Annotated in this window: 61 protein-coding genes, 1 pseudogene and 1 other annotated feature (1 of these 63 running past the window's edge); of the genes and pseudogenes, 27 read left to right on the top strand and 35 right to left on the bottom strand. The window is 60.9% G+C overall.

The genetic code is table 11. The annotated features are described in order from the left end of the window. Positions 1-185, top strand: the final stretch of a protein-coding gene (locus tag AWT76_RS08470) for a TrgA family protein (RefSeq protein ID WP_072245964.1). The gene continues 283 nt to the left of window position 1, outside the view; the window shows 185 of its 468 coding nt (coding positions 284-468); the start codon falls outside the window, past its left edge; its stop codon occupies positions 183-185. Continuing rightward, entirely contained in the window at positions 182-1312 is a 1131-nt protein-coding gene (locus tag AWT76_RS08465; protein ID WP_072245963.1) for an NUDIX domain-containing protein, read from the top strand. Before AWT76_RS08470 ends, AWT76_RS08465 begins: the two co-directional genes overlap by 4 nt. On the opposite strand, the gene AWT76_RS08460 is transcribed toward AWT76_RS08465, so the two are convergent. The 5 genes from AWT76_RS08460 to AWT76_RS08440 form a co-directional block, all read right to left on the bottom strand. After that, positions 1291-1887 carry an inner membrane-spanning protein YciB gene (locus tag AWT76_RS08460; RefSeq protein WP_072245962.1) on the bottom strand — a complete coding sequence of 199 codons (597 nt, stop codon included), beginning with the start codon at positions 1885-1887 and terminating at the stop codon, positions 1291-1293. The two genes, AWT76_RS08465 and AWT76_RS08460, sit on opposite strands and share 22 nt — an antisense overlap. A 29-nt stretch (positions 1888-1916) precedes the next feature. Further along, positions 1917-4628 carry a hypothetical protein gene (locus AWT76_RS08455; protein WP_072245961.1) on the bottom strand — a complete coding sequence of 904 codons (2712 nt, stop codon included), beginning with the start codon at positions 4626-4628 and terminating at the stop codon, positions 1917-1919. A gap of 116 nt (positions 4629-4744) precedes the next feature. Beyond that, positions 4745-6034, bottom strand: a complete 1290-nt coding sequence (locus tag AWT76_RS08450) for an O-acetylhomoserine aminocarboxypropyltransferase/cysteine synthase family protein (RefSeq protein WP_072245960.1) — start codon at positions 6032-6034, stop codon at positions 4745-4747. A 69-nt stretch (positions 6035-6103) separates the two neighbouring features. Further along, complete coding sequence (locus AWT76_RS08445; RefSeq protein ID WP_072245959.1) at positions 6104-6358, bottom strand: hypothetical protein; 255 nt, start codon at positions 6356-6358, stop codon at positions 6104-6106. A gap of 88 nt (positions 6359-6446) precedes the next feature. Beyond that, the gene (locus tag AWT76_RS08440) at positions 6447-7472 is read right to left on the bottom strand and encodes an asparaginase (protein WP_072245958.1); all 1026 of its coding nucleotides are present in this window, start codon (positions 7470-7472) and stop codon (positions 6447-6449) included. A 195-nt stretch (positions 7473-7667) separates the two neighbouring features. On the opposite strand from AWT76_RS08440, the gene AWT76_RS08435 reads away from it, so the two are divergent. From AWT76_RS08435 to AWT76_RS08420, 4 genes are all read left to right on the top strand, one after another. After that, positions 7668-8207: an invasion associated locus B family protein gene (locus AWT76_RS08435; protein ID WP_407071406.1), complete on the top strand. Its 540-nt coding sequence runs from the start codon at positions 7668-7670 to the stop codon at positions 8205-8207. 94 nt (positions 8208-8301) lie between these two features. Next, complete coding sequence (rlmN, locus tag AWT76_RS08430; RefSeq protein ID WP_072245956.1) at positions 8302-9480, top strand: dual-specificity RNA methyltransferase RlmN; 1179 nt, start codon at positions 8302-8304, stop codon at positions 9478-9480. Further along, on the top strand, positions 9481-9720 hold the full coding sequence (locus AWT76_RS08425) for a hypothetical protein (RefSeq protein ID WP_072245955.1): 240 nt from the start codon (positions 9481-9483) through the stop codon (positions 9718-9720). 72 nt (positions 9721-9792) lie between these two features. Then, positions 9793-10035, top strand: coding sequence for an HP1242/YdcH family protein (locus AWT76_RS08420; protein ID WP_072245954.1), 243 nt, complete (start codon positions 9793-9795; stop codon positions 10033-10035). A gap of 21 nt (positions 10036-10056) precedes the next feature. On the opposite strand, the gene AWT76_RS08415 is transcribed toward AWT76_RS08420, so the two are convergent. Both AWT76_RS08415 and AWT76_RS08410 read right to left on the bottom strand, forming a co-directional pair. Further along, on the bottom strand, positions 10057-10899 hold the full coding sequence (locus AWT76_RS08415) for a fumarylacetoacetate hydrolase family protein (RefSeq protein ID WP_072245953.1): 843 nt from the start codon (positions 10897-10899) through the stop codon (positions 10057-10059). A 72-nt stretch (positions 10900-10971) separates the two neighbouring features. After that, positions 10972-11433, bottom strand: coding sequence for a universal stress protein (locus AWT76_RS08410; RefSeq protein WP_072245952.1), 462 nt, complete (start codon positions 11431-11433; stop codon positions 10972-10974). Between the two features lie 143 nt (positions 11434-11576). On the opposite strand from AWT76_RS08410, the gene AWT76_RS08405 reads away from it, so the two are divergent. From AWT76_RS08405 to AWT76_RS08395, 3 genes are read left to right on the top strand one after another with little or no spacing between them, the layout of a single operon-like run. Further along, positions 11577-12062, top strand: a complete 486-nt coding sequence (locus AWT76_RS08405) for a (2Fe-2S)-binding protein (RefSeq protein ID WP_072245951.1) — start codon at positions 11577-11579, stop codon at positions 12060-12062. A 25-nt stretch (positions 12063-12087) separates the two neighbouring features. Then, entirely contained in the window at positions 12088-14460 is a 2373-nt protein-coding gene (locus AWT76_RS08400; RefSeq protein ID WP_072245950.1) for a xanthine dehydrogenase family protein molybdopterin-binding subunit, read from the top strand. 13 nt (positions 14461-14473) lie between these two features. Continuing rightward, positions 14474-15262 (top strand): FAD binding domain-containing protein, encoded by a 789-nt coding sequence (locus AWT76_RS08395; RefSeq protein WP_072245949.1) that lies wholly within the window; start codon positions 14474-14476, stop codon positions 15260-15262. Between the two features lie 41 nt (positions 15263-15303). Here the strand turns inward: AWT76_RS08395 and AWT76_RS08390 are convergent, their stop codons facing one another. Then, on the bottom strand, positions 15304-15690 hold the full coding sequence (locus AWT76_RS08390; protein WP_072245948.1) for a type II toxin-antitoxin system death-on-curing family toxin: 387 nt from the start codon (positions 15688-15690) through the stop codon (positions 15304-15306). Continuing rightward, positions 15687-15911: an AbrB/MazE/SpoVT family DNA-binding domain-containing protein gene (locus AWT76_RS08385; RefSeq protein WP_072245947.1), complete on the bottom strand. Its 225-nt coding sequence runs from the start codon at positions 15909-15911 to the stop codon at positions 15687-15689. The genes AWT76_RS08390 and AWT76_RS08385 overlap by 4 nt, the downstream gene beginning before the upstream one ends. Positions 15912-16069: 158 nt before the next feature. Between AWT76_RS08385 and AWT76_RS08380 the strand changes: the two genes are divergently transcribed. Then, positions 16070-16771: a glutathione S-transferase N-terminal domain-containing protein gene (locus AWT76_RS08380; protein ID WP_072245946.1), complete on the top strand. Its 702-nt coding sequence runs from the start codon at positions 16070-16072 to the stop codon at positions 16769-16771. Here the strand turns inward: AWT76_RS08380 and AWT76_RS08375 are convergent. From AWT76_RS08375 to AWT76_RS08340, 8 genes are all read right to left on the bottom strand, one after another. Further along, on the bottom strand, positions 16768-17349 hold the full coding sequence (locus tag AWT76_RS08375; RefSeq protein ID WP_072245945.1) for a nucleotidyltransferase family protein: 582 nt from the start codon (positions 17347-17349) through the stop codon (positions 16768-16770). The two genes, AWT76_RS08380 and AWT76_RS08375, sit on opposite strands and share 4 nt — an antisense overlap. Before the next feature lies 1 nt (position 17350). Continuing rightward, positions 17351-18649, bottom strand: a complete 1299-nt coding sequence (locus tag AWT76_RS08370; RefSeq protein ID WP_072245944.1) for a branched-chain amino acid ABC transporter permease — start codon at positions 18647-18649, stop codon at positions 17351-17353. Then, positions 18646-19656, bottom strand: coding sequence for a branched-chain amino acid ABC transporter permease (locus AWT76_RS08365; protein ID WP_072245943.1), 1011 nt, complete (start codon positions 19654-19656; stop codon positions 18646-18648). The genes AWT76_RS08370 and AWT76_RS08365 overlap by 4 nt, the downstream gene beginning before the upstream one ends. A gap of 5 nt (positions 19657-19661) precedes the next feature. Beyond that, positions 19662-20372 carry an ABC transporter ATP-binding protein gene (locus AWT76_RS08360; RefSeq protein ID WP_072245942.1) on the bottom strand — a complete coding sequence of 237 codons (711 nt, stop codon included), beginning with the start codon at positions 20370-20372 and terminating at the stop codon, positions 19662-19664. 72 nt (positions 20373-20444) lie between these two features. Continuing rightward, complete coding sequence (locus AWT76_RS08355) at positions 20445-21230, bottom strand: ABC transporter ATP-binding protein (protein WP_072247595.1); 786 nt, start codon at positions 21228-21230, stop codon at positions 20445-20447. A gap of 79 nt (positions 21231-21309) precedes the next feature. Then, positions 21310-22491 carry an ABC transporter substrate-binding protein gene (locus tag AWT76_RS08350; RefSeq protein WP_072245941.1) on the bottom strand — a complete coding sequence of 394 codons (1182 nt, stop codon included), beginning with the start codon at positions 22489-22491 and terminating at the stop codon, positions 21310-21312. A gap of 136 nt (positions 22492-22627) precedes the next feature. Continuing rightward, positions 22628-24187, bottom strand: coding sequence for a glutamine-hydrolyzing GMP synthase (gene guaA / locus AWT76_RS08345; RefSeq protein WP_072247594.1), 1560 nt, complete (start codon positions 24185-24187; stop codon positions 22628-22630). Positions 24188-24408: 221 nt separating this feature from the next. After that, a complete protein-coding gene (locus AWT76_RS08340; protein WP_072245940.1) occupies positions 24409-25635 on the bottom strand; it encodes a glycerate kinase type-2 family protein in 1227 nt (408 codons plus the stop codon). A gap of 94 nt (positions 25636-25729) precedes the next feature. Here AWT76_RS08340 and fabG point away from each other — a divergent pair, with 94 nt between their 5' ends. Both fabG and AWT76_RS08330 read left to right on the top strand, forming a co-directional pair. Then, on the top strand, positions 25730-26467 hold the full coding sequence (gene fabG, locus AWT76_RS08335) for a 3-oxoacyl-[acyl-carrier-protein] reductase (RefSeq protein WP_072245939.1): 738 nt from the start codon (positions 25730-25732) through the stop codon (positions 26465-26467). A gap of 117 nt (positions 26468-26584) precedes the next feature. After that, a complete protein-coding gene (locus AWT76_RS08330; protein ID WP_072245938.1) occupies positions 26585-26818 on the top strand; it encodes an acyl carrier protein in 234 nt (77 codons plus the stop codon). 86 nt (positions 26819-26904) lie between these two features. Here the strand turns inward: AWT76_RS08330 and AWT76_RS08325 are convergent, their stop codons facing one another. From AWT76_RS08325 to AWT76_RS08310, 4 genes are all read right to left on the bottom strand, one after another. After that, positions 26905-27438 carry a cytochrome b gene (locus AWT76_RS08325; protein WP_245638799.1) on the bottom strand — a complete coding sequence of 178 codons (534 nt, stop codon included), beginning with the start codon at positions 27436-27438 and terminating at the stop codon, positions 26905-26907. A gap of 75 nt (positions 27439-27513) precedes the next feature. Beyond that, positions 27514-29274 (bottom strand): SulP family inorganic anion transporter, encoded by a 1761-nt coding sequence (locus AWT76_RS08320; protein WP_072247592.1) that lies wholly within the window; start codon positions 29272-29274, stop codon positions 27514-27516. A 108-nt stretch (positions 29275-29382) separates the two neighbouring features. Further along, positions 29383-30150, bottom strand: coding sequence for a polysaccharide deacetylase family protein (locus tag AWT76_RS08315; protein ID WP_072245937.1), 768 nt, complete (start codon positions 30148-30150; stop codon positions 29383-29385). Then, complete coding sequence (locus AWT76_RS08310; RefSeq protein ID WP_072245936.1) at positions 30143-31039, bottom strand: glycosyltransferase family 2 protein; 897 nt, start codon at positions 31037-31039, stop codon at positions 30143-30145. Before AWT76_RS08310 ends, AWT76_RS08315 begins: the two co-directional genes overlap by 8 nt. Before the next feature lie 211 nt (positions 31040-31250). Between AWT76_RS08310 and purB the strand changes: the two genes are divergently transcribed. From purB to AWT76_RS08300, 3 genes are all read left to right on the top strand, one after another. Beyond that, positions 31251-32555 carry an adenylosuccinate lyase gene (gene purB / locus AWT76_RS08305; RefSeq protein WP_072245935.1) on the top strand — a complete coding sequence of 435 codons (1305 nt, stop codon included), beginning with the start codon at positions 31251-31253 and terminating at the stop codon, positions 32553-32555. 69 nt (positions 32556-32624) lie between these two features. Continuing rightward, positions 32625-32789 carry a hypothetical protein gene (locus AWT76_RS16965; RefSeq protein WP_176699325.1) on the top strand — a complete coding sequence of 55 codons (165 nt, stop codon included), beginning with the start codon at positions 32625-32627 and terminating at the stop codon, positions 32787-32789. A gap of 99 nt (positions 32790-32888) precedes the next feature. Continuing rightward, a complete protein-coding gene (locus tag AWT76_RS08300) occupies positions 32889-33983 on the top strand; it encodes a FliG C-terminal domain-containing protein (protein WP_072245934.1) in 1095 nt (364 codons plus the stop codon). Between the two features lie 68 nt (positions 33984-34051). Here AWT76_RS08300 and AWT76_RS08295 read toward each other — a convergent pair whose 3' ends face one another. After that, positions 34052-34663: a recombinase family protein gene (locus AWT76_RS08295; protein ID WP_072245917.1), complete on the bottom strand. Its 612-nt coding sequence runs from the start codon at positions 34661-34663 to the stop codon at positions 34052-34054. Positions 34664-34783: 120 nt separating this feature from the next. Here AWT76_RS08295 and AWT76_RS08290 point away from each other — a divergent pair. Both AWT76_RS08290 and AWT76_RS08280 read left to right on the top strand, forming a co-directional pair. Then, a pseudogene (locus AWT76_RS08290) lies at positions 34784-37667 on the top strand (Tn3 family transposase). A gap of 540 nt (positions 37668-38207) precedes the next feature. Continuing rightward, positions 38208-39410: a Fic family protein gene (locus tag AWT76_RS08280; RefSeq protein WP_072247591.1), complete on the top strand. Its 1203-nt coding sequence runs from the start codon at positions 38208-38210 to the stop codon at positions 39408-39410. A 47-nt stretch (positions 39411-39457) separates the two neighbouring features. Here the strand turns inward: AWT76_RS08280 and AWT76_RS16960 are convergent, their stop codons facing one another. Genes AWT76_RS16960 through AWT76_RS08265 form a run of 4 tightly spaced genes read right to left on the bottom strand, consistent with a single transcriptional unit; the run spans position 39458 to position 40677 of the window. Beyond that, positions 39458-39637, bottom strand: a complete 180-nt coding sequence (locus AWT76_RS16960) for a hypothetical protein (RefSeq protein ID WP_072245933.1) — start codon at positions 39635-39637, stop codon at positions 39458-39460. A 10-nt stretch (positions 39638-39647) separates the two neighbouring features. Beyond that, positions 39648-39929 (bottom strand): VapC50 family PIN domain-containing toxin, encoded by a 282-nt coding sequence (locus AWT76_RS17130; protein WP_245638798.1) that lies wholly within the window; start codon positions 39927-39929, stop codon positions 39648-39650. Then, positions 39893-40216 (bottom strand): PIN domain-containing protein, encoded by a 324-nt coding sequence (locus tag AWT76_RS17125; protein WP_245638797.1) that lies wholly within the window; start codon positions 40214-40216, stop codon positions 39893-39895. Before AWT76_RS17125 ends, AWT76_RS17130 begins: the two co-directional genes overlap by 37 nt. Then, positions 40213-40677: a helix-turn-helix domain-containing protein gene (locus AWT76_RS08265; RefSeq protein WP_072245932.1), complete on the bottom strand. Its 465-nt coding sequence runs from the start codon at positions 40675-40677 to the stop codon at positions 40213-40215. The genes AWT76_RS17125 and AWT76_RS08265 overlap by 4 nt, the downstream gene beginning before the upstream one ends. Positions 40678-40919: 242 nt before the next feature. On the opposite strand from AWT76_RS08265, the gene AWT76_RS16710 reads away from it, so the two are divergent. Further along, positions 40920-41228: a TniB family NTP-binding protein gene (locus AWT76_RS16710; RefSeq protein ID WP_176699370.1), complete on the top strand. Its 309-nt coding sequence runs from the start codon at positions 40920-40922 to the stop codon at positions 41226-41228. A 135-nt stretch (positions 41229-41363) separates the two neighbouring features. Here the strand turns inward: AWT76_RS16710 and AWT76_RS08260 are convergent, their stop codons facing one another. The 4 genes from AWT76_RS08260 to AWT76_RS08235 form a co-directional block, all read right to left on the bottom strand. Further along, positions 41364-42251: a transglutaminase family protein gene (locus AWT76_RS08260; protein WP_072247590.1), complete on the bottom strand. Its 888-nt coding sequence runs from the start codon at positions 42249-42251 to the stop codon at positions 41364-41366. A 258-nt stretch (positions 42252-42509) separates the two neighbouring features. Then, on the bottom strand, positions 42510-43043 hold the full coding sequence (locus AWT76_RS08255; RefSeq protein ID WP_072245931.1) for a hypothetical protein: 534 nt from the start codon (positions 43041-43043) through the stop codon (positions 42510-42512). 345 nt (positions 43044-43388) lie between these two features. After that, the gene (locus AWT76_RS08245; protein ID WP_218055474.1) at positions 43389-44141 is read right to left on the bottom strand and encodes a transglutaminase-like domain-containing protein; all 753 of its coding nucleotides are present in this window, start codon (positions 44139-44141) and stop codon (positions 43389-43391) included. An 803-nt stretch (positions 44142-44944) separates the two neighbouring features. Further along, on the bottom strand, positions 44945-45259 hold the full coding sequence (locus AWT76_RS08235) for a hypothetical protein (RefSeq protein WP_072245927.1): 315 nt from the start codon (positions 45257-45259) through the stop codon (positions 44945-44947). Positions 45260-45529: 270 nt separating this feature from the next. Between AWT76_RS08235 and AWT76_RS08230 the strand changes: the two genes are divergently transcribed. The 5 genes from AWT76_RS08230 to AWT76_RS16955 all read left to right on the top strand — a co-directional run bounded on the left by AWT76_RS08230 (position 45530) and on the right by AWT76_RS16955 (position 48074). Then, positions 45530-45955 carry a hypothetical protein gene (locus tag AWT76_RS08230; protein WP_072245926.1) on the top strand — a complete coding sequence of 142 codons (426 nt, stop codon included), beginning with the start codon at positions 45530-45532 and terminating at the stop codon, positions 45953-45955. Then, positions 45952-46365 (top strand): hypothetical protein, encoded by a 414-nt coding sequence (locus AWT76_RS08225; protein ID WP_245638796.1) that lies wholly within the window; start codon positions 45952-45954, stop codon positions 46363-46365. Before AWT76_RS08230 ends, AWT76_RS08225 begins: the two co-directional genes overlap by 4 nt. Positions 46366-46436: 71 nt before the next feature. Further along, positions 46437-47668, top strand: a protein-coding gene (locus tag AWT76_RS08215) for an IS3 family transposase (protein WP_141655913.1) whose coding sequence is annotated in 2 segments (ribosomal slippage) — positions 46437-46731 and positions 46731-47668 — 1233 coding nt in all. Because the reading frame shifts where the segments join, the coding sequence is not laid out codon by codon here. Then, positions 46724-46840: a sequence feature (AL1L pseudoknot), on the top strand. It overlaps the preceding gene by 117 nt. Positions 47669-47671: 3 nt before the next feature. Continuing rightward, complete coding sequence (locus AWT76_RS08210) at positions 47672-47878, top strand: CsbD family protein (protein ID WP_072245924.1); 207 nt, start codon at positions 47672-47674, stop codon at positions 47876-47878. Positions 47879-47915: 37 nt separating this feature from the next. Continuing rightward, positions 47916-48074, top strand: coding sequence for a hypothetical protein (locus tag AWT76_RS16955; protein WP_176699369.1), 159 nt, complete (start codon positions 47916-47918; stop codon positions 48072-48074). Between the two features lie 97 nt (positions 48075-48171). Here AWT76_RS16955 and AWT76_RS08205 read toward each other — a convergent pair whose 3' ends face one another. Beyond that, complete coding sequence (locus tag AWT76_RS08205) at positions 48172-48405, bottom strand: hypothetical protein (protein WP_072245923.1); 234 nt, start codon at positions 48403-48405, stop codon at positions 48172-48174. Between the two features lie 179 nt (positions 48406-48584). On the opposite strand from AWT76_RS08205, the gene AWT76_RS08200 reads away from it, so the two are divergent. After that, entirely contained in the window at positions 48585-49316 is a 732-nt protein-coding gene (locus AWT76_RS08200) for a Crp/Fnr family transcriptional regulator (RefSeq protein WP_072245922.1), read from the top strand. 50 nt (positions 49317-49366) lie between these two features. Here AWT76_RS08200 and AWT76_RS08195 read toward each other — a convergent pair whose 3' ends face one another. Beyond that, positions 49367-49594: a hypothetical protein gene (locus tag AWT76_RS08195; protein ID WP_245638794.1), complete on the bottom strand. Its 228-nt coding sequence runs from the start codon at positions 49592-49594 to the stop codon at positions 49367-49369. A 211-nt stretch (positions 49595-49805) separates the two neighbouring features. Between AWT76_RS08195 and tnpA the strand changes: the two genes are divergently transcribed. From tnpA to tnpC, 3 genes are all read left to right on the top strand, one after another. Then, positions 49806-50303 (top strand): IS66-like element accessory protein TnpA, encoded by a 498-nt coding sequence (gene tnpA / locus AWT76_RS08190; RefSeq protein ID WP_342667162.1) that lies wholly within the window; start codon positions 49806-49808, stop codon positions 50301-50303. Next, positions 50300-50653: an IS66 family insertion sequence element accessory protein TnpB gene (gene tnpB / locus AWT76_RS08185; RefSeq protein WP_072245921.1), complete on the top strand. Its 354-nt coding sequence runs from the start codon at positions 50300-50302 to the stop codon at positions 50651-50653. The genes tnpA and tnpB overlap by 4 nt, the downstream gene beginning before the upstream one ends. 64 nt (positions 50654-50717) lie before the next feature. Further along, positions 50718-52388 (top strand): IS66 family transposase, encoded by a 1671-nt coding sequence (gene tnpC, locus AWT76_RS08180; RefSeq protein ID WP_072245920.1) that lies wholly within the window; start codon positions 50718-50720, stop codon positions 52386-52388. A 196-nt stretch (positions 52389-52584) separates the two neighbouring features. Here tnpC and AWT76_RS08175 read toward each other — a convergent pair whose 3' ends face one another. The 3 genes from AWT76_RS08175 to AWT76_RS16945 all read right to left on the bottom strand — a co-directional run bounded on the left by AWT76_RS08175 (position 52585) and on the right by AWT76_RS16945 (position 54122). After that, positions 52585-53226, bottom strand: coding sequence for a YiaD family glycine zipper/OmpA-like lipoprotein (locus tag AWT76_RS08175; protein ID WP_072245919.1), 642 nt, complete (start codon positions 53224-53226; stop codon positions 52585-52587). Positions 53227-53401: 175 nt separating this feature from the next. Next, positions 53402-53815 (bottom strand): GNAT family N-acetyltransferase, encoded by a 414-nt coding sequence (locus AWT76_RS16950; protein WP_176699368.1) that lies wholly within the window; start codon positions 53813-53815, stop codon positions 53402-53404. A gap of 160 nt (positions 53816-53975) precedes the next feature. Continuing rightward, complete coding sequence (locus AWT76_RS16945) at positions 53976-54122, bottom strand: hypothetical protein (protein WP_176699367.1); 147 nt, start codon at positions 54120-54122, stop codon at positions 53976-53978. Positions 54123-54254 lie beyond the last annotated feature (132 nt).

Below are 54254 nucleotides of genomic sequence, written 5' to 3'. Positions count from 1 at the left end.
GCTACCAGACCCGCCACAGGGATCTGGACGACGCGATGCAGGGCTTTTTCCATTACATTGCAGAGGAAGCGCCCAAGTTGGCAACCCCCGAGATTTCGATCCCCCTTGGCCTGTTCTGCCTTGTCGGCGGCGTGGTGCTGGCCGTGTTGTGCCGCGCCATGGAAGCGCGGCGCACGGCCAGATGAACCACCCTGTTTTTCTGTTCGGCACGTTGCGGCATCATCCCTTGCGCGCGGCGGTGCTGGGGGCAGAGGCCCCGTTCGAAGATTCGCGGCTTCCGGGCCATACCGTGCTGGAGCAAAACGGCTATCCCGTGCTGACCGCCCGTGATGGCGCAGTTGCCACGGGGCTGCTGCTGCGGCTCGACGCGCCGGAACTTGCGCGGCTGGACCTGTATGAATCGCTGTTTGGGTATACGCGTCAGGCGCTGGCAGACGGGCAGGGTGGCCATGTCTGGGTCTATCTGCCGGAGCACGCGCAAATATCGCCCGATGCTGCGCCATGGGTGCTGTCCGATTGGGTCGCCCGCATGGGAGAGGCGGCTACGCTCGCCAGTGCCGAGATCATGCTGCTGGCCCGCAGCCATGACCGCGATGCGTTGGCGGTGCGCTACCCGATGCTGCTGGCCCATGCCTGTGCGCGGTTGCGTGCGCGCGCAGAGCCAACCCCAAACAGCCTGCGCCGCGCCGCCGGACCTAAAGATGTCGAAACCGTTACAACCGCGCATCCTTATGCCTATTTCTTTGGGGTGCAATCCAACGACCTGCGCTTTCGCCGTTTCGATGGCACGCTTAGCCCCGTGGTGCGGCGCGCGGGCTTTCTGATTTCAGATGCCGTGACCCTGCTGCCCTACGATCCCGCGCGCGATTGCGTTTTGTTGGTGGAACAGTTCCGCTACGGGCTATACCTGCGCGATGCCGCGAATTGCTGGTCACTGGAAGCGATTGCCGGGCGCATCGACCCGGGCGAAGCCCCGCCAGAGGCCGCGCTGCGCGAGGCGCAGGAAGAAGCAGGCGTGACGCTTTGCGCAGAGGCATTGAATTTCGTCGGACAGGCTTACCCATCGCCCGGGTCGATCAGCGAATGCCTGTATCAATATGTCGGGCTATGCGCCTTGCCGGAAGATGACCGCGCCATTGGCGGGCTGGCGGCAGAGCATGAGGATATCCGCCGCCATATCATCAGCTTTGACCGGATGATGCAGCTTGTCGCCAGCGGCGAGATCCAGAACGGCCCGCTTCTGACCAGCGCCTATTGGCTGGCGCTGCACCGCGCGCAGTTGCGCGCGGATTATTCGGTGCCAGATTTGTAACGCTCGAACAAGCGCGCTTGCAGCAAAAAGAACCCGAACAGCGCAACCGGCAAGCCGAAGGTGCGGAAATTCACCCACATATCGGTCGAGAAACTGCGCCAGACCAGTTCATTCGCGCAGGCCATGGCAAGGAACATCAGCGCCAACCGCTTGGTCAGCAGCATCCAGCCATCATGGGTCAGCGGCAACGCGCCTTCCATGACCAGTTCCAGCCAGCTTTGCCCACGAAGCAACCCAATGCCCAGAAGCAGCGCGAATATGCCGTAAATGGCCGTGGGTTTCATTTTGAAGAACCGGTCATCGTTCAACCACACGGTCAGCCCGCCAAAGACAACGACCATCACAAGGGTGACAAGCTGCATCTTGCTCAGCCGCCCCGACAGCCGCCACAAGACAAAGGTTGCCAAGGCCATCAGCGGAATGAACGCCGCCGTCAGCAGAATGAAGGCGGTGTATTCGGTGCCGCCAATCGTGTAAATTTGCCCGCGCGTGGTGACATAGCCCAAGAAAAACAGGAAGACGGGGCCAAGCTCCAGCCCGATCTTGACGGCGGGGGCAACGGTTTTTTCGGTCATGGTGTGGTCAATCTCGGTTGAGGCGTCATTCAGGACGCAATGCGCAGCACAAGATCGCGCCCGCGCTTGTTATATCGCAATTCGCTTTCACCAATCGCGGTGACTTGCCCACCATCCAGCCGCTCGCCCACCTGAACGGTCACAACGCGCCCATTGTCCAGCCGGACCAAGGCGCGCCGGGCCGAAGGCGTGCCCATCACCCCCAGCAGGTTGATCTGGCGCAGGTTGATCGCGCGGGTCTGCGTGGCCGCGCGGGTGACAGAGGCAGAACTGGGAATGCTGGGCACGGCGGCGGCAGAGGCCTGCACGACTTGCGCCTGCGGTTCGTCCACGGCGCGAATGCGGGCCGCGGCCAGTGCACGCTGCACGGTCTGGCTAAAGCCATTGGGCCGCCCCGACGGGCGCAGCGATGCCGCCACCGCTTGCTGTGTCGCGCTGGCAAACTGGTTTGACAGGTCTTCCGCCTGCGCGACAATCTCTGCCGGGCGCGCCTGCGGCGACAGCATGGTCAGCGCAACGCCGCCCGGAGGCGGCGGCAAGCTGGACTGATCTTCGGGCGCATCGTCCTCTGGGGTGGTTTCGGCGGGGGGGGCTTGGTCGGGTGCAATCCCCGCCGGGCGGTCGGGCGGCACGCTTGGCGGCGCGCCTTCGGTGACATCGACCACCACATCGCTTTCATCCAGAAGCGTGGGGGCCGCAGCTTGCGGTTCCGGGGTCGGCTCTGGGGTGGGTTCTGGGGCCGGCTCTGGCGCGATGCCTTCGGGGCGCGCAGGCGGCACGACGGTCGGGCTGCCTTCGGTAACGTTGATGTCCAGCAACTCCTCGCCCGGCGGCAAGCTTGGTTCAGGCGCAACGGCATCTTCCGTTTCTGTCTGCTGTTCCGCCACTTGCGGCGCCTCCGCCCCGCGCAAGGGCGGCAAGGGGGTAGACCCAAAAGGTTCTGGCGCGGATTGCACATTGGGCAGGTTGCCCGGCGCTTCGGGTGCAATCGCCCGCATAGAGCGCAAGGCCGCCAGCCGCCCCGCGCTTTGCGCCTGCCGCTCAATTTCGGGAGAGCTGCCACCAGAGGTCGCGCCGTCAACGTCCGGCGCTTCGGGCGTCTCGGCGCTGCCCTGATTTTGCGCAGCATCGGTCACGCCAAGGGAAGATTCCACATCCTCTGCCGCATCACCCGTCAACGGATCATCCTCCGGCGGATCAATGCCCAAAGCCTCGGGGGCGGCAATCTCGGTGGCGGTGTCTGCGGGTAAATCGGGTTGCGCCAGTTCAGGGGCTTGCGCTTGGGTAAAATAGAACACCCACACACCCACCGCCAGCACCAGCAGCAACCCCGCCCCGCTGAGCGCCAAAGCGCGCCCGGGCAGTTTCGGCTCGGATGCGGCGCCATGCCGCCGCGCCCCGAACACGGTCAGGCGTTCTGCTTCCGGGTCGGCTTCGGGCTTTGCGATCGGCTTGGCGATGGGTTTAGAGATGGGCTTGGGGGCCTTGGGAATGTCCTTGGCCGGGGTTTTCGTCGCAAGGTTCGCGGCCTCGGCATGGGCAAGCGCGGCCTTCGCGGGCGTGTCGGCCCGTGTGGCGGCATCCGATTTGCGTTGCAAACGTGCGGTGGCGCCCCACAAACTGCTGCTGGCCCGGCTGACCGGGGCTGACACCGACGCGCGCAGTTTTTCCGCCAAAGCTGCGCCGCCCAAGCTGCCAAACGACAGGCTGCGCGATTTCGTCAAGGCGGTCAGCGCCTTGGTGGCTTTGGCCTCAGACGCGGAAGGTGGCGCCACGGGCGCGGCAACCGGGTTGGCAACAGGTGCAGCACGCGGCGCGGCCCGGCGCGAGCGGAAGGCCGCGAAATCGTCACCGCCGGTGCTGGCTGCGGGCTCAGGGCTTTTCGGCGTGGCCTTAAGGGGGCTGAGCGCCTTGGCCACCGCTGCTTTGGCGGCGTCGCTCAACTCGTCTTTGCGGGCAAAATCAAACTTGTTTTGCGCCGCTTTGCTTGGGTCGGTCTTGATGTCGTCCGTTGGGGGTGTCGTCCAAATCTCGCCCGTGTCGGGCTTGTCCTGCGCCACGTCACCCTTTGTGGTTTTCGCCGTAGGCTTGGCATCTGCGGCGGCGTCTTGCTTGGCCGGGCCGCTGTCACCCGGCGCTGCATTCGCCTGCGCGGTCGGTTCGGGCGCTGCCTTTGGGGCCGGTGCCGTCTGCGGCTGTTTTGGCTTGGGAAGGTCTGCAATCCCGATTTCATGCTGGATCGCACCGCCGCGCCCCAAATCCTCGGCCCGGTCCTTGACCCCGCGAACACGCCCGAAAAACGGCTGCACGGTAAAACCCTGCGACTGCGGCGCGGCGACGAAGCAGACAGGGTTCAACCCCTGCGCCCGCGCGAAGTCCTCGGCCTCTGCCAGTGTTTCGCGTGCGACCAAGGCCACGCGCAGCGCGCCGTTCATCTCTTGCCAGTCGAAATCCAGCTCATCTACAGGGTAGGGCGTCTTGCCGTCCAATGCGGCGCGAATGGCGGCGTCATCCGGCTGTGCCGGAATGTCGGTATACAGAACCTGCTCATCGGGCACGACAAGCTGCGTGGCAATCCCGTCCGGTGCCAATGCGCGGGCCTTGTCCACCAGCGCCTGCATCTGCACGTCCATATCGGGCGCATCCAACGCGACGACGCCAACACGCAATAACCCCGCGCTATCGCGCTGCCACAGCGTGATGCCGTCATCTGTCAGACCAAGGGCAAAATTCGGTTTCATGGCTTGGCCTTAACAAATTCCAAACAGTATCGGGAGTCGGAAAACCCCACCCCGGCACCGGTATAGCGAAAAATTGCTTGGCCGCGCAATCCGGGCAGAGCGCGCGGCCAGTGGCATTAGGCGGTCGCCTTGGCCAATGCCTGTTCCAGATCGGCGATGATATCAGCCGCGTTTTCGGTGCCGATGGACACGCGCACAACGTTCGGGGCCGCACCCGCCGCGACCTGCTGCTCTTGCGTCAACTGCCGATGCGTGGTCGAGGCCGAGTGAATAATCAGCGAACGCGTGTCGCCCAGATTGGCCACATGGCTGAACAATTCCACCGAATCGATCAGCTTCACGCAGGCGTCATAGCCGTCCTTCAGTGCGAAGGTGAACAGCGAGGACGCGCCCTTGGGGCATATCTTGGCGACCCGGTCATAATAGGGCGAAGACTTCAGCCCGGCATAGGTCACATGGTCGACCGCCGGGTGGTGTTCCAGCCATTCCGCGACCTTCAGCGCGTTCTCGCAATGCCGCTCCATCCGCAGCGACAGGGTTTCAATGCCCATCAAGGTGTAATGCGCAGCTTGCGGGTTCAGCGTCATGCCCAGATCGCGCATGCCCACGGCAATGGCGTTGAACATGAAGGCCAGCGGCCCGAGTGCTGCGTGAAAGTTCAGCCCATGATAGGCGGGCTCGGGCTGCGACAGGCCGGGGAATTTGTCATTCGCGGACCAGTCGAACTTGCCCGAATCGACAATGCAGCCGCCGGTGACGGTGCCATTGCCGGTCAGGTATTTGGTCATGGAATGGATCACCAGCGTCGCGCCATGTTCAATCGGGCGGCACAGATAAGGCGTGGCGGTCGTGTTATCCACGATCAGCGGAATCCCGTGCTTGTCGGCAATTGCGGCCAGCGCGGGAAGGTCGGCAATATGCCCGCCCGGATTGGCGATGGATTCGCAAAATACCGCGCGCGTGTTGTCGTCGATCGCGGCTTCGACCGCTGCGGCATCGTCGATATCGACGAATTTGGCCGACCAGCCAAAACGTTTGATGGTCTGGCTGAACTGCGTGACCGTGCCGCCATACAGCCGGTTGGACGCCACAATATTCAGCCCCGGCCCCATAATGGTGAAGAGCGCAAGGATCTGCGCCGCATGGCCCGATGCGCAGCAAACGGCCCCCGCACCCCCCTCTAGCGCGGCCATACGGTCTTGCAGCGCGAACACGGTCGGGTTTGTCAGCCGCGAATAAATAAAGCCGACTTCCTGCAAGTTGAACAGCGCCGCCGCGTGGTCGGCATCGCGAAAGACATAGGCCGTGGTCTGGTAGATCGGCACTTGGCGCGCGCCGGTGGCCGGGTCCGGGTTCGCGCCGGCATGAATCTGGAGCGTCTCGAAGGCTTGTATTTTATCGCTCATTGGCGGTCGTCCTCCCACTGGTTCGGGTGCGACGCTACGACACAGGCGCGCGATGGGCAAGCGGCAGGATCAGGCGGTGGGGGTGCTGCCTTGCGAGCCGGGCTGCAGGTCGGGCGCGGGCAGGGCCTTGGCTTCGTCCGGCATCTGCTCTGGCAGGTCAATGGTGAAGCTGCCCTCTTCGGGGTAGATCGTGATCCGCGGCTTGGGGCTGAGGGTGGCGAGAATCTCGTTAATCTCGGCTTGCGCGCGCAGGACGGTCTCTCGCTGGGTTTCGCGCTTGACCTCTGGCGCGGCAGCCTTGCTTCCGAACAGGAACTTGAACATTGCTAATCTCCTCTGCGACTGTTGCCTTGTCTAGCCCATCGGGCAGGACAGGGGAAGCTGTCATGCTGCGCTGCGGCAAGGGTATGCGTCAGGCAAACCCCGCCGCCAGCCGCGTGTCGCCCACGACCAGATTGCGCCGATTGCGCAATGGCCCAAGGTATTGGGCAACGACCGGATCGGCCGGGTCGATGGCACCATAGCGCTGCAAAAGCCCGGTCATGGCCGCTTCGGACGCGCGAATGCCACCATCGGCAATTTTCAGCGCTATCCCAAGCCCCTGTTTGGGCAACATGGCCACGAAAACCGCTTCCGCACCGGTCTTGACCGCCGCGCGCCCATTGGCAGCGCGCATCAGGTTGGTGCAGGCCTTGGCGTGGCCCGCCACCATATCGGGATGGGCCATCATCGCATCGCGCAACTGGGCCATGGCACGATTGCGGCTGTCGCCTGCGGTATCCTTGGCGGTTGCATAGCGCGCCATAGCCAGCCCCAGCCCTTGCAGTTCGGTGGCGAAATTCGGCGCGGAGCAACCATCTATCCCGTAACCCGGAGAGGTCTGGCCCGTCACCTCTTCGAAGGCCGCGCGCACCGAGCGTTGCACGGGGTGGTCGGGGTCCACATATTCGCTCCCGCCACCCAGATGCCGGTTCAGGGTCAGAAAGCCCGCATGTTTGCCAGAGCATTCATGATGGCTCTGGCATGGCTCGGCATGGGTGCAGATCAGCCGGTCACGTTCGGCCTGATCGCCCGGAGGGGCCGCGCCGCAGCGCAGGCCGTCATCCGACAGACCAAGATCGGCCAGCCAGCGCGTGACCATCTGAACATGCGCCGCACTTGCTTGATGCGAGGCACAGGCCAGCGCCAGTTGCGATGCGGCCAGCCCCTTGGCCGCGCCCGATTCGACCAGCGGCAACGCCTGCACCATCTTGCAGCTTGACCGCGGGTAGATCACCACATCGGGCCGCCCCCAGCTTTCCACGATCTCGCCATCGGCACGCATAACAACCGCGTGACCCTGATGCACCGATTCCAGCCGGTCGCCGCGCCACAACTCGACCATGGGCACCGCACCCTTTGCGATCCCGGCGGGGGTGGCTTTGTCCTGCTTCGGCATGTTCTTGCTTATCCTGTCCTGATTGCGCGGGTTGTTTCACGCTTGCGCGATTTTTTAACGCTAGGGCTTTGAACTTCGGGTGTCTAACGGTTATGAAAACCTTTGAAATGTGACAGCCCATGTTGCACTTGACTGCAAAAGGGGCGCGAACAGGCCCGATCTAACGGATCGCACAGCTCGGAGGCAAGCAAGCAGATGGTGTTTCACGCACGAAACCAAGCCGGAATGGCACTGGGCGCGGTGCTCGTCCTTGCACTTGCAGGCGGCGCGGCATTGGCGCAGGAATCGACCAACCGCGTGGCCGCAGACACGGCGTGGAGCGTGTTTGTCGAAGATGACCCGAAAGAATGCTGGGCCGTCTCGGCCCCGCGCGAAACCGTCAACACACGCGGTGGCGAACCGGTGCAAGTGCGGCGCGGCGACATTTTGTTGTTCGCAACGTACCGCCCCGGCAGCGAAACGCCGGAAATCTCTTTCACCGGCGGCTACCCGTTTGCGCCCGATTCGACCGTGGGGCTTACGGTGGGTGATACCGAATACCAGCTTTTCGTGAATGGCGAATGGGCATGGTCCGGCGCACCAGAAGAAGACGCGCGCATCCTTGCCACTTTGCGTGCAGGCTCTGAAGCGGTGCTGAGCGCGCGTTCGGCGCGCGGGACAGACACGCGCGATACGTTCTCGCTGTTTGGGTTTACCGCCGCGACGGAAGAAGCGCAGCGCCAATGCGCTGAGTAAATATCGGGATGTCCCGACAGATAGGACCGCCCGGACTGTCTTTTCCGGGCGGTTTTGTTATATGATGCACGACAGATTTTCCGAAAGCCACGCCATGACCGCCACAGCCCCCATCACCCAAGACGTGCTGACCATCCCGCGCAAGCAGCCAGAGGGCGAGAAACGCTCGCTTGTTGGCATGACCCGCGCGCAGATGGCCGATGCGCTGGCCGCCATCGGCACGCCAGAGCGGCAGATTAAGATGCGCGTGGGGCAGATCTGGCAATGGGTCTACCATTGGGGCGTGCAGGAATTTGGCGCCATGACCAATCTGGCCAAGGGCTATCGCGACCAGTTGGAAGCGGCCTTCACCTTGGACCGCCCCGAGATTGTGACGCGGCAAGTGTCCGAAGATGGCACGCGCAAATACCTGCTGCGCATTGCCGGCGGGCACGAGGTAGAGGCCGTCTATATCCCCGAAGAGAACCGCGGCACGCTTTGCGTATCCAGTCAGGTCGGGTGCACGCTGACCTGTTCCTTTTGCCATACCGGCACGCAAAAACTGGTGCGCAACCTGACCGCTGCGGAAATTGTCGGGCAGCTTCTGGTCGCGCGCGACGATCTTGGCGAATGGCCCGAACCGGGCGCACCCAAGAACGAAACCCGCCTTGTCAGCAATGTCGTGCTGATGGGGATGGGCGAACCGCTTTATAATTTCGACAATGTGCGCGACGCGATGAAGGTGGTCATGGATAGCGAAGGGCTGTCCATCTCTCGCCGCCGGATTACGCTGTCCACTTCGGGCGTTGTGCCCGAAATTGCCCGCACGGCAGAGGAAATCGGCTGCCTGCTGGCGATCAGCTTTCACGCCACCACCGACGAGGTGCGCGACAAGCTGGTGCCCATCAACAAGCGCTGGAACATTGCCACGCTGCTGGACGCCTTGCGCGACTACCCGCGCTTGTCGAATTCCGAGCGGATCACCTTCGAATATGTCATGCTGAAAGATGTCAATGACAGCGATGCCGATGCGCGGCGGCTGGTGCGGCTGATTGCGGGGATTCCGGCCAAGATCAACCTGATCCCGTTCAATGAATGGCCCGGCGCGCCCTATCAACGGTCCGATTGGGCGCGGATCGAAAGCTTTGCCGATATCGTCCACAAGGCCGGCTATGCCAGCCCCATCCGCACCCCGCGCGGAGAGGATATTATGGCCGCCTGTGGCCAGCTTAAATCCGCGACCGAACGCGGGCGCCAGACCCGCGCCCAAATCGCCGCGCAGACGGGGGCCTAAATGCCGGTCGTGCTGCTGATTGTTATGGGCGCTTTGGCCGGGGTGATCGCCACGCGGCTGATGCGGATGAATACCGACCTGCCCACAGCGATGGTGATCGGTGTTCTGGGCGCTGTTGTCGGCGGGCTTGGGTTCCGTTTTTTGATGGCGTCGGCAGGCTGGGCCGGGGCGTTCGTGCTGGCGCTTTTAGGGTCGCTTGCGCTGCTATGGCTGTATCAGGTTTGGCAGGGGCGTCGTTGATTGCGCCAGATCAAGGCGCGGGGTCTTCGGGCGACTAAACTCGTCGGTGTAACCACCGATAGGAGAGCGAACATGTCCCACACCCCGCATGAATTGGCAGAGGAATTTCCCAACCAGGCAGATGCCCTGCACCGGCTGAAACTGGAAAACGCCCATTTCGCCAAGCTCTGCGACAGCTATCACGAGGTGAACCGCGCAATTCACCGCGCCGAAACCAATGTCGAACCCGTGGCGGAAGCCGCCGAAACCCAGATGCGCCGCGAGCGTATGGCGCTGAAAGACGAAATCGCGCAAATGCTTAGCGCTGCGGCCTAAATGCTGCGCGTGGCGGCCCTGTCAGGCCGCCACCACCTGCGAAAACTGTCGCCCAAGCCCGGCCACTTCCAGCGCCACCACGTCGCCGGGGGCCAGAAATTGCGGTGGTGTCATCCCCAGACCCACACCAGAGGGCGTGCCCGTGGCGATCACATCACCGGGCATAAGCCGCATGAATTGCGACATGTAAGCCACGATTTCGGCAACCGAAAAGATCATGTCCGACGTGTTGGACTCTTGCCGCGCCGATCCATTCACGGCCAAGGACAGGTCCAGCGCCTGCGGGTCCGGCACCTCGTCGCGGGTCACCAACAATGGCCCGATCTTGCCGAAGGATGGCGCGGATTTGCCCTTTATCCATTGCCCGCCGCGGTCTTTTTGAAAGCTGCGTTCCGACACATCATTGATGGCAACATAGCCCGCAACATGGTCCAGCGCCTCTGATTCCGAGATATTCAGCGCAGGCTTGCCGATGACAACGCCCAGTTCCACTTCCCAATCCACGCGCGACGCAGCTTTGGGAATGATGATGTCATCCTCTGGCCCCGCCAGCGACGATGTGGCCTTGGAAAACACCAAAGGCTCGGCGGGCTTGGCCGCACCCGTCTCTGCGGCATGGGCGGCATAGTTCAACCCGATACAGTAGAAATTCGGCACCCATGCCAAAGGCGGGCCAAGCCGTTCCAACCCTGCAACTACCGGCGCGCTTTCCAGATCGCGCGCGGCCAATTCGGCAAGTGCGGCAAGCGACACGGTATTGCCCGCGAAATCCGCCACCAGCCCGGACAGGTCGCGCAAACGCCCGTGTTTGTCCAGCATCCCCGGTTTTTCCTGCCCCGCAGGCCCGAACCGCACCAGTTTCATGCGTGCCCCCCTTCCGTCTTGATCTTGTTAGTAAAACCCTACGGCACCGCCGCGCGCGCCGCACATACCACATCAGCCCTTGGAAATCGCTTCCAGCCGGTCCCGCGTCAATTCGCCCGGTACGATGGTTATCGGCACCGGCAGCGTGCCCGATGACCGCGTTAGCTGCGTGACCAGCGGGCCGGGATTGTTGCCCTCGGTGCCCGCACCCAACACCAATATGCCGATTTCCGGGTCGTCGGTGATCTGCGCCAATATCTCGGACACGGCCTCGCCCTCGCGGATGACCAGTTCAGGGTTCACGCCTTGTCGGTCGCGCATCCACTTGGCGAAAACCTCGTAATGCGCCTCTATGCGCTCGCGCGCCTCGGCGCGCATCACATCGGCCACGCCCATGAACCCTTTGAATTCCTCGGGTGAGATGATCGACAGGATCTGCACCTGCCCGCCGGTATGCGCGGCCCGCATCGCGGCAAAGCGCATCGCGTTCAGGCATTCGCGGCTATCATCCAGGATCACAAGGAATTTGCGCATGGCCCCTCCGGCATGGTTGCAACCGGCGCATATTGGCCTTTTGCCGCGGCACTGTAAAGCGAACAGGCTACACCCAAGGTCGTATAGGCGCGGGCGGCGTTCCGTGGTTCACTTCGACCAAAGCCAATGCTGGGAGGAGCCACATGAGCAAGGTGACGATGGTTGTGAACGGTCGCAAGATGGGGGCCGAGGTGGAAGGGCGGACATTACTGTCCAGCTTCCTGCGCGAAGGGTTGGAGCTGACCGGCACCCATGTCGGCTGCGACACCAGCCAATGCGGCGCTTGCGTGGTGCTGGTGAACGGGCAGGCGGTCAAATCCTGCACCGCTTTCGCCGCCGATCTGGAAGGGGCAGAGGTCACGACCGTCGAAGGCATGGCCAATCCCGATGGCAGCTTGGGCCGCATCCAGCAAGCGTTTCAGGATTATCACGGTCTGCAATGCGGTTACTGCACGCCCGGCATGGTCATGAGCACCGCGGCCCTGCTGGCCGAAAACCCCAAGCCGACCGAAGAAGAGGTGCGCCATTATCTGGAGGGCAATATCTGCCGCTGCACCGGGTATCAGAACATCGTGCGCGCGGTGATGGCGGCATCGGGTCAGGACACGGGCGCATTGGCGGCTGAATAAGTCACAGAATTTCAGGGAGAGAGACATGCCAAAAGATGACGGCATCGGCGCCAGCGTAAAGCGGCGCGAGGATACGCGGTTCCTGACCGGGAACGGCAAATACACCGACGATATCAACCTGCGCGGTCAAGCTTTCGTGCATTTCCTGCGCTCGGACGTGGCGCATGGGCGCATCAAGGGGATCGACACCTCTGCCGCCGAAGCGATGGATGGCGTCCTGCGGGTCTTTACCGCCGCCGATTTCGACAGCGCGGGCGGCATCCCGTGCGGTTGGCAGGTGACGGACCGCCACGGCCAACCCATGCAGGAACCCAAGCACCCCATTCTGGCCGAAGGCAAGGTGCGCCATGTGGGCGATCCGATCTGCGCCGTGGTGGCGGAAACCTACGCGCAGGCCCGTGACGCAGCCGAAGCGATCGAGGTTGATATCGAGGAACTGGAGCCGGTTGTCGATATGAAGGCCGCGCTGGCCGAAGGCGCGCCAAAGGTGCATGACGATCTGACCTCGAACCTGTGCTACGATTGGGGTTTTGTCGAAGAAAACAAGGACGCGGTGAACGCGGCGTTCGAGAGCGCCGCGCATGTCGTGTCGTTGGAGCTGACCAACAACCGCCTTGTCGCCAACCCGATGGAGCCGCGCGTTGCCGTGGGCGATTACGACCCATGGGGCGACAACCACACGCTATACACCACCAGCCAGAACCCGCATGTCATCCGTCTGCTGATGGGCGCGTTCGTGCTGAACATTCCCGAACACAAGCTGCGCGTGGTCGCGCCCGATGTGGGCGGGGGCTTCGGGTCCAAGATCTATCATTACGCGGAAGAGGCTTTTGTCACCTATGCCGCCAAGGTCTTGAAGCGCCCGGTGAAATGGACCTCTTCGCGGTCAGAAGCGTTCATTTCCGATGCGCATGGCCGCGACCATAAAACCAAGATCGAATTGGCGCTGGATGCAGAGCATAACTTCACCGCGCTGCGCACCGAAACCTACGCCAATATGGGCGCTTATCTGTCCACTTTCGCACCGTCCATCCCGACATGGCTGCACGGCACGCTGATGGCCGGGAATTACAAAACCCCGCTGATCTATGTGAACGTAAAAGCCGTGTTCACCAATACCGTCCCGGTCGATGCCTATCGCGGCGCGGGGCGGCCAGAGGCCACGTTCCAGCTGGAACGTTTGGTGGACAAGGCCGCACGCGAATTGGGGGTGGACCCGATTGAACTGCGGCGCAAGAACTTCATCAAGCCAGAGGACTTCCCGTATCAGACCCCGGTCGCGGTGGTTTACGACACCGGCAACTATCACGCCACGATGGATAAAATGCTGGAACTGGCCGATTATGCGGGCTTTGAAGCACGGCGCGCTGAAAGTGCAGCCCGCGGCAAGCTGCGCGGTTTTGGCATTGCCCATTACATCGAAGCTTGCGGCATCGCGCCCTCGAACCTTGTTGGCCAATTGGGCGCGCGCGCGGGGCTTTACGAATCTGCCTCCGTGCGGGTCAATGCCACAGGCTCGATCAGCGTTTATACCGGCAGCCACAGCCACGGGCAGGGGCATGAAACCACCTTTGCCCAAGTGGTCGCGGACATGATCGGGGTCGATGCGAACAGCATCGAGATTCACCATGGCGACACGTCGAACACGCCGATGGGCATGGGCACTTATGGCTCGCGCTCCTTGGCGGTGGGTGGATCGGCCATTGTCAAAGCCACGAATAAGGTGATCGACAAGGCCAAGAAAATCGCCGCCCATCTGCTGGAAGCCGCGCCAGAGGATATCGAATTGAAGGATGGCAAATTCAGCGTGGCGGGCACTGACAAATCGGTTGATTGGTCCGGTGTGACGCTCGCGGCCTATGTGCCCCACAACTACCCGCTGGAAGAGTTGGAACCGGGGCTAGAGGAAACGGCGTTCTACGACCCGTCGAACTTCACCTACCCCTCGGGCGCCTATGGGTGCGAGATTGAACTGGACCCGGATACCGGCAAGATCGACATCCTGCGCTTTATTGCCGCCGATGATTTCGGCAATATCGTGAACCCGATGATCGTTGAAGGGCAGGTGCATGGCGGCTTGGCCCAAGGCATTGGCCAGGCCTTGATGGAAAACTGCGTTTATGACGATCAGGGGCAGCTTCTGTCGGGCAGCTACATGGATTACGCCATGCCGCGCGCCGATGATGTGCGGGGCTTCACGGTGGATCATAGCTGCATCACGCCTTGCACGCATAACCCGCTGGGGGTGAAAGGCTGTGGCGAGGCAGGCGCGATCGGCTCGCCCCCCGCCGTGGTCAATGCCGCCATCGACGCGCTGCACCGCGCGGGCCACACGCATGTAACGCATATCGACATGCCGCTGACGCCGTCGCGCGTCTGGGCCGCGATGAACGGTTGAGGGAGGAGAACCCATGTATAATTTCGACTTCGTAAAACCCGGATCGGTCGCAGATGCCGTGGCCGCGCTGGCGGGCGAGGATGCGCTGCCCCTCTCGGGCGGTCAAACCTTGATACCGTCCATGAAGGCGCGGTTGAACGCGCCGGGCACGCTTGTCAGTCTGACGGGCATTCCAGACCTTGTTGGGGTGTGCCGGGAAGGCGACATGCTGGTGATTGGTGCCGCCACAACGCATGCACAGGTCGCGCGCGATGCGGCTGCCGATTTCCCCGGTCTGGCCGCCTTGGCGGGCCAGATCGGCGATCCGGCGGTGCGCAATCGCGGCACCATCGGCGGAAGCTTGGCCAATAATGACCCCTCGGCCTGCTACCCGGCAGCAGCCCTTGGCACGGGTGCCACCATCGTCACCGACCGGCGCGAGATTGGCGCGGATGACTATTTCCAAGGCATGTTCGCCACCGCGTTAGAGGAAGGCGAGATCATCACCTCTGTCCGCTTTCCCATACCGCAAGCTGCGGCCTATGCGAAATTCGTGCAGCCCGCGTCGCGCTTTGCCCTGACCGCAGCCTTCGTGGCGCGCTATGCCAGCGGCGTGCGCGTTGCGATCACGGGCGCGTCGGAAAACGGTGTGTTCCGCTGGGCAGAGGCAGAGGCAGCGCTGTCATCCGATTTCAGCGAGGGCGCCATCACGGGGCTGGCCTGTTCGGCCCATGAAATGATCGCCGACCTGCACGGAACCGCTGCCTACCGCGCGCATCTTGTGGGGGTCATGACCCGCCGCGCGGTGGCGGCGGCTGGGTAATGTAGCGCAACGCGCCCCGGTGAATGCGCCGGGGCGCGCTGTCAGATCGCGGTCATTCCGCGCTGTAACCAAGCTGCGAAAGCGTCCTCACCGACCGCGCCTGCAGCCAAATCTTCCATCATCCGCACGCCGTCTACCGGATGTGTCTGAAACGCATACCCGTTCAGACGTAGAAATGTCAGCGCGGTCACAAAGGCGGTGCGTTTGTTGCCGTCCATGAACGCATGCGCCTTGCTGATCCCGAACGCATAGGCGGCGCCAATTTGGGCCAGCGTTGCATCGGAATAGGCGGCACGGTTCAGGGCGCGGGCACAACCCGATTCCAGCAAGGCCCGGTCCCGCAGGCCAGCAGCCCCACCATGCCGGGCGATTTGGCGGTCATGAATGGCAATTATCGCGGAAAAGGGAACCCAGACCGGCCCTGTCACGCAAGCGCCTGAAGCAGATCGCGATTTTCATCCATCACGATTTCAGCCGCCGCCAAAGCTGCTTCCAGCGTCGGGTCATTTGGTGTGATCTTCAGACTGCCGTCATCCCCGCGTAGCACGAACAGCGTGTCGCCTTCCTTGGCATCCAGGATCGTCAGCATTTCTGTGGTCAATGTCATGACCGCCGAATTGCCCACTTTGCGGATTTTGGTTTCGATCATGTCGCACACCTGTTGGATATCTGTTGGTATATACAAGTAATCCGCCAAATTTCAAGCAATGCCGCGATCGGTCGCGCGCCATGTTTTTTCGCGTCCCCCTTGGACAAGCCACGCCGAACCCATAGCTTGTGAAGCAACGCAAAAGCAAAGGACGGATCATGACCATAGAGTTGCACTATTGGCCCACGCCGAACGGTTGGAAAATCTCTATCGCGCTGGAGGAGATGGGGCTGCCCTATAACACCCATTTCGTGAATATCGGCGCGGGCGACCAGTTCAAGCCGGACTTTCTGAAAATCGCGCCGAACAACCGGATGCCCGCGATCGTGGACCCGGACGGACCGGATGGCACACCGATTTCCATCTTCGAATCCGGCGCGATCCTGCAATATCTGGCGCGCAAGACCGGTCAGTTTTACGGAGAAACCGAACGCGACCGCGTGGCGGTGGACCAATGGCTGATGTGGCAGATGGGCGGGCTTGGCCCGATGGCGGGGCAGGCGCATCATTTCCTGAAATACGCCCCGGCGATGGAACCGCCGAATGATCTGCCCTATGCCAAGGACCGTTACCGCAATGAAACGGCGCGCCTTTTGGGCGTTATGAACAAGCAACTTGCCGAGAACCGCTTCGTTGCGGGAGAGTTCTATTCCATCGCGGATATGGCGATTTGGCCTTGGGCCTCGCTCTGGGAAGGCCAAGAGCAACGGCTGGACGACAAACCCCATCTGGCGCGATGGCTGGACGAGGTCGGCGCACGACCTGCGGTGCAAAAGGGCCGCGCGCTGGCGGCGGATCAGCGCAGCGACGTGACCACGGACCGCGAAGCGCAGAAAGTGCTGTTCGGTAAGCGCGATTAACGCTTTGCGCGCCATGCCGCCCAAGCCTTTGGCGTGTCCAGATCGGTCAGGGCGCGTTGGCCGGGCAGGGGGTGCAGCCGGGGTGGGTGGTCGACCAAGATCGCCCGCGCGCCTGCATCGCCCTGTAGCCCGGCCATGGCCGAAAACAACCCGCGCGGCAAGATCACAGGATGGCCCGGCGCGCCGCTTTCGGTGGTGGCGCGCAACGGGGCGTCCGGTGTCGCTTCCTGAACGGTAAACAGCAATGACATGTCTTGCGATGTGATGTCGGGCATGTCGGGCAGAGCAACCATCAGGGCGCTTGCCCCGCTATCGCTGGCCCAAGCGCCGCCCGCGCGCAGGCTGGCGGCCATGCCTTCGGTGGCGTCAATTTCCGCTATAGACACTGACAGTCCTGCCAACACGTCGTGACGCTGGCTGCCCATCGGCAAGGTCACCAGAACACGCGCACCTGTCGCCATTGCACGAAGGGCGGCGCGCCGTATCAGCGGCACACCGTCCACCAGTTCCAGCAGCTTGTCGCGCCCCTGCATACGGCGCGACGCACCCGCCGCCGGAAGCAGGATCGCGCGGCTCATCTCATCGCTCTGGGATCAGCCCGCGCGGGGCAAAGCGCAGCATCAGCAGCAGTGCCACGCCCATGGTCAAAAGCCGCATATAGCTGGCCGATGACAACAGATGCGCTTTCAGGTCCGACCCGTCTGCCATGCCCGATGTGACCAGTTCCATGAACCAGCGCCCGGCCGGTTCGACCTGCACCCACAAGAACCAGATCACGAAGCCACCCAGCACCGCGCCCCAATTGTTGCCGGACCCGCCGACAATGACCATCACCCAGATCAGGAAAGTGAAGCGCAACGGTTCATAGCTGCCCGGCGTCAATTGCCCGTCCATGGACACCATCATCGCGCCTGCAAGGCCACAAACTGCCGAGCCGAGCACGAAGATCGCCAGATGGCGCTGCGTGACATTCTTGCCCATGGCGCGGGCCGACACTTCGTTGTCGCGGATCGCGCGCATCATGCGGCCCCAGGGTGAATTCCAGGCGCGCTCTGACAGCCAGATCAGCACCGCAAGCACCAGCGCGAACAGCCCCGCATAGCCCAGCCCAGAGACGACAGAGGCGGTTTGCGACACGCTCCAGCCAAGCGTTTCGGCTAGCGATTGCACCCAAGGTGCCGCTTGCAGTTCCACCGGGCGGGTCACGGGCCGGTCAATGCCGGACACGTTATTCACACCGCGCGACATCCAGCCTTCGAATTTCAGAACCGCGATGACGATTTCCGAAATGCCCAATGTGGCAATTGCCAAATAGTCAGAGCGCAGGCCAAGGCTGACCTTGCCCACAACCCATGCCACGCCCGCGGCAAACAGCGCGCCCACCGGCCAAGCCAGGACCACCGGCAGGCCAAGCCCGCCAAGATAGCCCTCGGATGCAGGGTTGACCGCCTCGATCGCCTTGGTCGCGGGGCCGAATACGGCCGAGGTGACCAAATATCCTGCGACCAACACGCCGATAATGGCCAAGCCCCGCAGCCGCCCCTTGGGCAGGCGCTTGTAGACCACCACGGCGGCCAGAATGCTGGCCACGCCCAGCATCAGGCCCAGCAGCGCGCTGGCACCCCCGGCGGCCCAAGCTTCGGGCACGGGGGGCTGTGCGATCAGCACCACGGCCAGCCCGCCCACGGCGGTAAAGCCCATCACGCCCACATTGAACAGGCCCGCATAGCCCCATTGCATGTTAACACCCAGCGCCATGATGGCCGAGATCAGGCTCATATTCAGGATGGTGATGGCCAGTTGCCAGCTTTGGAACGCGCCGACACAGGCCAAGGCCAAAGCCATCAGGGCGAACAAACCGTATCCGCGCGCGGTCATAGCACTTTCCCCTTGAAGATACCGGTAGGCCGGAACAGCAGCACGATGACAAGGATCATGAAGGTCACGGCGAATTTGTAATCAACCGGCAGAAGCTGGACCATGCCCGAGGGTTCGATCCCGTCAGGCAACAGGTAGCTGGCCACGCGGCGCCACGCGAATGTCACGCCCATTTCCGCCAGTGCGACGACATAGGCGCCCACAATCGCCCCCAAGGGGTTGCCCAGCCCGCCCAGAATGGCGGCGGCAAACATCGGCAGCAGCAGTTGGAAATAGTTGAAGGCGCGAAAGCCCTTGTCCAACCCGTAAAGCGTGCCCGCCAAGACCAGCAAAATACCGGTGATGACCCAAGTGATCGTGACCACGCGCTCGGGGTTGATGCCGGACAAAAGCGCCAGATCCTCGTTGTCGGAATAGGCACGCATGGATTTTCCGGCGCGGGTGCGGTTCAGGAACCAGAATAGCGCCACCATGACGACCAGCGCGGTGATGATAGTGATCGCTTGGGCGTTGCGCAGCGCCAGCCCTTCGGCAAGACCCGTAAACTCGCGGAAGTCGCGCACGCTGAACACGAACCGCGCGCCATCTTCAAACCGGGTTTCGCCCACGCCCATGAACAGGCGGGTGATGCCATTGGTCACGAACATCACACCAAGGCTGGCCATGACAAAGATCATCGGCTTTGCCCGCACCCGGCGGTAGTAGCGGTAAACCAAGCGGTCGGCGGCCAGCAGATAAATCACCATGGCCACCACGCCCAAGGGAATGGCCAGTAGTGCCGTGGGCAGCGGCGCGATGCTGATGCCAGCCCCTTGCAGTGCGAAGGTGCCGCCGATCACGGCTGCGGTGCCCAATGCCATCGTGTCGCCATGGGCGAAATGCGCAAAGCGCAGGATGGAATAGATCAGCGTAATCCCCAGTGCGCCAAGCGCCAACTGGCTGCCATAGGCCAAGGCCGGGATCAGCATGAAATTCGACAGGCTGATGAATGCGTTCAGAAACTCCATTGCCCTCAGCCCCCCAGAAACGATTTGCGCACATCCGGGTCGGCCAGAAGCGCCGCACCGGTGTCGGTATAACGGTTGGCGCCTTGCACCAACACATAGCCTTTATCGGCAATCTCCAGCGCTTGTCGCGCGTTTTGTTCCACCATCAGGATGGAAATGCCGGTGCGAGCAATCTCGATAATGCGGTCGAACAGTTCATCCATCACGATGGGGCTGACGCCTGCGGTGGGTTCGTCCAGCATCAGCACTTTCGGTTGCGTCATCAGCGCGCGGCCCACGGCAACCTGTTGGCGCTGCCCGCCCGACAACTCGCCTGCCGCCTGTCCGCGCTTGTCGCGCAAGATCGGGAACAGCGCGTAAACCTGTTCCATCGTCGTGCGAATATTGTCGCGGCGGATGAATGCGCCCATTTCAAGGTTTTCTTCAACCGTCATCGACGGGAAGATATTGCTTGTCTGCGGCACAAAGCCCATGCCCTTGGCCACACGGGCTTGCGGGGTCAGGGCGGTAATGTCTTCGCCCGCCAGCCGCACCGCGCCCTCGCGCAGCTTCAACATACCGAAAACGGCCTTCATCGCGGTCGATTTGCCCGCGCCATTCGGGCCGACGATGACAGCGATCTCGCCCTTTTCCACGGCAATGGTGCAGGAATGCAGAATATCCGCGCCGCCATAGCCGCCGCTCATGGCGTCGCCGATCAGGAAAGGCTCAGCCATGCGCGTGCCCCTTCTTCTTGTTCATGGTTTTCTTGCGTTCGGCACCCGTTGCCCGGCCCCAAGCGACCGGGCTCATGCCACGCCGTCCTTGACCTTGTTCTTCAACCCGGTGCCCAGATAGGCTTCGATCACCGCCTCATTGGCCTTGATCTGGTCCAGAGTGCCCTCTGCCAGCACTTTGCCTTCGGCCATGCAGATGACCGGGTCACAAATGCGGCCAATGAAATCCATGTCATGTTCGATCACGACAAAGGTATAGCCCTTTTCGCGGTTCAAGCGGACAATCGCATCGGCGATGGTGTTCAAAAGCGTGCGGTTCACGCCTGCGCCGACCTCGTCCAGAAAGACGACTTTCGCATCGGTCATCATGGTGCGGCCCAGTTCCAGCAGCTTCTTTTGCCCGCCCGAAATCTGGCCCGCTTTCTCATCGGCAATATGGTCGATGGTCAGAAATTCCAGCACCTCATCGGCGCGTTTGCGGATGGCGGCCTCTTCCTGCGCGACCTTGCCGCCCTTGAACCACGCATCCCACAGGTTTTCACCCGACTGGCGCGGCGGCACCATCATCAGGTTCTCGCGCACGCTCATCGAATGGAACTCATGCGCAATCTGGAACGTGCGCAGCAAGCCCTTGTGGAACAATTCATGCGGCGGCAGGCCGGTAATACTATCGCCCAGCATGGTGACGGTGCCGGATGTCGGCGGCAACACCCCCGCGATCACGTTGAACAGCGTGGTCTTGCCCGCGCCATTCGGGCCGATCAGGCCGGTGATAGAGCCTTCGGCAATCTCCAGTGTCGCGCCATCGACGGCATGAAAGCCCCCGAAATGCTTGTGCAGGTTTTCCACCCGGATCATGGACATATGGCTGGTCCTCAATATGGCTTGCGGCCCAAGGGAATGCCCTTGGGCCGCGAACCCGTTTCCTACCGAAAGGTTAGTGGAACTTCACAGTCTTATATTCACCGTCTTCGACGATGTATTCCCGGAAGCTGCCCGCCGCTTCGCCGGGGCCGACAAGCTCGACATTGGTCGCGCCGACATAGTCGATATCGCCACCATTTGCCAAAATCTCCAAGCCCTTGGCCAACTCGCCCGGCAGGATCGGCTCACCCGGCGCATTGGCCACGGCCAGAATGTTGGCGGCAATGCCTTCGGGGGTCGCTTCGCCTGCGGCTTGCGCGGCCAGTGCCAGAATTGCGGCGGCGTCATAGCTTTCGCGGGTATAGCTGCTGTCTGCGCGCACGCCTGCGGCTTCGGCCACGGCGGCGAATGCCTCTGCGCCATCGCCTTGCGCCCAAGGAATGGTGCCCACGGTGCCTTCCAGCGCTTCGCCGGTATTGGCAATCAGCGCATCGCCATACATGCCGTCGCCCATGAAGAACTGCTCGAACGCACCCAGTTCATAGGCCGTGCGCAGGGTCGAACCACCGCCATCGGTGTAGCCCAGAATGACCAGCGCATCGCCACCGGCAGAGGCCAGCGTGCCGACTTCGGCGGAATAATCGCCCTTGGCTTCTTCATGCGGGACGGTGGTGGTGATGGTGCCACCGCCAGCGGTGTAGGCTTCGGCGAATGCGGTCGCAAAACCCGACCCGTAATCGTTGTTGGTATGGGTCAGCGCCACGCTGTTGAACCCACGCTCCAGCACGATATCGGCAAGGATCACGCCTTGGCGCGCATCTGACGGCGCGGTGCGGAAGAACATGCCGTTCGACTCTGTCGTCGTGAAAGCGGGCGAGGTTGCAGAGGGCGAAATCATCGGCACGCCAGCCGACATGGCCACGTTCTGCAACACGGCCATGGTCACGCCAGAGCAATCCGCGCCCACCATGGCGACAATGCCATCCGAAGAGATCAGACGCTCTGCGGCGGCTTGCGCGGCGGAACTGTCAACACAGGTCGAATCAGCGCGCACGGGCGTGATGGTCGCGCCGTCCAGAAACAGGCCGCTGTCGCTGACTTCTTTCATCGCCAGTTCGGCACTGTCGGCCATGTAGGGCGTGATATCTTCGATCGGGCCGGTATAGCCCAAAAGCACACCCATTTTGACCTCTTGGGCAGAGGCGATGCCAGCGGAAAGCGCCAGCGCGGTGCTGGCGAGAAGCAATTTCTTCATGGTGGTCTCCCGGTATGTTTTTGATTATGCCCCGCACCCTGCGGAACCGACGGTTTTTCCGTCCTAATCCTTGCGTAGCATGGAGAATTGGCTTGGAAAAGCCCAAACGTCGCGTCGATTGATGCGATTGACGGGCTTATTCCAGTTCGATCGTGCCCGGCGGCTTGCTGGTGCAATCGTAAAACACCCGGTTCACGCCGCGCACCTCGTTGATGATGCGGGTCGCGGTTTCGCCCAAGAATTCATGGGTGAACGGGTAGTAATCTGCCGTCATGCCATCCACGGACGTGACCGCGCGCAGGGCCAGCGCGTAATCATAGGTGCGCCCGTCGCCCATCACACCCACGGTGCGCATGGGCAGGATCGCGGCGAAAGCCTGCCAGATCTCATCATACAGCCCATGCTTGCGGATCTGGTCAATATAGACGGCGTCCGCACGGCGCAGGATGTCCAGCTTCTCGCGCGTGATCTCTCCGGGGCAGCGGATAGCCAGACCCGGACCGGGGAAAGGGTGGCGGCCGATAAAGCTGGCGGGCAGGCCCAATTCGCGGCCCAAAGCGCGCACTTCATCCTTGAAAAGCTCGCGCAAAGGCTCGACCAGTTTCAGCCCCATCTTTTCGGGCAAGCCGCCCACATTATGGTGCGATTTGATAGTGACGGACGGGCCACCGCTGAAGCTGACCGATTCGATCACGTCGGGGTAAAGCGTGCCTTGGGCGAGGAATTCTGCGCCTTCAATCTGGCTGGCGTATTTCTGGAATACGTCAATGAACAGACGCCCAATGATCTTGCGCTTGGTTTCGGGGTCGCTGACGCCCTCCAACTCGCCCAGGAACAGGTCGGATTCGTCGGCATGGATTAGCGGAATATTGTAATTGTCGCGGAACATGGTCACGACCTCTTCCGCCTCGTTCTGGCGCAGCAGGCCGTGGTCCACGAAAACGCAGGTCAGTTGGTCGCCAATCGCCTCATGGATCAGCACGGCAGCGACCGAACTGTCCACACCGCCCGACAGCCCGCAAATAACCCGCTTGTCACCCACCTGTTCGCGGATTTTTGCAATCGCCTCGGCGCGGTAAGCGCCCATTGTCCAATCGCCCGAAAAACCCGCAAGTGTCAGGAAATTGCCCAGCATCTGCGCGCCTTTGGGCGTGTGGTGCACTTCGGGGTGGAACTGCACGGCATAGAAGTGGCGCGCATGGTCGCCGACGATGGCAAAGGGCGCATTGGGCGAGGTGGCGATCACCTCGAACCCCGGCGCAAGGGCGGTCACGCGGTCGCCATGGCTCATCCAGACCTGCTCGCGGCCCGCGTCGAACACCCCTTTGAAGATCGTATCGCCCGCATGGCCCGACGCGGGTTCGATATAAGCGCGGCCAAATTCGGCATGGTGGCCGGATTCGACGCAGCCCCCAAGCTGCTCCATCATCACTTGCTGGCCGTAGCAAATGCCGAAAACGGGCACGCCCATGTCGAACACCATTTGCGGCGCGCGCGGGCTGTCCGCTTCGGGCACCGATCCCGGCCCGCCCGACAGGATGATCGCTTTCGGCGCGCGCGCGGTCAGAAAAGCATCATCCACCGTGTTGAACGGGTGAATTTCGCAATAGACATTCCACTCGCGCAAGCGCCGCGCAATCAGCTGCGTGACTTGGGAACCGAAGTCGATGATGAGGCAGAAATCATGCTGTGTCATGGCAAAAGCGCATAGGGCAAAGCCCGCGCGGCGGCAAGAGGGCAAGCTTGCAACCGCGAGCGCCATTGCCGGGGCGCGCACCCCGTGGCGGCCAAGCGCGTGGGGGTTCGGGCGCGAATGAGCCCGCGACCTGGCCGAAAGCACCGCTGTCCATTGCTGCATGGATGGCGGCCGCAACTGTCGGAGGCCGGTGTTGACCTATGCGCGCTAGCTTTGGGCTATCAGGCGACCGCCATGATCTGAATATCCGCCACATTCGTGCCGGTGCCCCCCGTGACCAACAGATCGCCCGCAAGCTTTAACGCGGCATAGCTGTCATTATTGGCCAAAAGTGCTTGCGGATCGCCCCCGGCGGCCTGAATGCGGGCGACCGTGCCGCCATCGACGATTGCGCCCGCCGCATCTGTCGGGCCATCGCGCCCATCGGTGCCCGCCGACAAGAACCGCCAACCGGGGCGGCCCGCCAACGCCAGCGCCACGCGCAAGGCCAGTTCCTGATTGCGCCCGCCCATGCCCGTGCCGCGCAAAGTGACGGTGGTTTCGCCGCCCAGAACGGTCATGCCGGGGCGGTCTGCCAGTGCCACGATCCGCGTGGCGGCATCTGCCACATCGCCCAGCAGCGGCACCGGGTCGGCCAGCGCGCCGGGCAAGGCGCGGGCTGCCGCCGCAACTGATTGCGTGTTCGACCCGATCAAATGGTTTGCGGCCTCTGGCAACGGGCGCGGGGCATCATCGCTGCGCAGCACACCGCGCACGCTTTCCGGAACGACGGACCATAGCCCGCGATCTTCCAGCAGCCGCATGGCATCTGCCCGCGTGCCGATGGGCGCAACTGTCGGGCCAGAGGCAATGACGCGCAGATCATCCCCGATAACATCCGACAGGATCAGCGCTGTGACCGGGGCAGGGGCCGCCGCGCGCAGCAACCCGCCGCCTTTCAGCCGCGACAGATGCTGGCGGACAAGGTTCATCTGCGTTATGTCCAGCCCAGCCCCCAGAAGCAGCCGGTTGACCTTGATCTTGTCATCCACCGTGACACCCGACACCGGCACAGGCACCAGCGCAGAGCCACCGCCCGACACCAGCACCAGAACCGCATCATCGCGCGTTGTGCGTGCAAGCATCTTGTGCACAGCCAGCCCGGCCTGCAAGCCGTTCTCATCGGGGACCGGGTGGCCTGCGGCCATCACGCGCGCGCCGGCGACTGGCCCGGCATTCTCATAATTGGTCACGACAAGGGCTGTCTGCGGCTTGGGCAGGACAGCCAGCGCCGCACCCATCATCGCGCCCGCGGCTTTGCCTATGGCCAGCACGAACAAACGCCCCTTGGGCAGGCTGAACTGATGCGCGTGCAAAGCGCGCGTTGCCGCCGACGCAGGGTCCGCCGCGGCCACCGCCGCCAAAAAGGCCGCGCGCATTTGGTCCGGATTCGGGAAGGCTTGTTGCATGATGGGTCTGCTTTCGTCTTTGATTACCCCTTAGGTGCTTGTTATAGGACCAAATAACAAGTGTTTATCACAACCATAACGCGAAAGGGCGGCCATGTTCGATCTGACAGGAAAACGCGCACTCATAACCGGGGCCTCTGGCGGGATTGGCGCAGCGATTGCGCGCGCGCTGCATGGGGCCGGGGCGACTGTGGCGCTGTCGGGCACGCGCGAAGCCCCGCTATCGGCCTTGGCCTTGGAGCTAGCAGAGCGCGCGCATGTGGTGCCTTGCAACCTGTCGGACCCCGATGCCGTGGCCGGGCTGATAAAACAAGCCAGCGACGCCATGGGCGGCGTGGATATTCTGGTCAACAACGCGGGCATTACCCGCGACAACCTTGCCATGCGCATGTCCGACGCAGAATGGCAGGATGTGATCGACGTAAACCTGTCGGCCTCTGCAAAGCTGATGCGCGCGGCCATGCGCGGGATGATGAAAGCGCGCTGGGGCAGGGTGGTGAATATTACCTCTGTCGTGGGCGCGACCGGCAATCCGGGACAGATGAACTATGCCGCCGCAAAGGCCGGGCTTGTGGGCGCGTCGAAGGCGCTGGCGCAGGAAGTGGCCTCGCGCGGGATCACCGTCAATTGCGTGGCACCCGGCTTTATCGCCACGCCCATGACCGACGCGCTTAATGACGACCAGAAAGCTGCGATCAACGCGCGAATCCCCACCGGGCGCATGGGCACCCCCGAAGAAATCGCGGGCGCGGTCCTGTATCTGGCAAGCCATGAGGCGGGCTATGTGACCGGTGCGGTGCTGCATGTGAATGGCGGCATGGCGATGGTCTGACCCGGCAGGGCTTGACGTAAGCGCACAATAACCCTATTGGGCGCGCAACGCAGGCCCGGACGGGTGGGCGAGGGACATTTCCGGGCCAAGGCTGGCCATAACAATATGAGGACTAACATGAGCGATATCGCGGATCGGGTGAAGAAGATCGTTGTCGAACATCTGGGCGTCGACGAAGCCAAGATCACGGAAGGCGCGTCCTTCATTGACGATCTGGGCGCGGACAGCTTGGACACGGTCGAACTGGTCATGGCGTTTGAAGAAGAATTCGGCATCGAGATTCCCGATGACGCCGCCGAGAACATCCAGACCTTCGGCGATGCTGTGAAATTCATCACCGAAGCTGCCTAAGCCAGCCTCGCAGGTTTCTGGCGAAAGCCAAAAAAACGCCGCTCCGGATTGGGGCGGCGTTTTGCGTAGCGGCGGCTTGCTATGCGTTAGTCGCGCACAGGCAGGATACGGGTCATGGCCCCGTCGCGCTTCACACGTTGGTGCCAGATCGCGGCTGCGACATGCAGCGCGACCAGCGCGATCAGCAGTTTCGCGCCCAGACCATGGGGTATGCGGGGCAGGTAATCGCTGAACTGGGGCAGCGGGGCAGTGCTGCCGAAGAACACGACCTCTCCCGCGCCCGACAGCGCCATAAGCGCCACGCCCGACACGGTCATCACCAATAGCAGCGCGTAAAGGGCTGTGTGGCCTGCCTTGGCAGCAAGTGCCTGCCAGCCAGTGCCCAGTGGGGCAGGGTGGCGGTCGGCAAAAAACCACCATGCAATGCGCGCCAGCGTCAGCAGCAGCACTGCCAGCCCCATCGGCACATGCCATTTCAGAATGGCGATCTGGCGGGCGGCATCTTGCAGCCCGTCCATCATTTGCCCTGTGACCATCAGCGCCAGAATGGCCAGCGCCGTCAGCCAGTGAAAGGCCATGGCAACGCTGCCATAGCGAGAGGGTGTGCTTTTCAGCGACATAAATATATTCCTTCGGTCAGCCGGGTTCGCGCGTGTTACTGTCCAACGCAGCAAGACCGGCTTTCCGTCGCACGGTCAGGCAGAGCGCAACAACGTGTCGCACCGCTGTTCTGCCGCGCAACTGCGGGTCAGATCCGGCGACAATTTCGCCATGGCGTCGAATTGTGTCAGAAACACCTCGCCCGTCAGATCGTGCAGGAAATGCCCGCGTGCCAATTGGTCCATGACCGGGCCTTTCACTTCGGACAGGTGGAAGGTAACGCCACCATCTTTCAGCCGCGTGTTCACCGCTTCCAGGCTTTCCAGCGCAGAGGCGTCGATATAATTGACCGCCGTGCATTGCAGCACCACATGGCGCAGGTCGGGCTGGTCGGACAGCGCCTGAACAATCCGGTCTTCCAGCGCGCGCGCATTGGGAAAATAGAGCGATTCATCCACCCGAATGGCAAATACCGCCGGGTCGGTCACAACGCGGTGACGCTCGACATTGCGGAAATGTTCGGTCCCGGCCACTTGCCCCACCACAGCCATATGCGGGCGCGAGGTGCGGAACAAGAACAGACCCAGCGACAGGCCGACACCGGCCATCAGCCCCATTTCCACGCCCATCAGCAGCGTAAACACCATGGTCGCCGCCATTGCTGCGCCATCGGCGCGCGAATAGGCCCATGTGCGGGGCAGGGCGCGGAAATCCAGCAGGCTCAGCACCGCAACGATAATGATCGCGGCCAGCGTGGCGCGCGGCAGGAAATACATCAGCGGCGTCAGAACCATGATCGCGGCCCCGATGGACAAGGCCGTCATCGCGCCCGCCGCCGGGGTGGACACGCCCGCGTCATAGTTCACAATGGTGCGCGACAGCCCACCCGTAACCGGCATGGCATTCGACACGCCTGCGCCGATATTGGCCAGCCCCAGCGCGATGAGTTCGTTGTCCGGGTTCACCGATTGCCGCTTCTTGGCAGCCAAGGTCTGCGCGATGGATATGCTTTCAACATAGCCCACGATGGCGATCATGACCGCAGGCACCAGCAAAAGCTGGATCAATCCCAGATCCATCGGCGGCAGGCCGAATTCGGGCAAGCCGCGCGGAATATCGCCCAGAATGGCAATGCCGAAGCGTTCCAACCCCAACCCCCATGCCAGCAGGGTAGAGACGACCACCGCCACCAGAAGGGCTGTTTTCGCCAGCAGTTTGGCGCTCGCCGGGGCAAGCCCGAACCGTTCCAGCAGCGGCGCGGCCCCTTTGCGCGCCCAGAACAGAAAGGCCAGCAGCGCGGCAGAGACGATCACCGTTGCCGGGTTGATATTGCCAAGGTTTGCCACGATCGAGGGGATCACCTGCGGCAGCGTTTTGCCGCCGATGGGTGCGCCAAGAAGATGGCGCAACTGGCTGGCGGCAATCAATATTCCGGCGGCGGTGATGAAACCCGATATCACCGGATGCGACAGGAAATTGGCGATAAACCCCAGCCGGAACAACCCCATTGCCAGCATCAGCGCGCCAGAGATCAGCGCAAGCCACAAGGCGGCGTAGTGAAATTCCGCGCTGCCCGCTTGCGCAATCGCCCCGGCAGAGGCCGCCGTCATCAGCGCCACCACGGCCACCGGGCCAACCGCCAAGGGCCGCGATGTGCCAAACACCGCATATAGCAGCAATGGCAGGATCGCGCCGTATAGCCCGGCTTGCGGCGGCAGCCCGGCCAACATGGCATAGGCCATGCCTTGCGGGATCAGCATGATCGTCACGACAGCGGCGGCGATTGCGTCATTTGTCAGATCGGCGCGCGAATATCCGGGAAGCCATGACAGAATGGGAAGATAGCGCTGGAGCATATTGGGGCCCTTGGGTTCAATCAGCGCGCACCGGTAAACGGGGCCGCGCTGCAATTCACACCCTTATATATGACCCCAAATATATATTGCAAGTTTTGAATATAATATTCAGGCAGATAGGCTTGCCCAGACATCGCGCACAGGGCGCAACTCTGCCCCAAGGGCTGCGGCATCATCCAACAGGCATTCCAGAATATCTGGTGTCACGCCATAAGGGCTTGGGTCGGGCGCAACATCATGCGTGAACATTACAAGCCAACCGCCCGAATTCGCGGCATGTTTCATCATCCGGCGCGCGGCTGTCACATAATCGGGCCGGTGGCTGCCCAAATCGCAGGCAAAAAGCTGCATCCGATCTGCAAATGCCTTGTTCACACCGCTGCGCACGCCGCGCGCCGTGGTGATATACGGGATGAGCGCACGTTTCAGCGACAGCGTTGTTTCGCCAAAGGGATACGCGAAATGCGGGCTAGGGGGCGCGCCAAGAATGTCTTCCAATTCCTTGATATTCCGCGTCACATCCTCAACAGCTTGCGTCACTGAAAGATGCGTCAGGTCATCATGCGCATGGGTGTGCAGCGCAATCTCATGCCCGCGCGCGGCCAATTCGCGAAGCCTGCTTGGTGTTGTGATCGGGCCGGACACACCATTTTGCCCCAGCAAGCCCGTCGCGATGAAAAACGTCGCGTGCAAGCCCCTTTGTTCCAGAATCTGGACCCCGCGGGTGCAGGCGCTATCGGGGCAATCGTCGAAAGCGAAAGACAGTCGAAACCGAGTATCTGACCGCAGCAAGGGCGCCACGCGCACCATGCCGGTCAATCGCCGCGCAACCCGGCGCGACAAGCTTCGCCGCTGGTCGTGATCGCTTTCAGTCATGATACACCCTTGCATATAGCGACGCACGATAGAGCTTTAGCGCATAGACCCGCAAGCCAGCGGGCAATGCGCCAAGCAACGCGACCCACTTAAGCACGCGGCCAAGCCGGGTCTGGAACGGCAAAAATGACAACATGTAGGATGCGCGCGCAATGGGCATATGTCGGGTTTTCTCGGGGTATAAGCGCCGGATTCTACGAAAATTATCAACAGATTCGGCGTATTTCGCAACCAAAACCCTGTCCGGGTCCAGCCCCAGATGCCGCGCCGGGTTGTCTATGTGGTAGACAGGGCTGTCTTGCACGATCCGCCAGCCCCATTCCACATCTTCCCATCCCCATGCCTGAAATTGCGGATCAAAAATATGCCGCTCTATGATAGAGCGATGCACAAAGACCGAAGAACTGTAGACAAACCGGCCGGGGTCGCGCGCCCGCTGGCTTGCGGGTTTGCATTCCGATTTGGCAGATTGCGCCGCGTGCAGCCGGGTTGCGGGCGTAACATCGGACGGGTCAATCCGGAACCCGCCGACCACGCAACAGGCGTGCCCCATGCGCCGCGCCGCACTGCGGTAAACTTCTATGAAATCGGGACGGTCCAGCGCCATATCGGCGTCAAGCATCAGCACCCAGTCAGAACGGATGTCCTGCAACATGACGTTGCGCGCATGCGCGCGTCCGCAATTGGCAGCAAGGGTAAAGAACACGGCAGGGCCGGGATGGGCTTGCAACGCTTGGGCCACGCGCTGCGACAGGTCGGGCAAACCCGATCCGTCATCACAGACCAGCAGCCTGTAGCGATCCGCATCAGTCTGGCGCGCAATCTGTTCGATCAGCAGCACCGGGTCATCCTTGAAGAACGGGATGCAGATATCGACGCAAGCTGACATTGCGTCGCGCCAGACCTGTCTGGATGCCGTGGGTGAAATGGTATTTTCCTTCGATTATCAGCTAAGAAAAAGTAACAAACCACGCGGGGCAAGGCGACAAATCAATTTGCCCCATAATCTGTATTATGTTAACTAAGGTGCCGTGCCTTGCAGCACCTTTCGCAAGCCGCTATCAGACAGCCAACCGCTTTGCATGAAAAGGTCTGCCTGCATGATCCCGCGTTATTCCCGCCCTGAAATGGTGTCCATCTGGTCCCCGGAAACGAAATTCCGCATCTGGTACGAGATTGAGGCCCATGCCTGCGATGCGCAAGCAAAACTGGGTGTGATCCCGGCAGAAAGCGCCGCAGCGGTCTGGAAAGCAAAGGATGTAGAATTTGACGTCGCCCGCATTGACGAGATCGAGGCCGTCACCAAGCATGACGTGATCGCCTTTCTGACCCATCTGGCAGAGATCATTGGCAATGACGAAGCGCGCTTCGTGCATCAGGGCATGACCAGTTCAGATGTGCTGGACACCACCTTCAACGTGCAGCTTGTGCGCGCCGCCGATCTGCTGCTGGCCGATATGGACGGCTTGCTGGACGCTTTGAAGCGCCGCGCGATGGAGCATAAGTTCACCATCCGCATGGGCCGCAGCCACGGCATTCATGCCGAGCCGACCACCATGGGCCTGACGCTGGCGCGGTTCTACGCCGAGATGAAGCGCAACCGCGACCGTCTGGAAGCCGCGCGCGCCGAAGTGGCCACGGGCGCGATTTCGGGCGCTGTCGGCACATTTGCCAATATCGACCCGGCGGTGGAAGCGCATGTCTGCGCACAGATGGGCCTGGCCCCGGAACCGATCAGCACGCAGGTCATCCCCCGCGACCGGCACGCCATGTTCTTTGCCACGCTGGGCGTGATTGCCAGCAGCATTGAGAATATCGCCATAGAAATTCGCCATATGCAGCGCACCGAAGTGCTGGAGGCCGAGGAATTTTTCAGCAAGGGCCAAAAGGGTTCGTCGGCCATGCCGCACAAACGCAACCCGGTGCTTACGGAAAACCTGACCGGTCTTGCACGGCTGGTGCGCATGGCAGTCATCCCGGCCATGGAAAACGTCGCGCTTTGGCATGAGCGCGACATCTCGCATTCTTCGGTCGAACGCATGATCGGCCCGGACGCGACCGTGACGCTGGATTTCGCGCTGGCCCGCTTAACAGGTGTGATCGACAAGCTGGTGGTCTATCCCGACAACATGATCGCCAACATGAACAAGTTCCGCGGTCTGATCCACAGCCAGCGCGTGCTTCTGGCGCTGACCCAAGCCGGTGTCAGCCGCGAGACCGCCTATACCCTCGTGCAGCGCAACGCGATGAAGGTCTGGGAACACGGCGCCGATTTTCTTGATGAATTGTTGGCCGATGCAGATGTGCGCGCCGCGCTTACCGAAGAGGCGATCCGCGCAAAATTTGACCTCGATTACCACACCAAACATGTCGAGACGATATTCAGCAGGGTCTTTGACGCGTAATTTCAAAACATGTATTGAAAACGCAATATTCGTGCTACCCTTTCAAATACCCAAGATGAAAGGTGACGCATGAAACTGAAAATGACTCTCGCAGCATTCATTCTCGGCGCGCTTCCCGGGATGGCACTTGCCGGCGGTTGCGGCTGGCACAAGGACGTGACGGCCAATGCCTGCGCCGAAGGTCAGGTTTATGACAGCGACAGCGGAAGTTGCATCACACCGACCACAAGCTGATTTGAACGCCCCTCTCACAGGGGCGTTTTTTTGCGGCATCAACGGAAAATTCAACTGTTCCGGCGAATGTGAAGCAAGTGTCATTTCAGCAGGCTGCTTATGTCCGGATCAAGTATTGCCGTTCCCTCGGCTAATCTCGCCCCACAAAGGCAGGCGGCGGGAAGGGCTGCGCCCCCTGCCCCACGCGCGCGCACTGACCATCTCAGCGGGGCACAGAAAGCGGCCATTGTCATGCGCGTTCTGTTGGCCGAAGGGGTGGATCTGCCGCTATCGCGCCTGCCGGAACAAGACCAAGCTGCGATGACACAGGCCCTCGCCTCTCTGCGGTTGATCGATCGGCCCACCATGTGCGCGGTGGTCGAAGAATTCGTCGAGATGCTGGAACAGGTCGGCATGTCATTTCCAGAAAGTATAGAAGACGCGCTGACGCTGCTGGATGGCAAACTTGACAGCAAGGTCAGCACAAGGCTGCGCGCCGTTGCGCGCGGCGGCGGGGGGGATGACCCATGGTCGGTGGTCGAATTGGCGGAACTGCCCGCTCTGTGCGCAATTTTGCAAAACGAAAGCACGGTGGTGGGCGCTGTTGTTTTGTCCAAACTCAGCACTGAAAAAGCCGCGCGCCTGCTTGCCGCCCTGCCCCGTCACACCGCCCAAACCCTTGCCCTTGCGGTGGCGCGCACGGACAGCATCTCTCCGGGTGCGGTGGCGCGGATCGGGCAATCGCTGGCGGACCAGTTGCGCGACATCCCCGCTCGGGCCTTCAGCAGCCCTTCGGCGCAGCGGATCGGGAATATTCTGAATTCCTCTCCTTCCGCGCTGCGGGACCAGCTTTTATCGGAAATGGAACAGGCCAACCGCGACTTTGCAAGCGGGGTGCGCCGGTCAATCTTTACCTTTCAGGATATTCCGCAGCGGGTGGGCGCGCGCGACGTGGCGTCGGTGCTGCGCAGCCTGTCAGAGGACGATCTGCGCCTGATCCTGTCTGCAAATGACGTCGGCAGCCGCCCCACGATGGATTTTCTGTTGGATAACATCAGCAAGCGCCTTGCAGAGACAATGCGCGAGGATGCGAGTGCCCTGCCCAAACCCTCTGCCGAAGCGCTTGACGCCGCCCAAAGCCGGGTTGCCGCCGCGATCCGCGCCATGGCTGATGCCGGTGACCTGGACCTTCTGCCCCCACCGCAGCAGGGGTGAACCACCCTACGCGCGGCGACCGGGTGCATAGGATAGGGGTCTGATGCCGGAGAGTGCAGAATCCTACGCTAAGCGGTGAGAACCCGTTTCCCGTAATCGCGCAGATTGCCGTTCGGGTCGACATATCGGTAGAGTGTGACCGGTTTGACCCCCAATTCCTTACAAAGTTCTGAAACCGATGTGTCGCGGCTGGCCATAGCGGCCTGCGCCATTCGCACCTGCGCTTTTGTCAGAGCAAATTTCCTTCCACCTTTCCGGCCGCGGGCGCGGGCGGCTTGTAACCCGGCCATTGTGCGTTCGCGTATCAACTCGCTTTCAAATTCGGCGAGAGCGGCAAAGATGCCGAATGAAAGCCGTCCTGCCGCAGTTGTTGTGTCAATCTGCGCCCCTTGCCCGGTTAGAACCTTGAGGCCGACGCCACGCTCGGACAGCATGCTGACGGTTTTAACAAGGTGGTGGAGGCTGCGCCCCAAGCGGTCGAGCTTCCACACGACCAGCACATCCCCCTCACGCAATGCCTTGAGGCAGTCCTCCAGACCGGATCGGTCATCCTTCTTGCCCGACGCCAGATCTGAGTAAATCTGTTCTTCTTCCACGCTCGCTGTGATCAAGGCATCCCGCTGCAGGTCTAGGGACTGGCTACCGTCGGCTTTTGAGACGCGGGCATAGCCGATCAGCATGTTTCACAAACGTTCGTTTGAGGTGTTCTGAAAAGAAGCATGCTTTCAGCCATCAAAACAATTCCTTATTCAGTATCTTAATCATCAATAAACAAACCATTATAAGAAAGCAAAAGATACATGGCGCATCGTACCGTCCTGACCGAGCGGCAGCGCTCAGCACTTTTTGACCTTCCGACTGATCGAACCGTGATGCTGCGTCATTACACTTTGGCGGACGACGACTTGGAAATCATCCGCGCCCGTCGCCGCCCACACAATCGTTTCGGCTTTGCTCTCCAGCTTTGTGCGTTGCGCTACCCCGGTCGCTTGCTAACTCCGGGTGAGGTCATTCCACTGGAAGTCACGCGTTTTCTGGCGGCGCAACTTGGGCTGAAAGCGGACGATCTGGCGGGATATGCAAGCCGGGAAGAAACGCGCCACGAACACCTGGCTGCCCTGCGGGATCTTTATGACTACAAGATGTTCACTGGCCGAGGGTCGCGCGACCTGAAGGTCTGGATTGAGAACGAAGCCGAAACCGCCCGGTCGAACGAGGATTTGGCGCGGCGGTTCGTAGAGCAATGCCGGGCGACCCAGACCATCCTACCTGGGATCACGGTTATCGAACGGCTTTGCGCGGACGCACTTGTTGCTGCCGAGCGACGGATCGATGCGCGAATTGCTGACCGGCTGGATGATAAGACACGCAGCCGACTTGATGCCCTGCTGACGGAAACCGCAGACAGCTCCGTCACCCGCTTCGTCTGGCTCCGCCAGTTTGAGGTGGGTCAGAACTCAGCCGACATGAACCGCCTACTTGACCGGCTGGAATTCTTGCAGAGCATACCCGTGGAAAGATCTATTCTTGTCGGTGTGCCAGCCCACCGTATCGCGCGCCTCCGACGGCAAGGGGAACGGTATTTCGCCGGTGATCTGCGGGATATTTCAGGTGATCGTCGCCTTGCCATCCTCGCGGTCTGCGCTTTGGAATGGCGCAGCGCCATAGCAGACGCAGTGGTTGAGACCCACGATCGTATTGTCGGAAAGACGTGGCGGGAAGCAAAGCGTGCATGCGATGCTCGGGCAGATGACGCCAAGGCTGCTTTGAAAGACACCTTGCAGGGCTTCTCAAATTTTGGATCAGCTCTGCTGGAAGCACATGAAGATCAGGCCTCCCTGATGGAGGCCGTCCAAAACGCCGGAGGCTGGGCATCGCTGAGGGGGCTTGTTTCCACCGCCGCCCAACTGACCGACACATTGGCGGCTGATCCACTGGCACATGTTGTTCATGGGTATCATCGTTTCCGACGCTACGCGCCGCGCATGCTCCGGGCGCTCGATATTCAGGCAGCCCCGGTGGCCGAACCGTTGTTGGCAGCTGCCAGCATCATCGCGGGTACGGAAACGACGACTACCCGGCCACTGACCTTTCTGCGCCGGGCTTCGAAATGGCATCGACACTTGAATCACGACGATGGGAACCGGCTTTGGGAGGTGGCGGTCCTGTGCCACCTGCGCGACGCGTTCCGTGCCGGCGACATCTGGCTCGCACATTCCCGCCGGTATGGCGATCTCAAAGACGCGCTGGTTCCCGCCGAAGTCGCCAGGGCCACGCCAAAACTGGCCATGCCATTCGAACCGGAAATCTGGCTGGCAGATCGTAAATCTCGTTTGGCTGACAGCTTGCAGCTACTGGCCCGCGCCGCCAGGGCCGGTGCCATTCCGGGAGGCTCCATCGAAGACGGCGTGCTCAAGATCGACCGCTTGACTGCCGCTGTCCCTGAAGAGGCCGATGCCATGGTGCTCGATCTTTACAAACGCCTGCCAGAGATCAGGATCACCGACCTGCTGCTCGAAGTGGATGACGCGATCGGCTTTACCGAGGCCTTCACCCATCTGCGCACGGGCGTCCCATGCAAAGACAGGGTCGGCATGTTGAACGTGCTTCTGGCTGAAGGACTTAACCTTGGCCTCAGCAAAATGGCCGGGGCCACAAACACCCACGACTATTTCCAACTGTCGCGCTTGTCGCGGTGGCATGTCGAAAGCGAGGCGATGGCGCGCGCCTTGGCAATAGTGATCGAAGGCCAATCCGCCTTGCCAATGGCCCGGTTTTGGGGCGGTGGCACCAGCGCGTCCAGTGATGGGCAATTCTTCCCCACCACGCGCCAGGGCGAAGCGATGAACCTGATCAACGCCAAATACGGCCATGAACCCGGTTTGAAAGCCTACACCCATGTCTCCGACCAGTTCGGCCCCTTCGCCACCCAGACCATCCCGGCCACGGTGAACGAGGCCCCCTTACATCCTGGACGGCCTGTTGATGACAGACGCAGGCCAGAAAATACGCGAACAGTATGCCGACACGGGCGGCTTCACCGACCACGTCTTCGCCGTCACCGCCCTTCTGGGCTTTCAGTTCATCCCCCGCATCCGGGATCTGCCTTCCAAGCGCCTTTACCTCTTCGATCCGGCATCCTGCCCAAAAGAACTGAAGGGCCTGATCGGCGGCAAGGTCAGGGAACCCGTCATCAGCTCAAACTGGCCAGATATACTGCGCAGCGCGGCCACGATGGTGGCGGGCGCAATGGCCCCAAGCCAACTCTTGCGGAAGTTTGCATCCTATCCCCGACAGCATGAACTAGCGGTCGCATTGCGCGAAATCGGCCGGATCGAACGGACGCTCTTTATCATCGATTGGCTGCTGGATGCCGATATGCAACGCCGTGCCCAAATCGGCCTGAATAAGGGCGAAGCGCATCATGCGCTGAAAAACGCCCTGCGCATTGGGCGCCAAGGTGAAATCCGTGATCGAACAGCCCAAGGCCAGCACTTCCGAATGGCCGGGCTGAACCTCCTCGCTGCCATCATCATTTACTGGAACACCAAACATCTCGGTCACGCTGTCGATAGTCGCCACAGTGATGGTTTGGACTGCTCAGCAAACCTTCTGGCGCATATCTCACCCCTCGGGTGGGCGCACATCCTTCTCACCGGCGAATACAGGTGGCCCAAAAGATGACCAAACGGCCTTAGCGTAGGATTCTGCACTCTCCGGCATCAGACCCCTTTAACCGGGCGCGCGGGAACGACAGGGTTCCCGCCGGCTACCTACTCGGGTTCATGCGCCGATGGCGAACCTCACCCGGTTCGGAAAGCCGACAGACGGAAGCGCCCACGCCAAGACAGGCAGCGGATCCACGGGAGCGCGAGCTGCACGATCAGATCAGGGCTGCTCCGAGTTCGAACCGCCAGTTTCACGCGTCGGACCTGTGTCGCATCATCGGACAAGCTGCCTACGACGCGCGGGTCCTAGATGTCATCCGGCAGTTCGGCTGTCCAAGGTTCACCGCGACGCTCGCGGTTCATGGAAGAGCTGTGTTGGCAGGCGAGATCACACGATGACGGTGGAATGCTCCTTTGATGACGCTGCGAATGCGTCACACCTGGACATAGGACATCGGCATCCATGATCGGCAACGCACATCGGCAAAAGCTTGGACTTCATGGCGTAAAGTGGTAACAAATGCTCAAAATTCTGGATAATCACGATCGGCAAGAAATGATAGAGACACCCGGCAGGATCGAACCTTGCTTCTTCGAGGAGCACATACCTGCCAGCCTGGCGGACCTGTCGGTCGAAATCCAGCGCGAGGCGGCAGGGCTGGGACAGGGCCTGCACCCGGACAGTGCGGCCGAACTGGCTGACCTGGTCAGGGTGATGAACTGCTACTACTCGAACTTGATCGAGGGGCACAACACGCGCCCGCGTGACATCGAACGCGCCCTCGCCGGAGCCGAGCTTGAGGCTGAGACACGACCTCTTGCGCTGGAAGCCCGCGCCCATGTCATCGTCCAGCGGTCGATCGACAAGCTGCACCAAGACGGCACCTTGCCACGACCAACGTCCGCCGCCTTCCTCACCTGGGCGCACAAGGCCTTCTACGACGAGATGCCCGACGAGTTCCGGCGGATCGAACACCCGGATGGAACAAGCGAGCCAATCATTCCGGGTCGTATGCGGCAGGAGGGTGACAGCGAAGTTGCCGTCGGTCGCCATCTGCCCCCGTCTTCGGGTCGGGTCGCGGCCTTCATTGATCACTTCGACAAGCGGTTTCAGGTCGCGGCCCGCTCGGCGAGCGGGCGGATCATCGCTATCGCCTCGGCGCACCACCGGCTCAACTTCATCCACCCGTTTCCCGACGGGAACGGGCGGGTCAGCCGCCTGATGTCACATGCGATGGCGCTCGAGGCGGGTATCGGAGGTCAGGGGCTTTGGTCTATCTCGCGCGGTCTGGCGCGCGGATTGGCGGATCGGGGCGAATACAAGCGCATGATGGACATGGCCGATTCCCCACGCCGTGGAGATCGCGACGGGCGGGGCAATCTATCCGAGGCCGCGCTGAAGACCTATTGCGAATGGTTCCTGAAGGTAACGCTGGATCAGATCACGTTCTCAGCCAAGCTCTTCGACCTTGGCGGTTTGGAAAAGCGCTACCGGCGCTTGGTCAAAGACACGATCGACGACAAGCGTGCGCCCGACCTCATCTCGGCAGTCCTTCGCTATGGCACGCTGGAACGCGGCGAAGCGCAGATCGTGCTCAAGACATCCGAGCGCACAGCGCGCAACACGTTGAGCAAGCTGAGTGCGGCGGGCTATCTGTCATCTGCCTCACCGAAGACGCCTGTACGGCTGGCGTTTCCTCTCGACTACCGCGAACGACTTTTCCCGAACCTGTTCGCAGATGGGGATCTGCCCGCTTAGCGCGCGTCGCTTCGGCGTGAAACGTCGAGCTGCCGCAAGTGGCACCTTTAACCATCCATCATTCCCTTCAGACCGCCGAAGAAATCTGCTTTGCTCTTGGCCTTGCGCTCGTCCAGCAGCGCTTTGGCATCGGGCCCCGCACGGAAACGCAGGCGGTCGCCGGACTCGTTGGCGGCTTGCCAAATCACACCCGCCACGACCTCCGGCGCTGACGGATTGGCGGCCAATCGGCAGCGATCAAAGCAGATCGGCGAACTGCTCCAAATCGGCAACCGTGGCGACCAGCCCTTGCTGCGTCAGGATCGCGAGATACTCGTCGACGCTTTTTGGCGGATTCTTGAGGCGCGCCCGAACTTTCCGCAGCGCTGAACAGACCAAGCCCGGCGCGAGAGATAGTTGGTTCCGGAAGAAGTCGTCGGGATGCTGGGTCTCGATGCCAAAGGGCGCAAGTGTCTCTGGTGGGAAGTCCCTCAGGTTCTGGGTTACGATGGCGTCACAGCGCCCAACGATTGCGGCCACCAGAACATGTCGATCGTCGGGGTCCGGCAGTGTAGGGTCGGCACCAATGCCGCGTAACCGGTGACCAGGCCGTCGCGTGTCGCCCTGTCCATCAAGTCGCGAGTTCGCTCCAGCGCCGCCCGCTCCCGATGAGGTTCATTACGTTGAAGGGCGTCGATCCATTCCCGATGGATGTCAGCCGTCCACTTCGCCTTGAAAAGATCCGTGACAGCCAATTGCATAAGCGCGTCCCGAATTGGCGCGGGGTAGAGGACATTCGCGTCGAACAGCACCGTATACTGGCTCATTTCGAGCCATAGCCCATGTCCTGGTCCTGTGCGTCGGCGGCCAGTTGATCAAGGACGGCTTCGCGCTCGTTGTCGATGGCTGCCTTGTACGACATGACGTCTTCCATGCGGACGCGGCGATGCTTGCCGACCTTCCGATGCGGGATACTGCCATCCTCGAGCAGCTTGATCAGGAACGGCCGCGAGACGTTCAGGACCTCAGCTGCCTGCACTGTCGAGAGCTCTGCATTCTCGGGGATGATGGTGACCCCGCGCCCCGCTGCCATCGCCTCGAGGATTTCAATGAGCAGTGACACAGCGCCCGCAGGAAGCTCTATCGGCTCCATCTGCTCGGAGTCCGTCACGCGAAGCTTCAACGGCGCGCGTGCCCGGGCAAAGCGCGACAGCGCCTGTCCCGAGACGCGCGCGATCGCTGCGTCCTGCGGGGTCGGTGGGAGATGCCGGTGTGCCAACATGTTCATGGTGGTCTCCTCTCGTTTTCTGTTCACTACCACCATATATGAAATAAGTGCAACAAATGCATTAAGTGAATAGGGCTTCTCAGGATACTCTGCTGCGTGAGGGCTTTGGTGCCTTTGCCACCAACGTGATAAGCGAAGTCTGGAGCAGTCTTCAGTTCGTGGTCCGTCACATCCGATAGCGTCCTTGCCCGGTCACCTCACAGATCAGACCACGCGCTTCCATCCAGGCGAGGTTGCGCTGGATGGCGGCGCGGCTGGCACCGGTCAGAGCTTCGGCCATCGGGGCCGAAAACGGGGCATTCGATTTCCCCGGTTATCCCACTGCTGCGCCGACGCATGACGCGATGCAGCTGCTGCTGGAGCGGTCGCCACCCCTACGTCCACGCGGTTCGCCGCTTGCCGGTCCATTCAACAATGGCAAGAGCATGATCCCCGAGTACTTCGCCGCCGATCAGCAAAGGGCTGGGGTGATCCAGAAAAAGGAAGTTGCGGGCCTAGAGTTCGTATTTGAAGCGTCGAAACTCCACCGCGAGCATATACCTCGAAGGTAAACCAAACTTAAGTTGCCTACGGTGACGAAATTAGTCCTGCGCTTCGGACGCTGACTTTTCAGACTGCAGTGTAAAGGTTTTTTGCTTGCAAAGGTACCTTAGCATTATGGACATTGTAAGACCAATCCACGCTTTTTAGATTGCGTCACCAAAAGGCACTGACATTCGAACCGAAACTCCAACCGAAAGATCACAAAAGACATTTGGGCCTCCCGATATCTTTCCCGCTATTGGAGAAATTTGGTGAATGCCCCGACCGACGGCAACTGGTATCAAGTTCTGCGATCCGACGCTTCGGTTGGTTGGATCGAAGGCAATCCAGCCAGCGCCGGGGATAAATATCTCGACCCAGGCATGTGTAGATCCGGCGCCTGCCGACCCGATGAGGCTTGTTTCGGGATCGGACAGATAGCCCGAGACAATACGAGCGCCCAGGCCAAGACGGCGGGCAGATTCTGCGAGCAGGACCGCGAAATCACGGCACGAGCCCCATCCCCGGTCGAGTGTCTCGATCGGCGACTGGGTGCCTTCTGCGTCACGGCTCTGATAAGAAATCTGCATGAACACGCCATTGCTGATGTCTTTCAGAAGCGACAGCGTGTCGGTCGGGCGCGCCATCACAAAACCGTCGATCCAGTTGGCAAAGCGGCCATCGGCATCGTGGTATTGAGGAACCGTCAGCGCACCGAGGTCCGTCCATTCGTCGGCAGAATAGATGAAGGGAAATTGTGCGGCCGAAGCCGCGATGGGAAAGACTGGCCAGGCTGGCGCACTCAGTTCTACCATGGCGCGGCTATCGATCACCAAATGATCTGTCGGAGCGTCAAAGACGGCGGTAGCGATCGCGTTGCCGGCCACATCATGCGCCCAGGTTACGGTCGCTGGCGGCGAGATGGACAGTTCGTGTGAGAACAGCCGCAACTCTCGCGTTTCGCGGGGACGCAGCATCAGCCGGTGCGGTCCAAGTTTAACCGCCTGACGGTACCGGTAGGTTGTGGTGTGGAGGATGTCGAGGCGGGCCAAAACGGGGTCCAGTGTGGTTTGAGGAATGCAGCACGCGTGTCGATGCTGATCAGTTGCGGTGCGATGCACCCGAACTGACAGGTGCCGCATTACGCCAAGCGTTCAAGCCTTTGCAGCGCCGACAAATCCGCTCTCCGAAACCCTCGCTCCAGAACAAGGTTTCGCATCGCAGGCATTGGCGTTCGCGCGGAACGTCGCCGTGGGCCCGCGCGGACGCAATCTCTGGCATTGCACTGTCACCGATTGACTTGTGCGCCATTAAGTTTGTCCCACTGCGTGGTGCAGGTGCACAGGAATCTGCGATCCCGGCCGCGTAGGCATCCCTTCGTTTTCTGCAGCCCTGATTGAGGCATCGTCCCGTGCCTTTTGCGTGGGCGCACTCGCCGCAGGCACATTCAGATCGGGACCAGCTATCTCTCGCCCCGAGTAGAGATGTCGCAGATGCGCCTCAGAGACGCCGTCTGCCTTCATCACGAGGCGGACCATCGGATCAGCCAGCATTTCCTCAAGGTAGAAGTCAGACAACGCCCGGCCTGTCAGTTTGTCCCTCGCCCGAGCATGGTCAAGGTCGGCAAGCGAAACGGTCAGGGTCCGCGCAAGGCCCGGATGCGCAATCCGCGAATGAAGCCTCACCAAGACAGAGGCTTTCCAGGTTTCGGGATCTTGGCTGTCAGGGGGTGACACCAACTCCGTTTCAATCTCATACTCACCCGCGGGGAGTGTTTCGGCAAAACCCGGAACGGTGAACGGCCGGGAAAAAACCGCGACTGTCTTGCTTGTCAGTTCTTCCACTGGCGTGATCCTCTCCGGTAATACAGCGGTTCGCCTGCGCCCCTTTCAAGAAAGGAGCGCTTAGCCTGTGCAAAGCTCAAGATGTCTTGGGTTTCGTTGGCGCGTCCTTGCCAGCGGGTTCAGCCTCGATCTTCTGTGCAGTGGCTTTCGAGGTCTCCACAGGCTTTGGCGTCATTGCGGCCGCTGCCCGCTTCGTCAGGTCATTGAAAGACATGTCATCGATCCCTTGATTGGCCGGCGCCAACTCCTCTTCCATGACGGACCGGGATACTTGGCATCGGAATTACTTATATGGGGACTGTCGCCCCGCTTTACATGGCGCTTCGCCAAAGAAGCCGAAAACAGTCAGGTCAATTCATCCGTCCAGACCGTGAATTCCGTCAAAGTGTTCCGGCCGAATGTCTGGGTCAAAGGGACATCGGCGGCATCGCGGCCGCGCGCGATCAGAATTCTCGCAAACTTCGGTTTATTGTTCCGGGGATCGAACATGTGCCATTCCCCAGAAAGGAATACCTCCATCCACGCGGCAAAATCACCGGGAGGGTGCGGGAGAGGTTCACCAATGTCGCTTAGATATCCGGTGCAGTAGCGCGCGGGAATGTTCATGCAGCGGCACAACGCAATTGCGAGATGGGCAAAGTCGCGGCAGACACCGTCGCGCTCTGCCAACGTCTGCGATGCCGTGCGTGTTGCCTTCGCCCGCATGTAGTCAAAGCGGACATGTTGGTGCACGAAATCGCAGATTGCCTGAACGCGTGCCCACCCGGGATCGGTGTTTTCGAAAAGCCGCCACGCTTCCTCGGAAAGAAGATCGGTGTCGCAGTAGCGGCTTCCTTGCAGAAATACGATGGTCTCGAACGGCAGATCCTGAACGGCGTGCTGTTTTGCGCCAGAAATGACGGGGTCGGGCAGGCCCGTATCGCGGAAGATGCCATCTATCGACAGTGTAAAGTCGCCCTCCGGCGCGACAAGGCGCGTGCACCGATTGCCGAAGCCGTCCCGGTAGCTTTCGAGCGGCACGCTTGGCGATGCAACGAGATCATCTGCGCGTTCAAGACTTTCGAAGCGCGAAAGGTGCACGTGCAGCATCGCGATCATGGGCGTTGGTTGCGGGAAGCTATAGCGCAGACGACACCCGACGCTCACGCGCATGTCAGACGCCCCACGAGAGGACACTTTTGTATCATCGTCCAAGGACGCACTTCCAATCGGAGAACTGCAATTCGCTATTGCAACACCACCCGGTATTTCATTCAGACTCATCGCGTCCAATCTCCTTGCCAGAGGCCAACGATTGCCACGCGTGCTTTTACACACCCAGGTGTTCGTGCTTCGGTCAGCCGTTGAGCGCATGCGGCCGGCGGTGGGCAGACCCGGAAATTCGATCTCGATAGTATGCCGTCGCTTTGGGCAAACTGGATCGAAAAGTCCTGTGCGACCGCCAAATCGATGCTACCGGTCATCGGTGCGACAACTTGTGCAAGGCCGCAGCGGCGAGTGCATGTTCTTTCTGGAGGTAGTCGCCGCGAAATTGGTCATCGACCCGCACCTCCCAGATGCCATTTCTTTCGCGCACCTGAACCCCACAGCCCTGCGCTGGCAGGTTTGCGGAGGAGGAATCCTGTCCCGAACTACGTCCGGGCAGCACTGGTTGCCTGTCGGTCACTTTCGGCTCCTTTACTTTGGGCGCGCGCGTGTCTCAAACGAGAACGACGGCGCGGGTAAATTCATTCGCATGATTATCTGTTACAAAGTGACTATATCTGCAGCGTGCGAAAACGTGAGTTCGACGAACCGCTGTGCCGCTCGCAGGCAACGGCCCTAGTTAAAGCTAGTCACGCCAATCAAAAAATAGCCGATGAACGCACCGAAAATGCTGGGCTTCAGCCATGCGCGGTGTTTCAGGGCAGATCCTTTTGTGGCGAAACCTCCGCTTCGTTGTGAATTTTGGTATGTTTCAGAGCCGCGTCCCGGCCCAAAGCCTCTTTCAACTCGTTGTCGGACGTCGCGCGCAATTCGGTGCGTCCTGCATGCCCCCCGCTGCCGTGGACCATCAGGTAGGTCGCTGTCCGTCGATAAGCCTCGAAGCTCAGCCCTTGGAGTAGTTCTTCTTCGACAAGGACTTCATATTCTCCCGCAGGCAGTTCGCCTTGGTATCCCGCCAAGGTAAACGGGTGCGCAAACGTCACCGTCGTTTTGGTAGTCCGCATGGTCATTTCTGGCCTCCGCGACGTTGGCATGTCGGTCGTCCATCACTGTTTTCGGTTCAAGGTCTCGGGCACTGAACAGCCGCAGGATATTTGTTCTTATAGCCAAGACCTATACGATGCGCGCTGACACAAGTTAGTTCCGAGAGCCGCGCCGGTTGAAAATACCCCGGGCCAGTCGCCAGCACTGACCTGTGTAAGCGCACGAGGGCCGTTCTGCGCGTAGCCTATGGGAAACAGGGGCGATCCGCGCACCTGCAACCAAAGAAAGGATTGGCTATGAACGCACAGAATGTGCTCAACCCGCACCCGCCCGAATTTGAGCGGTTTCTCTACGCTTCGGTTGGCAAGGACCGGCGGGGATATGCCGTGACGGTCCTTTCCGCGCTCGCGCGCCTCGGCCTCGATCCATGGAAAGAAACCGCTGAATTGGTCACGCTGGGGCGCTTGGCGGCGCAAACGCGGCTGGGAAAACAGCTTGCTAGATTTTGGGACGTGCCGACATTGGCTGGCGATCACCTAATGGTCGCACGCGATCTGAGCCAATTGTTGCCGGAAAGTCGGGTGTCGGGCAGCCTAAAACGATCTGCCGACACGGTCACTGGCGACCGCATGAGCACGAGCAAAGCGATATGGGTGGCACTCGGAATTGCCTTTTTGCTGCTTCAGGTATTCTTGATCGGCGCAGGAGGGTCAGACGAATGAACACTTCATCTGAGATTTCGAAGACATTGGCCCATGCGGCGCATAAGCTCGGATCGCTGTCCCCGCGTGAACAGGGTGCTCTGTGGGACATGGAGGAACAGTTCTGGACCAGCGGCGCAGACAACGCGCGGGCGACGACGGCGACCAACGCCGTCATGGTGTTCCCCTACCCTCCCGGCATCCTTCAGGGCGACCAGATCTGGACCCATCTTCAACAGCGAACCGGCTGGCGGTCTGTCAAAATGGCTGAACGGCGCATCGTGCGGTGTCGCGACATTGCCATTCTCACCTACCGTGTCTCTGCCGAGAAGCCCGACGTGCCAATTTACAAAGCACTCTGCGCCTCGACTTATCTAAAAGATAACGAAACATGGCTGAGGATCTCTCATCAGCAAACGGTGGTGACTTGAGTGTGGCCGTATCTGCCCACCTGAACCGCCCCGGGTTTACCGGAGGGTAAAACTCTCAGAAGATGGCCCCCATGGACAAGAAGAAGCAAACCCCGAGATACACCGCCGAATTCCGCGAACGTGCGGTTCGGCTTTTCCGCGATCAGCGGCCTGATTACAGCAGCGATAACGCGGCATATTGTGTGATTGCGCCAAAGCTTGGCTGTTCGCCAGACACTTTACGAGCGTGGCACGTGCAGGCGGCCCGGGATGCTGGTGAGCGCTCTGGTCCCAGCAGCGAAGAGAAGGCACGCATCAAGGAACTCGAACGAGAGAACCGCGAACTGCGCCAAGCAAATGAGATTTTGAAGAAGGCGTCGGCATATTTTGCCCAGGCGGAGCTCGACCGCCCATTTCGCAAATGACCGCTTTCATCGCAGATCACCGAGAGGTGTTCGGGGTCGAGCCGATCTGCCGTGTACTGCAGATTGCCCCATCTACCTTCTATGCGCGTGCCGCGATTGCCCGCAATCCTGACTTGGCCTGCAACCGGGCCAAGCAGTATGCCCACGATTTGGTTAAGATAAAGCAGGTCCACAAGAAAAGCAGAGGGCGTTACGGGGCACGCAAGGTTTGGCATCAGCTTCGCCGCGACAAGCAAGACATCGCCCGCTGCACAGTCGAGCGCTTGATGCAAATCTCAGGATTACATGGGGTTACCCGCGGCAAGAAGAAGACGACGATCCCTGACCCCGCCCAGCCGTGCCCAGATGACAAGGTCAACCGGCAGTTCAAAGCGGCATTCCCCAATCAGCTCTGGGTGTCCGACTTTACCTACGTATCGACTTGGCGGGGCATGGTCTATGTTGCTTTTATCATCGATGTCTTCGCCCGCAAAATCGTAGGTTGGCGAGTGTCCACCTCTATGACAACAAGCTTCGTCCTCGATGCATTGAACCAGGCGGTCTGCCAAAGATGTCCTGCGGAAAGCGATGGCCTTATCCACCACTCGGATCGGGGCAGCCAATATTTATCCATCCGGTATACCGAAAGGTTGGCGGACGCGGGCATCGATACCTCGGTTGGAAGCGTCGGTGACAGCTATGACAATGCTCTCGCCGAAAGCACAATTGGCCTGTTCAAGACTGAGGTGATCAACTTTCTTGGCCCGTGGAAATCAATGAGCCAGGTCGAGTGGGAAACCCTGCAATGGGTGAGCTGGTACAATACCGAAAGGTTGCACAGCGCAATTGGCCACAAACCGCCCCAAGAAGTAGAGGAGCAATTCTATGCAAGCATGAACAACCTTGAAAAAGTCGCGTAAATTTTGAACAAAAAAACCTCCGGTAAACCCGGGGCGGTTCACAAAGACCGCATCGAAGTTAGCGCGAAACAGGTTCAAGGCTCTGCCAAGGAGGCCGTCGGAAAACTGACCGATGACCCGCAACTAAGAGCCGAGGGCAAGGTCCGTAAGGCCGAAGGCATATTCCAGAAAGCATTCGGCAAGTTCAAAGGCCTGTTCCATCGCAGCTGATGCCGGAACAAGGTCATTTCAGTGAAAGGCGCAAGACATGGAAAAAGATAAGAAGAAAAAGGCCAGCGGCACTCCGAAAAGTGTCAAGAACCCCAGCGACTATAAAACACGGGAATCTGCCGGTAAGGAAAGCCAGACTGACGCGATGTTCCACAAGACGTCTGGCAAGGGCAAGGCAGGCGCCCGCAAAGGCTAATCTTTGAACCTGGCAGGAGGCCCCGCTGCGACACCCTCGTGTGGCGGGGCGAAAAACCCTGAAAAGCGCGCTTTCGTAGATCGGCACATCAACGTCCCTAGCGACGCCGGACCGAATTTCCTCCGGCTAATATTGCGTTGATCAACGCGGCCACCGCCGCATGAGTTTCCGAATTCTCCGACTCAGGCACAAATTCATGGGCAGCGGCAGCGTCTTTCAGAATGCCGACGATTTCCTTTTCCGGCAGGATGTTACGATCATTCAACGCGAGCAGGAGCGACTCGCAAATGGACAAGGCAGCTGTTCCGGCAATGTCTTGGGGTACGGGCATGATCTGCTTTGCTTTCTGGTAGGGTATGTCGAACGGAGCGCTTCCTCTTTGCGCGGTGGCGCCTCGTGATCGTAGGGATATCGTGCTAAGATGGACTGATCTAAAGCAGCTTGTTCAATAAGTTTTCGGGATATTCGCAGGGTAATGGAAGACACTGCCAAACGAGGGTAAAACCCGAGATGTCCATAATGCAAAGTCCATTGACGCTCAAACTGTCTGCTTTCGTTGCATTGTCCGAAACCGATCTTCAGACCCTGGAACGATACCATCGCCGCAGGCGCATATTTCAGGCCAATCACGAATTGATCCATGAAGGTCAAAAAAATCACTCCGCCTTCATCCTCGCCGAAGGATGGGCTTGCTCGTTCAAAGTGCTGCCAGATGGCGAGCGACAGATCGTGGACTTTCAGCTTCCGGGCGATTTTCTGGGGCTGCGCAGTATCCTGTTCCGCACCGCCGATCACAGCACGGAAGCTGTCACGCGGATCGAGGCTTCGGAAGTTCTGGCGACAGACATTTTCGACAGCTTTGCAGAAGCGCCAAGACTAGCAACTGCAGTTCTTTGGGCCGCCTCTCGGGACGAAGCGATGGTGGTCGAGCATCTTGTCAACCTTGGCCGCCGCTCTGCAGAAGAACGCATGGCGCATTTCCTGCTGGAACTGGGTGCGCGCCTGAAGCTTGTCGGCATTGGTAACAAAACCGGATTCGACTGTCCGTTGACCCAATATCATCTGGCCGATGTTTTGGGGCTGAGCGCGGTTCATGTGAACCGCGTGTTGCGCCAAATGCGCGAACAGGGACTTGTTACTTTCCAGAAAGGCCGCGTCACGTTCGATGATTTTGCCGGCCTTGTCAGGCTTGCGGACTTTGATACCGATTACCTGGATCAGGACGGCCCCTTGCTGCGATGATCGCTCCCCGGCAGATATGCCGGGGAGCGTGGTCAAAACGCGTGCGCGCCTTAGACGAGCGCTTTCTTGGCCGCGTCGAGTTCGCGGTTGCAGTCGCTGTCATTCTTGGCAGTCTGTGCTTTTTCGGCAGCCTGGTAATGCTTCAGCGCCGCGTCCTTCTTGGGGCCTGCGGGGGCCGCATCCCAAGCCGATTTGACAGTTTTCATCTTTTCGGCGGTATTTGATGCAGGAGCTTTGTTGTCCATGACAATGGAACCTTTCTTGTTCTGTTCAAACATGACGAAACCCCGTCACCAAATCCGGGTAAGACCCAAAAAGTGGTTCACGCGGCTTCGTCGATACTTGAAACAATCATTCAACGGCAGGGTAACGTGCCGTCTTGAGTACAATGCACCATCGGGTTCGAGCAGCGACTGATGCAGGTTTGCATTTGGTTGATTGTAAGCGACGGCCACGCCCCATTGATTTGTCCTGTTCCTGACGCGTGGCATGCCTGCGAGAAGGTCTGCGCGCAGATGGAGGTTTCGCATGGCGGATGGTGGCGACGGATTTATGGGTCGGTGTGAAATTGTTGAACCGCGACGGCGCAATCGCCGATGGCCATCGGAAGTGAAAGCGAAGATTGTCGCGGAGAGTTATCAGCCTGGGGCGCGGGTTGTGGATGTGGCACGCAAATACGATTTGCTCCCACATCACCTGTCAGATTGGCGTCGCCATGCCCGACAGGGTCGGTTGGCTTTGCCGGGTGACCTGATGGATGCGCTGAACGGATCGCCTGCGTCGGAGGCGGCGGAGCCTGCCTTTGTGCCGCTGTCAATTCTGCCCGAGCCCATGGATCAGCCGGTGTTTTCCACGGCCGCGGCCGCGCAGGATGGCTCTGGTGTGCTGACGATTGAGGTCGGGTCCGACCTGCGCTTGCGTATTCCCGGTGATGTTACAGTGGAGCGCGCGGCGGCGCTGGTGCGTGCATTGCGCGGGGCGACATGATCGTCGCGGGTCAGAGGCTGCCGATCCTGATCGCGACGAAGCCAGTAGACTTCCGCTGTGGGCACAACGCTCTGGCGCTGATCGTGCAGACGGAGCTGAAGCTCGATCCGCATTCCGGGGTGACGGTGGTGTTTCGGTCAAAACGCGGGGACAGGTTGAAGATCCTTGTGTGGGATGGCACCGGAATGGTGCTGATCTACAAGGTCCTGGAACAGGGCAGCTTCGCCTGGCCGAAGATTCAGGACGGGGTTATGCGGCTGTCTCGGGCGCAGGCGGAAGCCTTGTTCGAAGGTCTGGATTGGCGGCGGGTGGTGGCGCAAAGGGTGCTGGCACCGACTGCGGCAGGATGACTCAGCGGGTCGAATTTGGCATTGTTTTATTGGGCTTTCTGTTCCGGATCTGGTAGAAGGGCGCATGTCGCAAACGCTCGATCTTAGCCAGTTTCCAGACCTGCCGCCCGAGGTGGTGAATGCCTTTGCCGCCCAAAAGGCAGCGCTGGACGCCGCACAGTTTGAGGCGCGGGTTGAACGCGCGGCACGGCAGCATGAACAGGCAGTGGTAGCCGAAAAGGAGGCCTTCATCACCGAGCTGAAGGCGCTGATCGAGAAGCTGGAAGGCCAGGTTCAGGACTACCGGCGCACCAAGTTCGGGCCGAAATCCGAGAAGCTGGACCCCGCCCAGCTAGAGTTGGCGCTGGAAGATCTGGAAACTGCCATCGCCGAGACACAGGCGCAGATCGCCGCTGTCGAAGACAGGATCGCGGTCAGCGAGACAGACCCCGACAAGCGCAAACCACGCGCACCCCGCAAGGCACGGGCACTGCCGGAAAACCTGCCGCGCACCCTACGGGTGGTCGAGCCTGAAAGTATCGCATGCCCCTGCGGCTGCGGGGACATGGTCAAGATTGGCGAAGACCGGAGCGAGCGGCTGGATTACATCCCGGCGCGCTATCAGGTGATCGTCACGATCCGCCCGAAATACGCCTGCCCCAAGGGGCGCACAGGCGTGGTGCAAGCCAAGGCGCCTGCGCATCTGTTGGAGGGCAGCTGGCCCACCGAGGCGTTGCTGGCACAGATTGCCGTCTCCAAGCATTCCGAGCACATGCCACTGAACAGGCAGGCCATGGTCATGGCGCGGCACGGGGTCCCGATCGACCGATCCGTATTGGCCGACTGGATGGGCCGTACCGGGGCGCTGATCGCACCTGTCGTTGACCACATGGCCAAGCGCCTGATGGCCGAGAGCACGCGGCTTTACGTCGATGAAACCACCGCCCCGGTTCTCGACCCGGGGCGTGGAAAGACCAAGACTGGCTATTTGTGGGCCGTGTTGCGCGATGATCGCGGTTGGGGTGGGACTGCGCCGCCGGGTGTGGTGTTCCATTATCGTCCCGGACGGAAAGGCGCGTATGCCGCCGAAATCCTCGACGGCTTCAACGGCACGATCCAGGTCGATGCCTATGGTGGCTATACCCATCTGGCCACATCCAAGCGCACAGGTGGCGATCCGCTGCAGCTGGCTTTCTGCTGGGCGCACGGCAGGCGCAAGCTGATCAAGGCCAAGCCGAAGAAGGGATCGCCCATCGTGGACGAGGCGCTGTTGCGGATCGCGGCGCTTTACAAGATCGAGGACGCCATCCGGGGGCTCGACCCGGACCGCCGCCGGGCTGTCCGGCAGGAAATGTCCCACCCGCTTGTCGATGAATTCTTCACTTGGCTAAAGGCACAGGCCGCCCGCGTCTCGCGCAAATCCGACCTCGGTGAGGCCATGGCCTACATGCTGAAACGGCAGGACGGCTTCAGGCTATTCCTCGAGGACGGACGCGTCGACATCGACTCCAACCTTGTCGAAAACGCCATCCGCAGCCCGGCCATGAACCGCCGCAACGCGCTCTTCGCCGGCCACGACGAGGGCGGGCGCAATTGGGCCCGCTTCGCCAGCCTGATCGGCACATGCAAGATGAACGGCGTCGAACCCTATGCCTATCTGCGTGATCTCTTCACCAAGCTGGCCAATGGCCATCTCGACAAGGGCATCGATGCGCTGATGCCATGGGCATATGCCCAGCAGGACAAGGGTGCATAGGGAACTCGTTGCGTAGTACATTATGAGCTACTGCGCGCCCTCCGATCCGCACCATCTCACCAAAGCGCAAGCCCGGAACCAATGGGGCGTAGCCGCCGCTTGCGGTTGATTTCTTTTTGGATTCACGTTTTGCCAAAATGAAACGGGCAAAGGTGCCGCCCTTGCCCGTTTCAAAAGATGTCATGCGCAAATCGTGTTAGCCGGTCGGTGTAATCACGATTTCGACCCGGCGGTTTTCTGCACGACCTTCCACGGTGTTGTTCGAAGCGATCGGCTCGTAGAACCCGCGTCCCGACACCACGATCCGGTTTGCGTTGGTGCCATTGCGGATCAGAACCCGCGCCACGGCCAAGGCCCTGTCTTGGCTCAGCTGGTTATTCAGCGCCGCCGATCCGACGGTATCGGTATGTCCAACCACTCGGACGCTGGAATTCGGGTGACGGCTCAGGCTTTGTGAAACCTGCGCCAGAGCAGGTTGGAACCCGGACTCGACGACCGAAGACCCGGTGCGGAACGTAACGGCTTCGGGCAAGACGACCCGTAAGTCGCTGCCGGTGTTCGTGATCGAAGCTCCAGTGCCCGCCAGCGACTGGCGCAGCTCGCGCTCTTGTGCGGCCATCTGTGTGCCAATCACGCCACCCAAGGCCGCGCCGAGTGCACCGCCGATCACCGTCGCACCGGTATTACCGCCGATGATCTGTCCTGCCGCAGCCCCGGTCAGCCCGCCGATCACTGCGCCGGTGCCAGGCTGGTTTGCCGTGCCGTCCATATTGGTGCAGCCCATGAGAGTCGCAACGCTCAAAGCGCCCGTTGCCAGCATTCTTGCGTGATAGTTCATGTTACATGATCCTCTGATTGTGCTGTCTGACAGGTGCTGCAAGACCAAAGCACAAAACCGAAATCATCATGGCATGGCTCTTCCTCGGGCTTGCTGATCTACGTTATCTGCCGGGGCATAACGAGCTCTCTATCCACCGCAAACGCGCCCTTTTTCGTAGCTTTCTGCAGTCAAGTCAGTGATGAAGACGGGTCGGTCTGGGTATGCCGGGATCATGCGTATCTACCAAGCCGTCCGTGAAATGCCCAATATCGATATGGGCTTCGCATTCAGCGCCGCATTGCTGGGTCTGGCCACCGGCACTGTGAACAAGACTGCGGATACCATGGTTTTCACTGGCAAAATAAAGATCCGCTGTGCGCACCCCAAGCTTGCTCGCCGCGGCCAACCCATCCAAAAAAAGAGCCTTGCCATAGCCCTTGCCTTGAAAGGTATCTTCAACGGAGATTCCGATCTCCGCATGCCCATCGCGGCCTTTGAACAGTTCCAGCACCCCGACAGTCCGCCCCTCTGCCGAGATGCCAAGGACGATGTCCGGGCGGGCGCGGTCCGCCACGATTTGCAGCGCTTTATCGGGCAAATCGACCATGAAGCGGCTTTGGCGTGACGCATGGCCCAGCCGCTTGTAATGGCGCGACAGCGCGCGCCGCCAATCCGCAAGCCTGCCCGGCAGAACCTGCGGGGTGGGCGTGTTTGGCAGGCGCGGCATGGGCTGTCCTTTCTCGCTGGTCAATGGCGTGGGGCAAAATTCAGGCGGGTAGCCCCAACTGATCGGCGCGCACCTGCGTTCCTGCCTGTCCCTCGACAATCGCGCGCGCATCTTGCAGGCGACCGATCCCCGCTATTCTGCCGCCCGCGCGAATGAAATCGCAGGCTGCACCAATCTTGGGGGCCATGGACCCAGCTGCAAAGGTCATTTTGTCAAGGGCTGCCGGCGTGATGGTTGCGATGGCGGTCTGATCCGGTCCACCCCAATCACGGAAAACGGCTTCGACATCTGTCAGGGGTCTGATGCCGGAGAGTGCAGA

The organism is Roseibaca calidilacus, assembly GCF_001517585.1.
GTDB classification, from domain to species: Bacteria; Pseudomonadota; Alphaproteobacteria; order Rhodobacterales; family Rhodobacteraceae; genus Roseinatronobacter; species Roseinatronobacter calidilacus.
This window is presented reverse-complemented; position numbering and strand designations above follow the sequence as displayed.

Excerpts from the sequence above, each read along its gene's own strand:
- tnpB (WP_072245921.1), top strand. The coding sequence starts at position 50,300 with ATGATCGTCGCGGGTCAGAGGCTGCCGATCCTGATCGCGACGAAGCCA.
- AWT76_RS08175 (WP_072245919.1), bottom strand. The coding sequence starts at position 53,226 with ATGAACTATCACGCAAGAATGCTGGCAACGGGCGCTTTGAGCGTTGCG.
- AWT76_RS08325 (WP_245638799.1), bottom strand. The coding sequence starts at position 27,438 with ATGTCGCTGAAAAGCACACCCTCTCGCTATGGCAGCGTTGCCATGGCC.
- AWT76_RS08360 (WP_072245942.1), bottom strand. The coding sequence starts at position 20,372 with ATGGCTGAGCCTTTCCTGATCGGCGACGCCATGAGCGGCGGCTATGGC.
- AWT76_RS16710 (WP_176699370.1), top strand. The coding sequence starts at position 40,920 with ATGGCGGCGCGGCTGGCACCGGTCAGAGCTTCGGCCATCGGGGCCGAA.
- AWT76_RS16965 (WP_176699325.1), top strand. The coding sequence starts at position 32,625 with ATGAAACTGAAAATGACTCTCGCAGCATTCATTCTCGGCGCGCTTCCC.
- AWT76_RS08230 (WP_072245926.1), top strand. The coding sequence starts at position 45,530 with ATGAACGCACAGAATGTGCTCAACCCGCACCCGCCCGAATTTGAGCGG.
- AWT76_RS08460 (WP_072245962.1), bottom strand. The coding sequence starts at position 1,887 with ATGACCGAAAAAACCGTTGCCCCCGCCGTCAAGATCGGGCTGGAGCTT.
- tnpC (WP_072245920.1), top strand. The coding sequence starts at position 50,718 with ATGTCGCAAACGCTCGATCTTAGCCAGTTTCCAGACCTGCCGCCCGAG.
- AWT76_RS08300 (WP_072245934.1), top strand. The coding sequence starts at position 32,889 with ATGTCCGGATCAAGTATTGCCGTTCCCTCGGCTAATCTCGCCCCACAA.
- AWT76_RS08465 (WP_072245963.1), top strand. The coding sequence starts at position 182 with ATGAACCACCCTGTTTTTCTGTTCGGCACGTTGCGGCATCATCCCTTG.
- AWT76_RS08315 (WP_072245937.1), bottom strand. The coding sequence starts at position 30,150 with ATGACTGAAAGCGATCACGACCAGCGGCGAAGCTTGTCGCGCCGGGTT.
- AWT76_RS08330 (WP_072245938.1), top strand. The coding sequence starts at position 26,585 with ATGAGCGATATCGCGGATCGGGTGAAGAAGATCGTTGTCGAACATCTG.
- AWT76_RS08445 (WP_072245959.1), bottom strand. The coding sequence starts at position 6,358 with ATGTTCAAGTTCCTGTTCGGAAGCAAGGCTGCCGCGCCAGAGGTCAAG.
- AWT76_RS08405 (WP_072245951.1), top strand. The coding sequence starts at position 11,577 with ATGAGCAAGGTGACGATGGTTGTGAACGGTCGCAAGATGGGGGCCGAG.
- AWT76_RS08245 (WP_218055474.1), bottom strand. The coding sequence starts at position 44,141 with ATGATCGCGATGCTGCACGTGCACCTTTCGCGCTTCGAAAGTCTTGAA.
- AWT76_RS08195 (WP_245638794.1), bottom strand. The coding sequence starts at position 49,594 with ATGTTTGAACAGAACAAGAAAGGTTCCATTGTCATGGACAACAAAGCT.
- AWT76_RS08425 (WP_072245955.1), top strand. The coding sequence starts at position 9,481 with ATGCCGGTCGTGCTGCTGATTGTTATGGGCGCTTTGGCCGGGGTGATC.
- AWT76_RS08265 (WP_072245932.1), bottom strand. The coding sequence starts at position 40,677 with ATGAACATGTTGGCACACCGGCATCTCCCACCGACCCCGCAGGACGCA.
- AWT76_RS08225 (WP_245638796.1), top strand. The coding sequence starts at position 45,952 with ATGAACACTTCATCTGAGATTTCGAAGACATTGGCCCATGCGGCGCAT.
- AWT76_RS08355 (WP_072247595.1), bottom strand. The coding sequence starts at position 21,230 with ATGATCCGGGTGGAAAACCTGCACAAGCATTTCGGGGGCTTTCATGCC.
- AWT76_RS17125 (WP_245638797.1), bottom strand. The coding sequence starts at position 40,216 with ATGAGCCAGTATACGGTGCTGTTCGACGCGAATGTCCTCTACCCCGCG.
- AWT76_RS08375 (WP_072245945.1), bottom strand. The coding sequence starts at position 17,349 with ATGAGCCGCGCGATCCTGCTTCCGGCGGCGGGTGCGTCGCGCCGTATG.
- AWT76_RS08410 (WP_072245952.1), bottom strand. The coding sequence starts at position 11,433 with ATGCGCAAATTCCTTGTGATCCTGGATGATAGCCGCGAATGCCTGAAC.
- tnpA (WP_342667162.1), top strand. The coding sequence starts at position 49,806 with ATGCCTGCGAGAAGGTCTGCGCGCAGATGGAGGTTTCGCATGGCGGAT.
- AWT76_RS08450 (WP_072245960.1), bottom strand. The coding sequence starts at position 6,034 with ATGAGCGATAAAATACAAGCCTTCGAGACGCTCCAGATTCATGCCGGC.
- AWT76_RS08385 (WP_072245947.1), bottom strand. The coding sequence starts at position 15,911 with ATGATCGAAACCAAAATCCGCAAAGTGGGCAATTCGGCGGTCATGACA.
- AWT76_RS08370 (WP_072245944.1), bottom strand. The coding sequence starts at position 18,649 with ATGACCGCGCGCGGATACGGTTTGTTCGCCCTGATGGCTTTGGCCTTG.
- AWT76_RS16950 (WP_176699368.1), bottom strand. The coding sequence starts at position 53,815 with ATGGTCGATTTGCCCGATAAAGCGCTGCAAATCGTGGCGGACCGCGCC.
- AWT76_RS08340 (WP_072245940.1), bottom strand. The coding sequence starts at position 25,635 with ATGCAACAAGCCTTCCCGAATCCGGACCAAATGCGCGCGGCCTTTTTG.
- rlmN (WP_072245956.1), top strand. The coding sequence starts at position 8,302 with ATGACCGCCACAGCCCCCATCACCCAAGACGTGCTGACCATCCCGCGC.
- AWT76_RS08440 (WP_072245958.1), bottom strand. The coding sequence starts at position 7,472 with ATGCCGAAGCAGGACAAAGCCACCCCCGCCGGGATCGCAAAGGGTGCG.
- AWT76_RS16945 (WP_176699367.1), bottom strand. The coding sequence starts at position 54,122 with ATGGCCCCCAAGATTGGTGCAGCCTGCGATTTCATTCGCGCGGGCGGC.
- AWT76_RS08435 (WP_407071406.1), top strand. The coding sequence starts at position 7,668 with ATGGTGTTTCACGCACGAAACCAAGCCGGAATGGCACTGGGCGCGGTG.
- AWT76_RS08380 (WP_072245946.1), top strand. The coding sequence starts at position 16,070 with ATGACCATAGAGTTGCACTATTGGCCCACGCCGAACGGTTGGAAAATC.
- AWT76_RS08280 (WP_072247591.1), top strand. The coding sequence starts at position 38,208 with ATGATAGAGACACCCGGCAGGATCGAACCTTGCTTCTTCGAGGAGCAC.
- AWT76_RS08310 (WP_072245936.1), bottom strand. The coding sequence starts at position 31,039 with ATGTCAGCTTGCGTCGATATCTGCATCCCGTTCTTCAAGGATGACCCG.
- AWT76_RS08295 (WP_072245917.1), bottom strand. The coding sequence starts at position 34,663 with ATGCTGATCGGCTATGCCCGCGTCTCAAAAGCCGACGGTAGCCAGTCC.
- AWT76_RS08235 (WP_072245927.1), bottom strand. The coding sequence starts at position 45,259 with ATGACCATGCGGACTACCAAAACGACGGTGACGTTTGCGCACCCGTTT.
- AWT76_RS08200 (WP_072245922.1), top strand. The coding sequence starts at position 48,585 with ATGTCCATAATGCAAAGTCCATTGACGCTCAAACTGTCTGCTTTCGTT.
- AWT76_RS16955 (WP_176699369.1), top strand. The coding sequence starts at position 47,916 with ATGGAAAAAGATAAGAAGAAAAAGGCCAGCGGCACTCCGAAAAGTGTC.
- AWT76_RS08350 (WP_072245941.1), bottom strand. The coding sequence starts at position 22,491 with ATGAAGAAATTGCTTCTCGCCAGCACCGCGCTGGCGCTTTCCGCTGGC.
- fabG (WP_072245939.1), top strand. The coding sequence starts at position 25,730 with ATGTTCGATCTGACAGGAAAACGCGCACTCATAACCGGGGCCTCTGGC.
- AWT76_RS08415 (WP_072245953.1), bottom strand. The coding sequence starts at position 10,899 with ATGAAACTGGTGCGGTTCGGGCCTGCGGGGCAGGAAAAACCGGGGATG.
- AWT76_RS08320 (WP_072247592.1), bottom strand. The coding sequence starts at position 29,274 with ATGCTCCAGCGCTATCTTCCCATTCTGTCATGGCTTCCCGGATATTCG.
- guaA (WP_072247594.1), bottom strand. The coding sequence starts at position 24,187 with ATGACACAGCATGATTTCTGCCTCATCATCGACTTCGGTTCCCAAGTC.
- AWT76_RS08455 (WP_072245961.1), bottom strand. The coding sequence starts at position 4,628 with ATGAAACCGAATTTTGCCCTTGGTCTGACAGATGACGGCATCACGCTG.
- purB (WP_072245935.1), top strand. The coding sequence starts at position 31,251 with ATGATCCCGCGTTATTCCCGCCCTGAAATGGTGTCCATCTGGTCCCCG.
- AWT76_RS08400 (WP_072245950.1), top strand. The coding sequence starts at position 12,088 with ATGCCAAAAGATGACGGCATCGGCGCCAGCGTAAAGCGGCGCGAGGAT.
- AWT76_RS08420 (WP_072245954.1), top strand. The coding sequence starts at position 9,793 with ATGTCCCACACCCCGCATGAATTGGCAGAGGAATTTCCCAACCAGGCA.
- AWT76_RS08365 (WP_072245943.1), bottom strand. The coding sequence starts at position 19,656 with ATGGAGTTTCTGAACGCATTCATCAGCCTGTCGAATTTCATGCTGATC.
- AWT76_RS08205 (WP_072245923.1), bottom strand. The coding sequence starts at position 48,405 with ATGCCCGTACCCCAAGACATTGCCGGAACAGCTGCCTTGTCCATTTGC.
- AWT76_RS08395 (WP_072245949.1), top strand. The coding sequence starts at position 14,474 with ATGTATAATTTCGACTTCGTAAAACCCGGATCGGTCGCAGATGCCGTG.